The following is a 57,671-nucleotide window of genomic DNA, read 5'->3' on the forward strand; positions in this document are numbered from 1 at the left end:
TAGGAAGAGAAAAGAGGAGCTGAAAAAGGTGGTCGAATAAAAACGAAATCAGTGGTCACGTCAGCCGAAATACGCACCCTGAGCTCAGTAACGGTAAAATGATCCAAATCCTTTTCGATCAACAGGTTGTAGATATGTTCATTCAACGCCACAATTTTAGACACTTTAGACACTTTAGACACCTGACATCATAAAACTTAGGATTGCTAAGTATACAGAAATCAGTAAAACTTAGACAATCTAAGATATTCAGGTCCTACCAAATGAAAACTCAGTGGCAAGAGAAAACCCAATCCCAACGCGCCTCAAAGAAGCGCGCAAAAAAGCTGGTATCACTCAAAAGGATCTGGGTGTTCGCATCGGCATGGAGCCAAGCTCAGCAAGTGGTCGTATGAACCACTATGAGAAGGGAAGACATACACCAGACATCAGCACACTTCAGAGAATGGCTGATGAGCTTGGCGTACCTTTGAATTACTTTTTTTGTGAAGATGAAGTAAGTGCTGAGCTGGCGTGCTTGATTAGCCAGTTAACTGAAAAAGAACGCGTTGAGCTTATTGAAAAATTAACAGCACAGAAAAAGCCCACTCAAGATTCATAGTGAATGGAATTAACTCAAATATGCCATCATTATATTTAATTTTTATTTAACCATTGCGCCATCAAAAAACTGGAAATCGAATCCTGACGAGGCAATTTGAAGCCATCAACGTCATCACCATATTCAGCAAATCGCACTAGTTCATCACGAGAGAACCACTCCGCTGACTCTATTTCATCTTTATCAACATTAATTTGGTCAGTCTCAGCAATGGCCGTAAAACCAAGCATCAAGCTGGATGGGAATAACCAAGGCTGTGAAGCTATATACTTAACATCACCAACAATAATTCCTGACTCTTCAAACACTTCACGCCTAACTGCCTGCTCAAGCGTTTCACCTTGGTCAACGTACCCGGCGAGACAAGAATAAACACCTTTAACCCAGCTTCGCTGCCTACCCAACAAAATCCTTTCGACACCATCGTCAAACTGCTTCGTCACGATCATGATGACCGCAGAATCGGTTCTAGGGAAAGTCTGGTAGCCACAGACAGCGTTAGAACAAATAATGGAGTGTCCGGCCTCAATGGGCCGTGTAGGGTGTCCACAGCGGCCACAAAAGCGATTATTTCTATGCCAATGACATAACCCTCGGCTCAACATCAAAACGGAAGCTGTACCGTTATCTAACTGTGGGGCTATTTGCCGTAACTCACTCCATTGTCCTGAATCTGAAAATTGTCTGGCATCGACCATACCAGCACCACTGATATCAACTGCGAACACAGATTGACCGGACTGCCCCCCCAAAAAGACCATTTCTGAACCTGCCAGAGAAAACGAAAGGATTTGTTCATAGCTAAAGAAGATCGGCTGGTATGAGTCTCGGCATACAAGGTTTTTATCCTCACAGAGGATGAGAAAACCAGCATTCAGCATTTGACCTTTAACCCAAGAACTGTCTTTTCGTTGAGTCGAGTATCTATCTAGTGTCATCGCAGAAAATCTAAGCATGGGCTGCTTGTTCCTTCTCATTTTCTTGGTCTACCTTGATGGCGCGGTCAATATCCATTTCAAATGCGTTTAAGAGTGAACTCATCTTTTCAAGGGTTTCGGTTGCTGTCATCCTAGAGTCCTTCAGATCAGCCTTCATGACATTAATCTCATTTTTAACTACATCGACTGCTGATTTTAAAGATATTGCATTGTATGTCTTCCTAACCCCAGCCAAATCTGCGAATGCAAGGTTTATGTATGTATCAAGAGAGGCTAACTGGGTATGACCAGACCACTGTTGTAGCTTCATTTTAAATTGCTCGGTGTTGAGCAAGGCCCTTTTAAATTCATCCTTATTGTTAAACTTGTGCTCTAGGATGACCTGTTTCATTCGCTCGGTAAGATAAGCATGGCGGATAAGGTGTGCAAAGGCACCTTCTTTGATGCCGGCTGCATGTTTATACCTATTAAAGTAGGTACTAAGGGTATTTGAGCCTAGGGGGTTCCCCTCTTGAACATGTTTCTCTCCAACACTAATAAACACAAACCCATGATCGTTTTGCACACCAATTGACCGCTTAATGACCTTACGCCGAACTTTAGTTATATAGTCTCTCAGGTTATGCAGGTACGTCACTGAAACGGGAACTTTGCGTGTGTGATCAGTCTTCCGTTTAAGCGTAGTAAACTGCAAACTAACAGTGTCACTCTTACTTTCCTTGGCCTCTTGTAGCGCAGCCTTGACATCATCAACGTGTAAAAGCATGACCTCGGTACGTCTTGCACCAGTCTGCTCTAACGTCTGGTAGATCATAGTGTCACGTTGTTTAATATCAGGGTTATTGTGTTTGTTGATTTGCGCCTTGATGGCGACAGCAGCGGTGTGAGAAATAGGGAGTCGTTTATTTTCAGAGTCAGGCTTTGGAAATGAACTGTGGTGATAATAAAACTCTATCTTAGGCTTTTTCATCCCTTCGACAAATCTTTTGACTTCCTTTTTTTCAATTTTAATAGCATTAAAGTCCTCTTCACCAACCAAGGTTTCGTGGGCATGAAAATCAGCGACAGTCGTTATAAATTCAATACAGGCTCGGCCAATCTTGATAACCTGATTAACTCCTCTCACCCTATTGCCAAACTTGTCTATTTCCGCTTGCAAACCACGGATAAAGAGTTCGAATCGATCATCACTTAATGCAGTAAACGCCCAGTCATTTTTGTAACAGAAACGGATCAAGTGAGATATGTTTGAGGCATAGGTTTTCAGCGTCCCCCCGTCAACCTTTCGCGATAATGAGCGATTATAACACCCCAACATATAAATATTGGCTTCTGTGCAAGGAATGCCATCTGGGTATCGAATAAAAGGGATACCTGACGCATCTTTTGTGATGAGGTTATTTTTCCGTTCTGTTGAGTATGCAGACCACAATTCAAACTCAGAATCGATAATATTATAGAGCTGTCCCTTATTAGCCATCCGACAACTCCTTTAATAGTGCCTTATTGTTGATAAAGCTGACTATCGCGCTGATTTTTTTACGTTGTTCAACCCAGTCCGCCTGTAATTGGCTATTTCCAGACCTTATGGCATAGTTACTTGCGGTGTCTTTGATACTAGATAACAGAGCTGTCAGCATGAGGTTGTGCTTTTCTAGAATTTCAATCTTTCGATCTAATTCTTTCACAGTCAGTTCTAAGCCCTTTTTTGTTGTTCTATTAGGCTTTTCTCCTTTGCCACTCTCATCTTTTAATGCCTCTAATGCAAGTTTCCTTCTCGCATTGAGAGCATCGTAGCCACCTTCCAACACCTCATCAGCATTTGATTCTTGTGTGTTTTTTGAGCAAGGTGTTATTCCATATTTTGCATTGTCATACTTAGCAAGAGCACCTTGGCTCTTTAAGACACTCCGCAGCGTTTCATCTGTAGTAAAGTCGGCAGGTGCTTGAATGATGTCATTTAGAAATGACATCACATTCAGTACAGACTGCTGATTTTGTTCTTTTTTTTTCATTTCGGTCATCAGAATTCTTCCGTAACGCGCAAGATCAACTTGTAGTCTGTAATGACAGTGCCGTTTTCGTCTTTGACAGTAAAGAATTCGGGTTCCAGTTCGATAATTCCATCTAACAGCAACTGAGTAATGTCTTTTTCAAAATCAATCTTATCTTGTTCAAACTGTTCCTGAATCTGCTCTAGTGGGGGCGAAAACTGAGCTTCATCTTCGTCATAGTGCTCATAGTCAGACAAAACTTCACGGTAGCCCCTAAGCTTCAGGTAATCCACACCATAGCGTTCTTTCAATATGGGCGTTAACTTATCGATGTTTTCGATATCGTTATTCGTTAACCCCTCACGGATACATCGAGCTTTCACACCAGCCAACACTTCTCCCTTTAGGCCTTCGGTCACGTAGTGATATAGGTGTTCTGTGTCTGTATGGCCGAGAAAGTGACGAAGGATTTCCAGGCTAGAAGAGCCGAGTTTCCAGAAGAAGACCATCGCAAAAAAGCGTCTCAGCTGATGTTGTCGAATATAGTAGCGACGCACATCTCCTTCAGCATACTGCATCGTAGGCAATTCAAAGTAATCACAAAAAGCATCAAGGCAGGTGTTATAACTCGACACTTTAATGCCTATAAGCGTTACTACCTGTTGATCAACAAAAGAAAACAATGTTGCTTCTTTCTTGCTGACTTGCTTATCTTTAATCAATTTTTCGTTAAATTTTTCAAGCTTGTATAGCAGACCCGCCACACTACGAAGGATTGGCCTTGAAAGGGTTTCACGCAGGGCTTCGTCACCACCAACCCCTGATTTTCTATTGTCAAAAATCAGGTCAAATTCCACCTTTTTAGAGGATTTTAAATTCGGGTCTACATCAGACGGCAAAAGACAATTGGTAGGATGTAAATCCATCAACTCTCCAATCCGTCTCGCCATGGTTGCACCAGTAATTAACTGAATACTTCCCATAAGCACATAGTACAAATCCACAAAGCCATGGTTCTGTCTGCGCAATTCAAATCGGTCAGGGGCTTTTCCGCCTACTGCCCATTGGCAAACGCCTAATTCAATCAATTGAGGTGAGACATGCTCTAAGAACCCCTTGTCCTTGTAGTGCGCAACAACTCTTTGTTCTGTCCTTGATGCTCTTTTTTGCTTTTCCTTCGGTAGATGCTTCAAGACTTGATGCATGGAAGCGAGTAAGGCATCAGCGTACTTAAAACAGAAATCGAAAGCTTCGGCCATAGCTGAAAACACAATATCTGCAGGTAGCGTAGTAAAACGCCCAGAGTTGCGCACAATAACCAGTTCACTAATAGTTTTTACGTTGATGTCATCGAAAGTCTTATCAGAACAAAGGCTCACATTATCAACGCCGATATGCCCTAATCCTTTAAATGCTGTAAGAACAAAACCTAAACCTTTTTCTCCTACCCCACTAGTTTCATTATCGGACACAGGGACAGGACAGTATTCCGTCGAGCTTTCTTCTGGAAATATCGCTAAGGAATTAATCTGCGGTGGCTTTGTTGATTCTCCATAGAGGGTTTGCTGTTTGTAAAAAATATTTATGAAGTATTTAGCGTTAGGTGTCGGGAATCGACTTTTGCCTTTTACATAAGCCCCCTCACTATGCAAAAAACAACACGCCTTGACGATTTGAGCTTCTGTCAGAAAGAGTTCATTTTCATATTCATGAATAATCCGCGTGACGTATGGGAACTGCTCGGCAAATATTGTAGCAGCCGCATCAGACACCGTTTCGATTTTTTCCAAGAGATAATCACGAGTCTTTTTTTTATAACGGTAGAGTTGAGACACCCCTCCTTCCACATACTGTACGAGCAGGTCTTGAACAAAATCGCTATTGACTGCAAGCATATGCCGCTCTGCAAGATTGATATCCGCAGCGCGGAGCAATATCGCATCAATTAGCCATAATCGTTCTCTAATCTGTCTATAGGTGGTATTAGGTTTTAACAATTTACCACCATTTAATAACGGGTTCCCCGCCTGTATAAGCCAACACTTAAATGTATTGAGTAATGGTCTTTGCTTGACTGATATCAGTGTTCTGCCATCATTAAGTGGGACATTAAAATCAATAGTGAGTGACTTTCCACCCACTTTAATTTTCCAAATATCATGTTCAAATTCAGTACCATCGGCAAACCAATCGGGGGGATACTCATCATAGCCGAACACGGACTGAATTGGGGTGGCAGCCTTGGATGTCACAGCCAGTTGCTCATGTATGGGCATGTTAGCAACAATCTGCACAAAAGCCGCAGACTCTTCTTTCGTGAAATTAGCCATGTGCTTTTCACCCGAAAGGATCTGTGCTTTCAGTTTCGTGTTATCAACAATTAAGCTGACTGACATAGGATGACTCCCTCGATAAGCTCAGAATTCAGTGGGTTATTTGTTGCAGTATGGTACATATCCCTGATCTCATCACTGATTAACTCAGCATTGCCAAAACTGTTACCTTTGCGGTTTTCAAGCGCTAAAGAAATGTGTGACAATACAAACTTAGCGGCCTCGTACCAATCTTTAGCAAACTTAGTCAGCTTCGTTTCGTCCGATATAGTATCCACGGTTGCGACCAGTGCCATGAAAAGCTGCAATAGGGAAGTGGATATTAGGAAAATACCGTCATCAAAATCACACACCTCGTCGTTTGCAATGTCCTCCGCTTTCTTTTTACCAGTCCAAATATGATGAGGTAGTTCTCCAAGACCATGGTTACCCAAAAAGTGTTCCAACTCGTCTGGTTGAAGATCTATTGCATCAAACAGGTAGGGGGAGTCCTTCATGGCTTCATACACAATCGCGTTTTGGAACTGACGAATCCAACGGTTGGTAAAGTAATCCCACAGCGTTTTTGGTAAATACCTACTAATCTGGTCAGCACGATACTTTTCATGCCCCAATGCATCTGCCATTGCATGGACACTCTGAGTTTCAAAATAAACACGGACACCCACCGCTGAGCGCATTCTGGCGTGAGTTAGGTTTTTAGATATACTGATCGCAAGCGTTTCTGTTTTATGCTCTGAAGCTTCAGACAACTTCTTAATTAGCTCTTTAGTTTTTTTATTATTTGCGCTGTAGGTTTGCGCTCCACTGGAAATAGTCTCAGCCGAGATCAGCATTTTTCTAAAGCTGTCATTAGATTCTTGTTTAAGCTGAGTTCTAAGCTGTTGTGTCAGCTCAAGGTATTCATCTATCAGCTTCTTTGACTCAACATTAAGTTCCACTTGCTGCTGCGCCAGTTTTTTTCCTTTACGCTCCTTTTTACTAAGTGCAATCCACACACCATTTACTTCCCTGTAGCCACAGAGGTTGCCTTTGTCATCGTACAAGTCCCAACTTTCAAGCCAAGACGGAGTGATGCATGGATGCATCTCGATAAGTAAGAAACAAAACACCTGCATGATGGTGACTGTTGGAAGCGCAAATAACTGTGTGAAATCGCTGGATCTAGCCGCTTTATTACCTGTTAGCCATTTAGCATAATCACCTACACCTTGTTCTCTGCGTCTGAAGCCGTAGTGTTTAAAACTGGCGCAAACATTTTCCATTTGGGTCATATCAACAGGATTTCTATCCCCACAGCCCACTAATACTGGCCTCACCTGTCCTCTTTCTGCAAGTGTCTTGAAATTATCGAAGTTTTTCATCGTCTCATTCCAAATCGTGCGACAATGAAATGTGACGTGTTTGATATCATCCTTTATTGACTCAAAAATAAGTTCTTTTGCTGCTGAATCACTATAAGACAGAGGGATGGGGGTAATCAGTTTTTTATTGAATGCATTACCATTCTTATCTTTCTGATTTTTTGTTTTTGATGTTACCTGTTGCCCAGAGGTCTTGAATTCTGGCGCAAACAGTTCATAGCGGGGCTTTCCGACAAGCCCACTCTTAACAAATATCTCAGTGAATCCAGTAAGCGCTGTTCTCCACAGCGTATGAAATGTTTTCAGGCAATTTTCAGACTGCACAGCATCATTTAAGCATAGTGAATAAATACAACTTATGGTCTTATTGATATTTTTGGATGACATTACATCATGAAAAGTGTGACTATCACTGGCAACAATAGGAAGCTTGTTAATGATGTAGACAAGAGATTTTATATTAGTTCCAAGGGTCGCATGAGCTTCTTTTATAGCATACCGTTTTACTGCCTCATAGATTTGCGTTGTGAGCATTTCGTCATAACTAAAATATATCGATGACAAGTCAAGGAAAGCCGTTTTGCCATCTTTGGCTTCTACAAACCAACCTTGATAAAAAAGTCGCACTTGTTCGTCAACATTGAAGTTTTTCTTGTAGTAATCAACCGCAAGCTGCGCATCAACCGATACACCAACTTTTGAGAATTTAAACGGCAGGTTTACAAAAGGAATCCGCATAGCAAACCTTGCTAAGGCATATTTATGATTTACCGAAGAGCTAAGTTCCGTATAGATAAAGCCAACAAACCCCTTCAGAACATGTTCAGTAAATTTTGCGTCATTGGTACTGATAAACTTAAATTTCGTGGAAGTTATATGAAGAAAAGCATTTAACGGAGTAGCAAGTAATGAGGCTCTGCCTTGTTGGGAAGGAGGATTTATTGAGCGTAACAACTCATCTATCGCTGGCTCCAAAAACGTTAAGGGATAATTGTTTAAATACTTTAGATGAATCACTCCGCCTCCCATGCAACAACGCACACATTGAATATGCACGCAGTATTGGTGGCTATCTGATAATTGTCAATTTTTTAAATGCGTTTTGAGAGGCTTTTTTTACTTAAAGCACAGGCAGGGCGGGACATCTAAGAAAATTGATAAAAAGGTCTTGTTGAGGAAACGCAAATTTCGCCATGCAATACTTCTTCCCCGGTACTGATCATTGCTACTTGCAACTTGCTTCCCCTTTCATTGACATAATTAATTGCTTTCTATACACCTTATACCAATTTCTTGCAGCAGTAACAGATTAATACCGCCGCGGCTATGCCTACAAAAGCTTAGCGTTCAAACAAACCCAATCCATCCATACCAGTAAGATGTAAACCCAGGTTTACACCAAAACGCAATAGTTGACAGTCAAGAAAACTACCTTTAAGGTAGCTGACAGTCGCAATCATCACTGAATGATGTATTCGTAGGCACTAGAACTAAAGAAAAGGTAAACTCACGTGAAAACTCACTTCAGCTACACCTGCTATCGATAGCCACAATGGCTCGATCAGGTGTAAAGATAAGTTACCACTCAGTAACAAGTATTCATCTCGATTTCGCCATTGTGGCCATTTCCTTCTCAGGGAGATAGACCACAGGTCGGCGTCCTTTCATATTGCCAACCTCTCCCACAACGCATAACGACAGCAAACACAAATATTTGGGAGCAACAAATAGAATGAGTATGAACAAAACTTTCGGCAGCACACTGATCATTGCCGGAACAACCATTGGTGCCGGTATGTTGGCACTTCCACTGGCTTCTGCCGGTTTAGGCTTTGCCACAGCAACACTGACTATGTTCGGGATCTGGGCGCTGATGAACTACACCGCGCTGCTAATGCTGGAAATCCACCAGCACGCTGACAAAGATGCAACCTTACATACCCTTGCCCACCAGCTATTAGGTAAAAAAGGACAACTGATTGCCAGCTTCGCCATGATGTTCCTTTTCTACTCGTTATGTGCCGCATACATTGCCGGTGGTGGCTCGCAACTTAACGACAAACTGAATAACTGGATGGGGCTTAACGTCGGCCCGCAAACCGGCACCATTTTCTTTACCCTGATGATTGCATCGGTGGTTTCTGTCGGCACCCACTCTGTTGATATGGTTAACCGCGTTCTCTTTGGCCTGAAGATTATTGCGCTGACTGTCATGCTGTGCCTGCTGGCTCCGCATGTACAAGGAGCTCACCTTATTGAAATGCCAGTAGAAAAAGGACTGCTTCTTTCTGCTTTGCCGGTAATCTTTACCTCATTCGGTTTCCACGGCAGCATTCCATCTATTGTTCGCTACGTCGGGCTGGACATGAAAGCACTACGCAAAATTATACTCATCGGCTCTGCCACACCTCTGATGATCTATGTCGTTTGGCAGATTGCCAGCCAAGGGGTGCTTAGCCAACCAGATCTTATGGCTAGTACTACCCTAGGCGCTTTCATTGCAACACTGAGCAATATGCTACACAATCCAATGGTCAGTCAGTCTGTTTCTATCTTTGCTGATTTGGCGTTGGCAACCTCGTTCCTCGGGGTAAGTCTGGGCCTGTTTGACTTCCTGTCTGATACCCTGAAACGTGACAACCAGGCCAAAGGCCGTGTCCAAACTGCTTTGGTGACTTTTGTTCCACCACTTTGTTTTGCTCTGTTTTACCCTCAAGGCTTCATTATGGCTCTTGGCTTCGCAGCAATCGCACTGGTTATCCTTGCTATTTTCCTACCAGTCGCAATGGTTAAGGCTCAACGTCGCCAACGTCCGGCAGACTGTAATGGCTACAAAGTCAGTGGCGGAACACCGGCACTGGTTACAGCTGGTGCCTTAGGTATCATGATTATTACCGCCCAGTTCCTGCAAATGGCCGGGATTATTCCTGCCGTCGGCTAACACATACCTCTCATCTAAATTACAAAAAGGCTTGCATATGCAAGCCTTTATTCTATGTTGAGCTAAAAAACTCAAAACAGAAACGAAAATTCGTCAATCCACCACTAAAATACAAGTTTTAACATGAACTTTTCAATTTCAGGCTAGGAATTCATGTTTATTTCAGAGATACTCCCAGTATTCCGTATCCTGTTCTGTTATTGTTATATTTCGGAGCGTAACTTGCGCACTACTGTTTTATCATCCATTGTCCTTGGCTGCTCGCTCAGCCCCCCGGCTATTGCCTGGAATGATGTTATAACCACCAACAATACCTATAGCCAAACCACATTCCTAAACAACCATGCCAGCCAGGTACATCATCCCAACTCAACAAGCATATCGACACCTGAACCAAACAAAACACAGTCAATTAATACTCTCCCAATGCACCTTTCTGTTGCACAGGAGAAAGACTGGGATTACCTTATCGGACAGTCCTACACCATTTTTGGTCTCAGCCTGGCCACTATCGGCATGATGACTTTATTACCTGAAAGCGTCACTAACTGGGATGAAGAAGATCGTAACTTAAGTAACCTTGGTCAAAATTGGTGGGATAATATCACTGAAGGACCTGTATGGGATCAAGATGCGCATTACCTGAACTATATAATGCACCCTTATTTTGGCGGAGTTTACTATACAGCGGCACGCCATGCCGGTTTTAATGAGTGGGATTCATTTTTATACTCAGCAACGATGTCGACATTTTTCTGGGAATACGGAGTCGAAGCATTTGCCGAAGTTCCTTCCATTCAGGATGTTATCGTCACCCCGTTATTTGGTGCCGCGGTGGGTGAATGGATGTTTCTGGCCGAAGCCGATATCACTTCAAACGGTGGTAAAGTCATGGGTTCAAAAACCCTTGGCGATGTCAGCCTGTTCTTCCTCAACCCCGTTGGCCACATCCATTACTGGATGACGAACTGGTGGGAAGGTGATACTGATGTCAGCCTGACCTACACCCCGTGGTTCGGCAATACCGATGCTGCCAGCTTTGCATTGAATGCCGGTGCCAACTATGATCACCTGTTTGTTGGCTTACAAGTCCAATTGAAACTTAACTAACCAATTACAACATCATCAAGCTAAATACTCCTAAAACCCTCTCAAACATCTAGAAATTATTCAGCTTAGTATTATGCTAATGAACAAATCCCAATCATTCTAGATAGTTAACACCTTTCCGTTTGTATGACCATTCCCTTAATTAGTGAACCAGCCTCACGAATTCCCACTTGGCTCATATTTATATATTGCTTTTTAAGCTAGCCTGCTAATCATAATTCTCAAAATAAAATTGCACACATCGGCAATGGACCATACCTTCTCACTTTTTAACCGCCTTCAGTCGCCTGTCTGGGTTTACGATATCCATCGTAAAAAAATCATTTGGGCCAACTCTGCCTCATTACCTCTCTGGGAAGCCTCGACAATTGAAGAACTTACCTCACGAGATCTCGGCGCAGACATGTCAGAAGCAGTTAGTGCCATGCTCGATGATTACCAGAAGCGATTTCAAAGCGGGAATGCCATCAAAACCTGGTGGTACTTCTCGCCTAATAACACGCTGAAAAAAGCGCTTTGCCATTTTTCCGGTATCCCACTTCCTGACGGTAGTACAGCCATGCTCGTCGAAGTCGTCTCTGAAGAATCGAGCTTACGCCGCGATCTGGCCTTTTCCGGTTGTTCCAACCTTGCATTGCTGTTCTCTGCTGAAGGTGACTTGATCAGCGCCAATAAAGCATTCAGCCATTCATTCGGCTCACACTTAAACGATCTTGCGAATTTTCTCGGTGACATCACGCAAGCACAAAACTGGATTAATGAAGCCAGGCGCTACGGCACACTCCATCAGAAAAAGCTGTGCTGGACAGGAAAAAGTCATTATTGGTTCGATATTGATGGCAAGTGGCTATATGACAAACAGCAACTTTTACTGAATCTGGTCAATATCAGTCAGGAGAAAGAACAGCTCCATACCGCCAAATATAATGCTGAACATGACTTTCTGACCGGGCTGCTTAACCGACGTGGCATTAGCAATGCCATCACAGAAAATCAGCACAACCAGCAACACTACAACCTGTTCTTCCTTGATGTTGATGGCTTCAAGCTGGTCAATGATACCTATGGCCACGCCATTGGTGACAAGCTGCTGCGGGCGATTGCTATCCGCTTGCAAGAGTGCGTGAAATTCAAAGGATTACTGGCACGATTTGGTGGTGACGAGTTCATCATTCAAATTGAGCAGCGCAACATGACGAATCCGGCCCATTTTGCCAAGGACATCATTGCTGCGCTCAACAAGCCATTTCACCTTAAAGAAGTTGGTGAACTGTCGATCGGCTGCAGTATCGGTATTGCCAGTTTTCCGGATGATGCCAAGGACATTGAAACCTTGATCACCCAGGCTGACATGGCAATGCACCGCGCAAAACTACGCGGCCGTAACCGCAGCCACCGTTTTTCACCAGATATGGCCGATGCACTCTATCGTAAAATGATCCTGCGCCACCATATGACGATGGCACTGGAGGAAGATGCTTTTGAACTCTACTACCAGCCAATTGTCGATCTGAAAAACCGTAAACTGAAGGGCTTTGAAGCACTAATTCGCTGGCACAATGAAGAACTCGGTCATGTTTCTCCTGCTGAATTTATTCCGTTAGCTGAGGAAACAGGACAAATTGTCCCGTTAGGACACTGGATCATCAAGACTGCCTGTCAGCAATTGGCCTCCTGGCAGAAAAAATATGACCAGAACTTTGTCATGAGTATTAACCTGTCGCGGGCGCAATTACAATCGAGTCTAGCCAACAGCATTGAACAGGTGATTCAGATATTTGATATTGACCCTAAGCAACTGGCACTTGAGTTAACCGAGTCGACTATGTTGCAAGAGTACGACGAGGCCAAGCAATGCCTAAAAGATCTCGACGCCCTGGGTATTGAGCTCTACCTAGATGATTTCGGCACAGGTTACTCCTCGCTTTCTCAGTTACAGGATCTCCCGATCAGTACAGTGAAACTGGATAGAAGTTTTGTTCAGGGGGAACATAAAGGCAGCCAGGCGATTATCGAAGCTACTCAGGCTATTTGTGAAAAGCTGGACTTAAAAGTTGTTGCTGAAGGGGTGGAAACCCTCAGCCAGTTGAAATACCTCCAGGCATGCAATTTCGATTTCTGCCAGGGCTTCTACCTCGGCAGGCCGCTACCCAGTTATGAACTTGAAGAAAGAAACTTCAGCTTACTTAACGATATCCCGGACAACCCGGCATGATCATGAAAAATGGCCTCAGCAGAGGCCACTTTTCTTTCAGAATAACTCAGGCTTTCAGAGAAATTTAGGCAGAGTGGTTGCTAACCCCCCGCAAAATAGCAATCACACCGGAAACGGAACAAAGCACCAACAATGCGTAGCGTAACCACTCCGCCTTGATCTTGTCTTGGATCCGGTAAGCCAACCAAGTCGCCAAAATTGGTGCAGGCAGGATCATCACACCGTATTTAAAATGCCACCAACTAAAATGCCCTGTTGCTGTCAATGCCATCAGTGATAACACGCAACTAAAAGCAAAATACCCTGCAAGGTTAGCACGCAGCTTACCAGCTTCGGCATGTTGCAACACCAACGCCATCGGCGGGCCACCGATGCTGGTGCTGGTTCCCATCAATCCGGATACAAACCCAGCCCAGAATAACGCTTTTGGTGTAGGCCGGATCCTGACCTTCATTAGACTAATGACCACCGCCAGCAGCACACCTGCGCCCAACACTAATGCAAGTGAGTCAGCTGTAATATAGAGCAACAACATTCCCGCCGCGATCGTACCCGGCACCCGCCCGATAAACGCCGCTGTCAGCCCTTTCACTGACAGCATCCTACGGTATTGCCACATATTGATGAGAGACAATACCAAGCCAACCAAGGTAATCATACCAGGCACAAATCGAGGCTCAAAAAAGTAGACAATGGGAGCGGCAACAATCGCCATCCCAAAACCGACCGTACTTTGCACAAAGCACCCGGCAGCTAATGCCAAGCTGCAAAACACTAGCGCCTCCATATCCATCAATCCCTCGACTATATCAACAAGACAATCATGTTATCCGGTGAATCAGTCCAGCTCCTTACGCTGAGCATGGATCAAAATGTTTCTCGGCGTCATCGGCTTAGCACAGAATGTACCGACAGAAACCTGATAACCAAACTCTTCCATGTAACATGCCCGATCATAAACCAGCCACATCTCCAAAGGCCGCCTGAACAGCTGACGCACAAGCTCCATTCGTTCAACAAAGCGAAAACGCTGCTCACCCTGCCGTTGCCAATTGTCATAATCAACACCATCGGGCAACGTAAGCCCCTTTTTCTCTGCAGCCCACTTGCAAAATACAGCAAAACCCTCATTTAATAACACTTTCTGGACATTAGGTACGGGCATATACTCATCACAGCCACGAAGATATCGTTGCAGGCTGTCAAAACCAAGCCGGAAACTCACTTCGACAAAGCGCTGACGACGCACCCGCTCACCGGCTGTCACGGTTTCCTGCAACGGCAAACGAAGGTCATGCTTACTCAGCACCAAATCACTTTGCTTTCCAATGCGGGATAGCGGCTGATAGTGTTTATCGCGTATCAAATGGTAACAACATGGAGATATTGTCACCGCCTTACCTTGCTTTGCCGCTACACGCTGCAGCAAAGATACATGCAGATCGCCGCAAGCATGAAGGGCCACCGCATGCTGCTCTGAACAAATGTGATGTTCACTTTCAGGAGCAAAAGCATCGCCATGGACAAAACGAATAGGTAACTGAAGCTGACGAGCAGCAGACTCCCCCTCTTCACACAACGTTTTTTGCCACTCCAGGCTAGTTACCGGCTTCCTGTGACTCGCAGCCAACACCCGCCCGAGGTGCCCTTTTCCCGCACACCACTCTAACCAAGGCAACTGTAGAACCGGAATCGCACCATTAAATGCTGTAATTTGCTGCCACTTACGGCCAGGGATTCCAACATCCAGACCTTTAGGTAACGGTTTGTCTTCTATTGGATAAGCCTCAACCAAAGACAGTTGATAAAGCTCTGGCGCATCAGGAATCCACTCAGCAAGCGCATCCGCAAGAGCTTTACCATCCTCGATATAGTTCGCAACGGCTTCATCACTTAATGACAACAGCCACTGACAAAGCCCAGCCTTATTCTGCGCCCAGACCAACTGGTCTGATGCAAAGGGCATGAACTGCCAGAACTCGATATTTTTTATCAATAACTCATCAAGGCGATAAAACTGCGGGAAATTCCCAGGCATGGCATTACTCTTAAAATTGTTAGGTAACTACAACAAACAGCCGGCTATTTTATACTAGGGGCTGCCAGTATTCCTATCCCTCCGGCAACAGATATATCAACCAGGATAAGAAAGTATTCAGCCATGAAGTGAATATGGCTGCACAGGAAAAACGATCAAATGCTTATGCTGATAGGTAAGATGTAGAGCAAACAGAAAGGGCTGCAATTAGCAGCCCTTTCGTGAAGATATGTAATCGATTATCTGACCGGCAAATCCATGGTGGCAAACATCGTCTCGATTTCTGTATTGCTTTTCAGGGCAACCGCCTGATCAACCACATTCCGCGTCAGGTGTGGCGCAAAGCGCTCCATAAAGTCATACATGTAAGAGCGTAGAAAAGTCCCTTTCTTAAAGCCGATCTTAGTCGTACTGGCATCAAAAATATGGCTCGCATCAATGGCAACCAAATCACTGTCAGTAGCCGGATCCATTGCCATACTTGCAATAACGCCGACTCCGATGCCCAAACGCACATAAGTCTTAATCACATCAGCATCAGTAGCAGTAAAGACAATTCGCGGCGTCAGGCCCGAACGGTTAAAGGCACTATCCAGCTCAGAACGACCAGTAAAACCAAAGACATAAGTCACCAGAGAATACGCCGCCAAGTCATGAATAGTAATCTCTGCTTTCTTCGCAAGCGGGTGATCAGCCTTAACCACAATAGAACGGTTCCAGTGGTAACATGGCAGCATGATCATATCCTGATACAAGTGCAATGCCTCGGTCGCAATGGCAAAGTCCGTCGTTCCCTTAGCGACTGCGTCGGCTATCTGGGATGGTGTTCCCTGGTGCATATGCAACGAAACTTTAGGATAACGAGCAGTAAAGCCCTGAATAACAGGTGGAAGTGCATAACGGGCTTGAGTATGGGTTGTCGCAATGTTCAGCGTGCCCATCTCCGGATGGGTATGTTCACCCGCGACGGATTTAATACTCTCGACGCGTGACAAAATGTCGCGGGAAATCCGCACAATATCCTGCCCGGCCGGAGTCACTTTCGTCAGGTGCTTACCGCTACGCTCGAAAATCTGAATACCCAGCTCATCTTCCAGTAAACGTACCTGTTTGCTGATGCCGGGTTGAGATGTGTATAAGCTCTCTGCTGTAGAAGAAACATTAAGGTTATGATTCACAACCTCAACAATATACCTTAACTGTTGTAATTTCATGGTACCGCCCAACTTATAGTCCGTTACATCATATCAGTGCAACCATGTATTTCATCATGTTATATATCGAAACCTGTTATTTTCATAGCATTTCTTTGTTAATTTACTAGTCGTTAACGCTTTTTTATTTTGAAAGCGTGAGCTGAGGAGAAGATGCGGACAACCATGTTTCTAGATGTTTCAGATGTTCAACAAAACACGATACCCTTTATTCTTTTTATCGATAGAGATATCAAAATTAATACTCCCGCTATACCCCATTAACCAGATAGTGTATCTTATATGGCTCGACTAAACCCACGGAAGACGGAAGACAGACGCATCTTATGAGTATACCTTTAATCATTGGTCTCATTGCATTGCTGCTAATTCTGATCGTTGGCTACAACATCATTATTCAGTACCGCCAGCGTATCGAAAACACTAAGCACCAAGAACTAACCAAATACATTGCCATCATTGATGCAACTGAGGAGCTGATCGGTAACGCCCATCACCTACCTTACAGCAAGGACCTTTTGGTGTGCCTGAACCAACGTGTACTGCATGCTCTGGAAGGCATGAGAGATACCGATCCATCGGATAAATCATTTCCGGTCAGGATTAAAAATGTTTCAGAACAGATGCGCCAGCTTAAAGAAACGTATTCTGACGCCGATGTCAGCCCATTTAAAGTACCAAGTACCGATAAACAAGCTATTGGTATGCTACAACTGGTCAAACGGCTGAAAACTGTCATTAAAAACGAACACAGCAAGGGACGGATGCCAACTCAGGCTTTCGTAACCGAAAATGCCCGCCTGGAAGGCATTCAGCTACGCATCAACATCGAAAACGTTATCAAACGTGCCAATGATGCCCGTATCAAGCGACAGCTGGGTACAGCAAAACAGTTGCTGAAAAAAGGTATCGACGTACTGGCGAGTAAAAACGATAACTACGCTAATCAAGCCCGAGATAAGCTACAGGCAATGCTCAGTGAAATTGACAACAGCCAGAGCCGTAATCAGGAGCAAGAACGCCAGCAAATTATCGAAAAAGAACAAGATGAACTGGATGTTCTATTCCAGCCAAAACGTAAATGGTAACCTCTATTTAGTCGAATATTCAAAAAGGCCGCTCATGCGGCTTTTTTTATTTCTGCGCTCAAATTCACTCTGCAACCTACACCGCAACGCAATTAACTCAGTTTGTTATACTCAGAAACTACACAAGGCTACATTTCCAGCCAACAACAATAAATTCAAGACTCAACAGAACTCAGCCCATGAACGACAATCAATACCTGATTGACGAGTTGTTAGCGCCAATCAAACAGTTCCTCCAATGCGACACTCCTGATTCCTGGATAGCAGAAGCACGCAAGCCTGAAAAACTGCCGGCACTACTTGTCGATCACTGTAACTGCGAACTTAAAGCCAGCCAAACAGCCATGTACCTGATCCGCAAATACGCAGTCGATGCCAATAGCGGCAAAACATTGCTTGAGTGGGCAAAGCCTTATGAAGATTTTGTCTATGGCAAGGTGCGAGATACGACTCTATTCCACGATAAGAAAAACGGACTGTCAGCAGAGCTGACACCACGTGATGATTTCCCTTTCGGCAAAGAGCTTATCAACAAGATGGTTCGCCTGATCAAAGAAGAATTCCACCACTTTGAACAAGTACTGGAAATCATGGAATCACGGGCTATCCCGTACAGCAACCTGAAAGCGGGTCGCTATGCCAGGGAATTAATGAAAATTGTACGCACCCATGAGCCGGGAGCGCTGGTCGACAAGCTTATCATCGGTGCCTATATCGAAGCCCGCTCCTGTGAACGGTTTGCTAAACTGGCTCCCTATCTTGATAACGAACTGAAGAAGTTCTATATATCATTATTACGTTCAGAAGCACGCCACTATCAAGATTACCTGACCCTGGCCGAACAAATTGCCGGTAAAGACATAGCAGAAAGGATTGAAGCCATTGGGGCCAGAGAAGCTGAACTTATCACCAGCTCAGACGATAACTTCCGTTTCCACTGCGGCGTTCCGGCCAAAGCCTAATAGACTCACATAAAAAAACCGCCTTTCGGCGGTTTTTTATTATTTCTCAGCTTTCTCTTTCTTAGGCTTCTTACGCTTGTCAGTAATTTCCCACTTACCGTCAATGAAGAGCCCAGTCCAACCCGATGGCTTGCCTTCAATTTCTGAGCGGATGTAGTTTTCTTTAGTCTTACGACTAAAACGAACTACTGTAGGGCGACCATCCGGATCTTCTGTTGGTGCCTCTGCCAAATATTTGAACTTCGGAGACAGGCGCTCTTTAAAACGTACCAGCTCTTCAACCAATGGCGCACGAGTTTCACGCGATTTAGGGAACGTGCTCGCTGCCATAAACAGGCCTGATGCACCATCACGAAGAACAAAGTAAGCATCCGGATCCTGAGAACAAGGCAGCTCAGGCAGATGTACCGGATCTTCTTTCGGTGGTGCAATTTCACCATTCTTCAGGATCTTACGGGTGTTCTTACATTCATCGTTAGTACAACCCATATACTTACCGAAACGGCCGTTCTTCAGCTCCATGTCCGAACCACATTTATCACATTCGATAACTGGGCCGTCATAGCCTTTCAGTTTGAACTCACCTTTTTCAACGATGTAACCGTCACAGCTTGGGTTATTACCACAAACGTGCAGTTTGCGCTCCTGATCAATCAGGTAAGCATCCATCGCCGTATCACACTTCGGACAACGCTTCTTGGCACGCAATGCAGCTGTTTCAACATCTTCTTCCAGAACGTTAACAATACCTTCCTCGTCGCCAAGGTTGATTGTCGTCTTACAACGCTCTTTCGGTGACAGTGCATAACCTGAACAGCCCAGGAACACGCCGGTCGAAGCAGTACGAATACCCATAGGGCGACTACAAGTCGGACACTCAATATCAGTCAGCACGATATTGTTTGGCTTCATGCCGCCTTCATTTTCATCCAGCTCGGCTTTTTCAAGCTCACCGGTAAAATCATTGAAAAACTGATCGAGAACATTTTTCCAATTCACTTCACCGTCGGCGATCTTATCCAGATTACCTTCCATGCGAGCAGTAAAGTCGTAGTCCATCAGATCCGAGAAACTCTCATCCAGACGGTCTGATACGATTTCACCCATTTTCTCAGCATAGAATCGACGTTGATCAACACGCACATAACCACGATCCTGAATCGTCGAGATGATTGACGCATATGTTGACGGACGGCCAATTCCCTTCTTCTCCAGCTCTTTAACCAATGCAGCTTCTGTAAAGCGTGCTGGAGGCTTGGTGAAGTGCTGCTTAGGCTCAAGTGCTTCTAGCGTTAAGCTATCGCCAACGTGAACCATAGGCAGCGTCGTATCTTCATTCTTACCGGATGGACGCTGTACATGAGTCCAACCAGCAAAGCGCATCGTACGTCCTTTGGCTTTCAGCGTAAAATCACCAGCCTGAACCGTAATGGTGCTTGAATCGTATTTAGCCGGAACCATCTGACAAGCCACAAACTGGCGCCAGATCAAGTCGTACAGCTTAACCGCATCCTGATCCATTCCTTCAAGGTTTTCAGCTTTCACTTCAACACTGGATGGACGGATCGCTTCGTGCGCTTCCTGAGCATTGCCCTTACTGCCATAGACATTCGGCTTGGCCGGCAAATAGTTCTCGCCGTATTCACTACCAATAAATTCACGCGCAGACTCAACCGCTTCTTTCGACAGGTTTGTCGAGTCGGTACGCATATAAGTAATATAACCAGCTTCATACAGGCGCTGAGCCAGCCCCATGGTACGCTTAACACCATAGCCTAGGCGTGTACTCGCCGCCTGCTGCAATGTCGAGGTGATATAAGGTGCTGACGGCTTACTGCTGGTCGGACGGTCTTCCCGATCAATAACCTTGTATGCAGCTTTCTCCAGCAGCGCTTTCGCTGCCATAGTCTCGGTTTCATTAACCGGACGGAATGCCTTACCAGCCTGCTGAGCAACCATCAGACGCAGGGCATCTTTACCCACTGTCTGCGTATCAGCATGGATATCCCAGAACTCTTCCGGGGTAAATGCCTTGATCTCACGCTCACGCTCAACGATAAGTTTTACGGCAACGGACTGAACACGACCGGCTGACAGGCCTCGGGCTACCTTCTTCCAAAGAAGCGGCGACACCATGAAACCAACCACACGGTCAAGGAAACGTCGAGCCTGCTGGGCGTTGACCCCATTGATATTCAACTCACCCGGCATCTCAAATGCCTGCTGAATTGCATTTTTGGTGATCTCGTTAAAAACCACTCGCTTGTAACGTTCATCATCGCCGCCGATGATCTCACGAAGGTGCCACGCAATAGCTTCTCCTTCGCGGTCCAAATCAGTTGCGAGATAAACAAAGTCTGCGTCTGCCGCAAGTTTCTGTAGTTCGTTAACTACTTTTTCCTTGCCCGGAAGCACCTCATAATGCGCTTCCCAATCGTTATACGGGTTAACACCCATCTTTCCGATCAGCGCCTTACGCTCTTTCTCTTTTTTAATACGGGCTTTCTCTTCCGCACTCAACCCTTTCGTCGAGGTTGCCGCAGCCTTCTTACCCGTACTACGCGCACCCGTAGGCAAATCACGTACGTGACCCACGCTTGACTTTACGATGAAGTCCTTACCCAAGTACTTATTAATGGTTTTCGCCTTGGCTGGGGACTCCACAATAACGAGAGATTTACCCATAATGACTCTATTACGTCCTCGTGCTCGTAAAACTTTAAAATAAAAACAGATAGTTGCTCGCTAAAAACATAAAATGGCACGGCAACGCTAGCTAATATACCAATCTGATTAAGTAACTAATCAGCAGGCATTTCCCGACGAAACCGGGTCAAATGCAAGTTAAGCAGTTACTTAATCTAATTGGTATTTACATATTGGGCTACTATCCAAGAAGGTCAACTGCTTTTTAACGAAAGCAAACTGTTTGCTCGTCCCTTCCCCACCTGTTAACAACTAATTAATAACAAGCTAATTGTAGGTTAAGACAAAACATCTCTTATCGACTGTAGCTCATCAGCCTTTACCTTGTTAATCGTCGTAAAGTGGCTGAGGGCGCTAATCATTACCACCTCCTTCCCATTTTGACTATTAAAACCCATCATTTTTTGCCGTCGCTCACATAATTTGGTCACATTAGCAGCAAAAGCACACGTTCTTTAATCAATTTGGCCGTCAAGCCCTTAGCCCGAACAAGGATTTGTTTTATCGTACCAACTTCAATAAACTGACTGCCTTCATCGCTTCCGGATTTCAACCGCCAGCCATGAATTAATCGTTTTTAAGTTCAAGAGATAACAGCATGAGCGACAAAAAACCAATTTCTGCAAGCGAATTACTGATGATCGCTAACCAACTAATTCAAGACCATGACGCCTATATTGAAGGAATGCGTGCCACATCCGTTGAAGAAAAAGACGGTGTACTGGTGTTCAAAGGCGAATACTTCCTGGATGAGAAAGGTCTGCCGACCGAAAAGACCACTGCTGTTTTCAACATATTCAAATTCTTGGCACACAAACTGTCACCGGAATTCACCGTACAGAGCGAATTCTCGGCTTGATCGAAAGCAAAACAGCCCTGCACATGCAGGGCTGTTAGCTAGCTATCCGTATAGGCCAATCGGCACTGTTAGATATCAATCGTCATCGTATCGTTATTGTCACTTTGATCTGAAGGCGGCATTCCCCGTCCCTTAGGATCTTGACCAAACTGATTTGCCCCCTTGGTACCATCCAAAATACCAAGCTCGATAATTACAAATACCGGCCCGATCAGCGGCAAAAACGTAACGATCACCCACCAACCGCTCTTATTCCTGTCGTGAAGACGTTTAATGTTCAGTGCTAGTGAAGCCCAGAACACAAAGCCCAAAATCACTAACGACAGAATATTCAGCAACGGATTCGCAGCCGTCGCTTCCGGCGTGGAATACAGAAATACCGGAAGGGAAACCAGCAACACAGGTATACTGTAAAGCCAGTAATCCCGGCGACGCATCCGGCCTTGAAGAGAAAACAGTGCCCACTTCTGATTCATTGTAAAACCTATACGATTGGGCGCTGGCCGCGGCTAATCCACTTAAGCAACAAACTATCTGCCGCTTCACCAGTAGCACCGGCCAATTTTTCCGCCAGCTTCTTACGCTGAACATAACGGATATTCAGCACCTCACGGTCCTTACACGCCGTAGTGATATAATCATCGCTGGTTCCGATATCATCAACCAAACCCAGTTCAAGCGCTTGCTTTCCGAACCAGTGCTCACCGGTTGCGACTTTGTCCAACTCTAGCGACGGACGATGTACCTCGATAAACTGCTTGAACAGTTCATGAGTTTCCTCTATCTCTGTCTGGAACTTTTCACGCGCCTTATCGGTATTTTCACCGAACATCGTCAGCGTACGCTTAAACTCGCCAGCGGTGATCTGCTCAAAATCAATATCGTTTTTCTTCAGCAGCTTATTGAAGTTCGGCAGCTGGGCAATCACGCCGATAGAGCCGACTACAGCAAATGGTGCAGAGATGATTTTATCAGCCACGCAGGCCATCATGTAGCCACCGCTAGCTGCTACCTTATCCACAGAAATGGTCAGCTTGATACCTGCCGCTTTCAGACGATCCAGTTGCGAAGATGCCAGCCCATAGCCATGAACCATACCGCCACCGGTCTCAAGACGCAGCAACACTTCATCCCCTTCAATAGCCACAGCCAGAATCGCGCTGATCTCTTCACGCAGAGCCGATACCTCGCGGGCATCGATACTGCCGTGGAAATCCAGTACAAACAACCGAGGTTCGCGGGTATGGGCAAGATCCCCTTCCTTCGCCGCCTTTTTCACCTCATTCTGACGTGCTTTGTCCTTTTCTTTATCGGCTTTTTTCTCCGCCTTGGCACGTGCTTTTAGCAAAGGCTTGTCAAACAAATGCGACTCTAACTGGTGTACCGTCTCTTTGTACTGCTCAGTCAAATCCGTCACTTCCAGTTCACCTTTTTGTGAACCATGACGACCGCTCAACCCTTTCGCTAAAACAAGAATGCTGATAATCGCAATCACTACTGTCGCGATTTTGGCCAAGAACAGCCCGTAATCAAACAAAAAATCCAATGTTGAGTCCTCACTTTTGGCAATTACCCCATTGTAACCAAGTTGTCACTTATACTGCTATGGCAATACAATAGGAAGACTAAAAAAACCAATAAGGAAGTTACTCGTGGAATATCAAATCGCTGCAGATTCACTCAAAAATCGAGTTATTCTGGTGACAGGAGCCGGTGATGGCATTGGCCGCCAGGCTGCCATCAGCTATGCAGCTCACGGTGCCACTGTTATTTTGCTGGGCCGAACTGTGGCTAAGCTTGAAACCGTATACGACGAGATTGAAACGCTAGGTTATCCCCAGCCTGCGATTATTCCTCTGGATCTTAGCGGTGCCACTAAACAAAACTATCAGGATATGGTCGAAACCATCGAAAGCCAATTTAGCCGCCTTGACGGCGTGCTACACAACGCGGGGCTGCTGGGCGTCTTGAGTCCTTTAGATCAACTTAGTGAAGATACTTTTGATGATGTCATGCAGGTGAACGTCAAAGCACAGTTCCTGATGACCCAGGCTATTTTACCGCTGGTCAAAAAATCAGAAGATGGCCGTATCATCTTTACCTCATCAACGGTCGGCCACGAAGGACGTGCTTTCTGGGGTGCGTACTCTATCTCGAAATTTGCCACCGAAGGCATGATGCAGGTACTGGCTGATGAGCTAAGTAACAGTAATGTTCGCGTCAATGCTATCAATCCGGGTGGTACCCGCACGGCTATGCGTGCCAAGGCCTTCCCTGCGGAAGATTCATCGTTGCTGAAAACACCGGCAGATATCATGCCGCTATACCTGTATCTGATGGCACCTGAAGGTAAAGGTATTCATGGTCAATGCATTGATGCACAGCCCAAACGAAAACCGGGTGCAGCAAGTTAAGTAACGGTTCACCCCCAAGATACAAAAAAAGCAGCCAATGGCTGCTTTTTTTCATCATTAAACCTGTATCCTTACTTACGAGTGCGAGGCTTAGCAGGTTTATTTTTCAGTGGGTTACGACGATTAGCCGCATTACCTGAAGGTTTACGGCGACCTTGTGACGCACCTTCTGTGTTCTTGCTGCGCGAAGAAGAACGACGGTTATCCTGGCGGCCACGGCGACCACGTGATGATTCCTCATTCACTCGTTCTTCATGACGACGAACTGCACGACGGATCTGGCGAACACCACGCTTACGTTTCTGGCCTTCAACTGTCAGCATTGTCTTGCTTTCATGTTCAAGTTCAACCATTTCACGCAGGTAGTTCACTTCCTTAAGTTCCAGCTCCATCCAGCCGCCACGCGGTAGCTCTTTGGTCAGGAATATATCACCGTAGCGAACACGCTTCAGTCGGCTTACCGTTACGCCCTGAGAATCCCATAAACGACGAACTTCACGGTTACGGCCTTCGGTAATCATCACGTAGAAAGTGTGGTTCATACCTTCACCGCCTGCGTAAACCACGTCTTCAAAACGGGCCATACCATCTTCAAGCTCAACACCGCGAACTAGGTTACGCACCATATCTTCAGTCACTTCGCCGAACACACGTACCATGTACTCACGCTCAACGCGACGACTTGGGTGCATCAAACGGTTTGCCAGTTCACCATCAGTAGTAAACAGCAACAGACCGGAGGTATTGGCATCAAGACGACCAACAGAAACCCAGCGACCTTCATTCAGGCGCGGAAGGCGATCAAACACCGTACGACGCCCTTCAGGATCATGACGAGTACACAACTCACCTTCTGGCTTGTTATAAGCCAGAACACGACACACTTCATCAGAAGGTGCAACCAATTCGACCTTGTGACCATCAATACGAACAAGAACGTTAAGATCTTCAAGACGATCGCCTAATTTGGCAACGTTGCCGTCGATACTTACACGCCCATGTTGGATCATTAATTCGATCTCACGACGCGAACCCTGGCCAGATCGAGCCAGCACCTTCTGTAATTTTTCACTCATCAGACAAACCTTTGTCGCCTTCACAGGCGTCGAAATATCATCAATAACGCTTTAAGCCCTCTTAAAGCGACCGCGAATTATGCCAAAATCCCGTCACAGATACCACATAAATGACAGAATAGATGATAAACCGTCGTAACTTTACAAGCTGACAGTCATAACGATAAGCAATCCCTTACTCATCACTTAAAGGGGTCAGGGTCTCCTCCCCCCAGGCGCACAATCTCAATTTCATCATTACTGAAATCAATCACTGTCGTTGGCTGCTCACCTAAATAACCACCATTAATAATAAGGTCAACAGCATGCTCCAGCTTGTCACGGATATCATCCGGATCCGATTCAGCGACATCATTGTTAGGCAAAATGAGCGATGTCGACATCATTGGCTCACCCAACGCTTCCAGCAAAGCCAGGGCAATAGCGTTATCCGGCACTCGGATACCAATGGTTTTTCTCTTCGGGTTCATCAGGCGGCGTGGGACTTCTTTCGTTCCTTTGAAGATAAAGGTATAAGCACCCGGAGTATTATTACGCAACAAACGAAATGCCGTATTGTCGACACGGGCATACAGCGACAACTCAGACAGATCACGGCACAGCAAGGTAAAATTATGCTTATCATTCAGGCGGCGGATCTGGCAGATACGCTCCAGCGCCTGCTTGTTCTCCAACTGACACCCCAGTGCATAACCGGAATCAGTCGGATACACGATCACCCCACCATTACGAATAATCGCTACAGCCTGGTTAATCAGGCGTGTCTGTGGTGTTTCCGGGTGAACATAAAAAAACTGGCTCATTCTTCCTCCTATAATGATTCCGAATTCAGCGGAACCTCCTCGTCAACTCGCTTCTTTTCAACGTCCCAGTCTTGCCAGACCTCAGTCACTCCCTTTGGCAACCACAGGTTACGTCCGAGCTCGGTCCACGGAGAGGCATAGTGAAAATCGGAACCTTGGGAAGCAAGCAATTTGTATTCTATTGAGTAGTCACCAAGCGTCCTACGCTCCTGCGGAGCTTGCTGCGGCTGAGAAACTTCCATTGCATCGCCCTGCGCCTCGACAAATGCAGTCAACAGGCGCTTAATCCATTTTGCCGTCATATTGTATCGACCAGGATGGGCAAGCACGGCCTGACCGCCAGCAGTATGAATGGCCTCAACCGCCTCGGCAATCGAACACCAGTTCGGCGGCACATAACCTGGGTTATTTCGGGTCAGGAATTTCTTGAATACCGCCTGCATATTCTTGGCATAACCCTGCTCAACCAGCCATTGGGCAAAATGAGCCCGGGTCAGCGTCGCGCCGTTAGCCAACGCCTTCGCACCTTCCAGCGCCCCCGGCATCCGGTTCTTTTCCAGTCGCTCAGCAATCAACTCAGCCCGAGCTTCACGGCGGGCAACCTGCTCAGCAACCAGGGTAGTGATCACAGGGTGTTCAGGGTCAATATTCAAACCGACAACGTGAATATCAAAATTTCGCCAAAGTGTCGATATTTCAATACCCTTGATGAGAGTTAAAGGCAGATTTTCTTCATCGATTGCCCGCTGCGCCGGAACTAGCCCAGCCACGGTATCATGATCTGTGATCGCAAGCACATCAACGCGTCGGTCAACCGCTCTCTTTACCAGCGCCTCCGGCGCCAAACGGCCATCCGAGGCTGTGGTGTGGCTATGTAAATCAAACAACATACATTTATTTTCTTGACTTTGTTTTTATGAACTAGTTTACTAGTACGTAGCTACCCAGTAATCACTTTAATTACAGGATATTTACATGTTACAGCAAATTCATCATCAACTCTGCGCTTTCTTTTCTTGGTGGTGTCACTTCCCTCTGCGGGTGGTGTGATTTGCTGTGCCTGACAGGCCAGAACAAACGCAAGCCCGCCCAGTGCGGGCTTTTTTATACCCGAAATTCGTAAATACCCTGACAACAAACCAAATTAAGCCTGATGCGTTAAGCGCCAAAACATGATAACGCATTGAAAATAAGGAATAACAAATGATTATCGTACTTAAGCCCAATGCAACAGAAAAACAGGCAAAAGAAATCCTAAGCCGAATAGAACAAGCAGGCCTTAAGCCGTTATATATGCCGGGTGTAGAACGCATCGTGCTGGGAGCGTTAGGTGATGAACGCATACTGCAACAGCTTCATCTTGACGCCTTCCCATACGTTGAAACTGTCAAACCCATCCTGACCAAATACAAAATGGTTAGCCGCGAAGTACAGGCGCACGACACTGTCGTTCGCTTCGGTAATGCCACTGTCGGCGGTGATAAGTTTGCCGTAATCGCCGGCCCCTGTTCAGTCGAATCCGAAGAACAATTACTGGCTGTGGCAGAAGTTGTAAAAAAACACGGCGCAGTCGCATTACGAGGCGGAGCCTACAAACCACGTACCAGCCCCTATGATTTTCAGGGCATGGGCACTGAAGGCTTGAAACTACTACACAAAGCGAACCAACAACTGGGACTTCCAACGGTTTCGGAAGTCATGGAAGTCAGCCAGATTGATTCAATGTGTGAATATATTGACTGCCTGCAAATTGGCGCTCGCAATATGCAGAACTACGCTTTGTTAAAAGCTGTGGGCGAAAGCAAAAAACCAGTCTTGCTCAAACGCGGACTTTCCGCCACTATCGAAGAGCTGTTGCTGGCCGCGGAATACATCTATGACGCTGGAAATCCTAACATTATCCTGTGTGAACGCGGTATCCGCACTTATGAAACAGCGACAAGGAATACATTGGACCTCAATGCAGTCGCCTTCCTGAAACAGCGAACCCACCTACCGGTGGTTGTTGACCCGAGCCACGGTACCGGTGTCCGCGAACTGGTGATCCCGCTATCACGGGCCGCAGCAGCAGTCGGTGCCGACGGCATTATCGTTGAATCACACCTCAACCCGTGTGAAGCACTATCTGATGGTCATCAGGCACTGACAGGTCCAATGTTTGAACAGTTGATGCAAGAACTAAAACCGTTTGTAGAAGCGGCAGGGAGAACGCTGTGAATACGACCTCTTTAGGTATAGGTGAGCTGGAATTACTCAGCCTGGACGTACCTTATGTAGCGGATCCGACGGAGCTGTATTATACCGTCTGCGACGACCGCCCCCATAGCTTATTGCTGGAGTCGGCAGAAATCGACTCCAAGCAAGATCTTAAAAGCCTGATGCTGATTGATGCTGCAGTACGTATTGTCTGCCGTGGCAAACAAGTCCGGCTTGAAGCGTTAACAGACAACGGCCTGAATGTCCTGCAAACAATCGAACAGGCCATACCTAGCAAAATCCGGCCCCAGCGAGAAAGCCATTGCCTGATCCTGAACTTCCCGAGCGCCGAACGAGCTCTTGATGAAGACAGCCGCTTAAGGCAGCTATCATCTTTCGATGCTCTGCGGATGATCCAGCATGCCTTCGACACCAGTGGACACCCTCGCGAGGCCCTCTTCCTCGGTGGATTATTCGCTTACGATGTCGTAGCCGACTTTGAACCGCTTCCGGAAGTCGAGCAGGACAACCGCTGTCCCGATTATCTCTTTTATATTGCCGAAACATTGCTGGTAATCGACCATCAGCAACGTCGGGGCAAGCTACAGGCGACACTGTTTGGCGGGGATGAATACACAACTAGCTATTTCGAGCTCAGCCGACGCCTGCAACACATCAAAGAAGCGTGCCTTGAGCCCAAACCGCTGCCGACAGCCGAATACCTTGACCAATGTGAACCAGCCACTAGCGTCAGCGATGAAGTCTTCTGCCAGACAGTTGTCGACCTGAAGCAGCATGTCATCAACGGGGATGTTTTCCAGGTGGTACCGTCTCGTCAGTTCACCCTGCCGTGTCCGTCACCACTGGTTGCCTACAAGGAGCTAAAAGTCGGCAACCCAAGTCCGTACATGTTCTATCTGCACGATACCGATTTCACCCTGTTCGGCGCCTCGCCGGAAAGTGCGCTGAAATACTGCACCGAAAGCAATCAGGTTGAGATATATCCGATAGCTGGCACCCGCCCGCGCGGCAAGAACCCTAATGGCTCTATCAACCTCGACCTTGATGGCCGAATCGAGCTTGAGCTACGTAGCGACATGAAAGAAAACGCCGAGCACATGATGTTGGTTGATCTCGCTCGAAATGACGTCGCCCGGATCAGCGAACCTGGCAGCCGCTTTGTCGCCGACCTGTTGAAAGTCGATCGATACAGCCATGTGATGCATCTCGTATCCCGTGTCGTCGGCCAGCTCCGCGGCGATCTCGATGCCCTCCATGCCTATCAGGCTTGTATGAACATGGGCACCCTGACCGGAGCACCGAAGATCCGCGCCATGCAGCTGATCCGTGAAGTCGAACAGCGCCGCCGCGGTAGCTATGGAGGTGCTGTCGGTTACCTGACAGGCCATGGAGATATGGATACCTGCATCGTGATCCGCTCAGCCTATGTTGAAGACGGTATCGCCAGTGTTCAGGCTGGCGCCGGCGTTGTTTATGACTCTGTACCTCAGGCCGAAGCCGACGAAACCCGCGGCAAGGCACAAGCTGTGATCAACGCAATCCGCCATGTACACAGTGCCCCAGGCCAGGCGGTATAAGGAGCGAACAATGACCCAAAGCACAACCAAGAGCATGACAAAAGCACACATCGTTTTGCTGGATAACTTTGACTCCTTTACCTACAACCTGGTGGATCAGTTTCGCTCGCTGGGCTATCCGGTCACTATCTACCGCAACAGCCTGACCGCGGAACAAATGGAGCAGGCGCTGGCAGAGAAAAGCAACCCGGTACTGGTGCTTTCTCCTGGCCCGGGCGCTCCAGCCGATGCCGGCTGTATGCCCGAACTGATCAAACGAGTTCGCGGCAAGATACCTATGATCGGTATCTGTCTCGGTCACCAAGCAATTGTCGAGGCTTACGGCGGGAAAGTCGAAGGAGCCGGAGATATTGTCCATGGCAAATCCGCCATGATGAGCCATAACGACCATACTGTATTTGGAACACTTCCCAGCCCCTTATCCATCGCCCGTTATCACTCACTGGTAGCAACTGAAGTACCAGATGAACTTAGCATCGTTGCCAATGTTAACGGCCTAGTGATGGCCGTAGTCAACGACGAGGATCGCGTCTGCGGTTTCCAATTCCACCCCGAGTCAATCCTGACCACGCAAGGAGCACAACTACTGACTAATACACTGAACTGGGTAACGAGCAAACCAGGACGCAACGTGTAACAAATTTAGGGAGAAAAAAATTATGGATGCTGTAATTTATACCATTGCAAACAAACTATACGACCAGCAATCACTGACCCAGGAAGAAAGTCAGACACTGTTCGATGCCATCATCAAAGGCGACGTTGATCCCATCCTGCTATCAGCCGTCCTGACTGCACTGAAAATCAAAGGAGAAACCCCGGCAGAAATCGCCGGAGCTGCCAGTGCCCTTCTGGCCAACGCTAATCCGTTCCCGAGCCCGGACTATGACTTTGCCGACATCGTCGGTACCGGCGGAGACGGTGCCAATACCATCAATATTTCAACCACCGCCGCCTTTGTCGCAGCGGCCTGTGGCATCAAAGTCGCCAAGCACGGCAATCGCGGCGTGTCGAGTAAATCAGGCTCTTCTGACCTGCTCGACAAATTCGGCATCAATCTAGCCATGACACCGGAAAATGCCCAAGGGGCGCTCGACGAGCTGGGTGTCTGTTTCTTATTCGCCCCGGAATACCACGGTGGCGTTCGCCACGCAATGCCTGTTCGCCAGACGCTAAAAACCCGCACCATCTTCAATGTCCTCGGTCCGTTAATTAATCCAGCCCGACCTAATATCGAGCTGATGGGTGTCTATGACCTGGCCCTGGTGCGTCCAATTGCCGAGACGATAGCCCAAATGGGTATGAAGCGCGCAGCCGTTGTCCACGGTAGCGGTCTTGACGAAGTCGCTATTCACGGCGAAACCGCCGTTGCTGAAATCATTGATGGTCAAATTAAGGAATACACTCTGACACCAGCAGACTTCGGACTGAAAACCTATCCACTTGAGGCTATCAAGGGTGGTGAGCCGGAAGAAAATAAAGCCATTATTACCAATATCCTGCTCGGCAAAGGAACCGACGCCCAACAAGCAGCCATCGCAGCCAATGTGGCCCTTCTCCTACGCTTGTTCGGCAACGAAGATCTAAAAGCCAACACGCAAAAAGCCATTGAAGTCATGCAGTCTGGCAAGGCATATGAACTGGTTGAAAAACTGGCAGCACGAGGTTAACCATGGAAACAGTACTAGCAAAAATCGTTGCCGATAAACGGATCTGGGTTGCTGAGCGAAAACAGCGACAACCATTGGATGAATTCAAAGGCGGCCTCATTCCTAGCGACCGTAACTTTTATGATGCCCTTTCCGGTGAACAGGCCGCTTTCATTCTTGAGTGCAAAAAAGCCTCACCATCGAAGGGGCTGATCCGCCATGACTTCGATCTTAAGCAGATAGCCAAGGTCTACAATGGCCATGCCAATGCCATCTCGGTCCTGACAGATGAGAAATACTTCCAGGGCAGTTTTGATTTTATCCCCGTGGTACGCAATCAGGTAACTCAGCCAGTTTTGTGCAAAGATTTCATGATTGATACCTACCAGGTGTTTCTGGCCCGCCACTACGGTGCCGATGCCATCTTGCTGATGCTCTCTGTGCTTAGCGATGAGGAATACCGGGAATTGGCCGCTGTTGCAAAGCAGCTGAAGTTGGGAATTTTGACCGAAGTCAGCAACGAACAGGAACTGGAACGCGCTATTGCACTAAAAGCCAAAGTTGTCGGTATCAATAACCGCAACCTGCGAGATTTGAGCATCGACCTCAACCGGACCAAAGAGCTGGCTCCCCGCCTACCGGAAGATACCATCGTAATTTCAGAGTCTGGTATCTACAACAACCAACAGGTTCGCGAACTTTCTGCTTATGCCAACGGCTTCCTGATTGGCAGCTCACTGATGGCAGAAGACAACCTTGAACTAGCAGTACGCCGGGTGTTACTGGGAGAAAACAAAGTCTGCGGCCTGACCCATGCCGATGACGCCAGCGCCGCCTATCAAAGCGGTGCGGTATACGGCGGCCTGATTTTTGTTTCATCCTCACCACGCCACGTTGACATCGAACAAGCCCGCATGGTGATGAGCGGCGCACCACTCAAATACGTCGGTGTTTTCCGCAACGCCGATCCGGATGCAGTGACCAAGGCTGCGAAAAACCTATCACTCTCGGCAGTGCAACTGCACGGTGACGAAACACCGGAATATATCCAAGGCCTGAAAACCCAGCTTCCGGCAGACTGCGAAATCTGGAAAGCACATGGTATCAAAGACAATGTTCCGGATTTTTCGCACTGGCCTGCCGACAAACACCTGCTCGACAGCAAAAACGGACAGCAATTCGGCGGAACAGGCAAAGCATTTGACTGGAGTCTACTCAGCGATACCGACAAAGAAAAACTGCTGCTGGCCGGTGGCCTGACACCAGAAAACGTCAGCGAAGCAGCCAAAATCGGCTGTAAAGGGCTGGATTTGAATTCAGGTGTAGAAAGCAAACCGGGCAAAAAAGATAAGAAGAAATTGAATGCGGCATTTGCTGCAATCCGAAAGTATTAAGGAAGAATATAATTATGAGCAAACTAGAAGCCTATTTCGGAGAATTTGGTGGCCAGTACGTACCACAAATTCTGGTTCCGGCCCTCGACCAATTAGAGGCAGCCTTCATCGAAGCGCAGCAAGACCCAAGCTTTCAGCAAGAGTTTATCACCCTGCTAAAAGAATATGCAGGTCGCCCGACAGCGCTAACCCTATGCCAAAACCTGACTAAAGGCACCAAGGCCAAACTGTACCTCAAGCGTGAAGATCTACTGCATGGCGGTGCGCACAAAACCAACCAGGTGCTGGGTCAGGCACTGCTGGCAAAGCGTATGGGCAAAACAGAAATCATTGCCGAAACCGGTGCGGGCCAGCACGGTGTTGCAACCGCCCTCGCCTGTGCCCTACTGGGACTGAAATGCCGAGTTTACATGGGGGCCAAAGATGTCGAACGTCAGAGCCCGAACGTATTCCGAATGAAACTGATGGGCGCTGAAGTAATCCCCGTCCACTCCGGCTCAGCCACCCTGAAAGATGCATGCAACGAAGCAATGCGTGACTGGTCTGCAAGCTATGACACTGCCCATTACCTGCTTGGTACGGCCGCCGGTCCACACCCGTTCCCAACCATAGTACGCGAATTCCAGCATATCATCGGGGAAGAAACCAAGGCACAAATTCTGGAAAAAGAAGGCCGTTTGCCAGATGCCGTTATTGCCTGCGTAGGCGGTGGCTCTAATGCTATCGGTATCTTTGCTGACTTTATCGAAAATCCGGAAGTGGGCCTGATCGGCGTTGAGCCCGCGGGCAAAGGTCTGGATACCAATATGCACGGCGCACCACTCAAGCACGGCAAACTAGGGATTTTCTTCGGTATGAAAGCACCGCTGATGCAGGACGAACATGGCCAAGTCGAAGAATCATACTCAGTTTCGGCTGGCTTGGATTTCCCTTCAGTCGGCCCACAGCATGCCCACCTCAACGCAACCGGCCGGGCTGTTTACGAATCCGTAACCGATGATGAGGCTCTCGATGCATTCCAGGAACTGGCCCGGAGCGAAGGTATTATCCCGGCCCTTGAGTCAGCCCATGCCCTGGCCTATGCCCTGAAAATGATCAAAGCCAAACCAGAAAAAGAACAATTACTGGTCGTTAACCTCTCCGGCCGCGGCGACAAAGATATTTTTACCGTACACGATATTTTAGATGCAAAGGGAGCGCTGTAATGGATCGTTATCAAGCACAATTTGACCGGTTGGCAAGAAAAAATGAAGGCGCATTTGTCCCTTTCGTCACTATAGGAGATCCAAATCCGGAGCTGTCACTGAAGATTATCGAGACTTTAGTTGAATCTGGAGCCGATGCCCTGGAGCTTGGGATCCCTTTCTCCGATCCACTGGCTGATGGCCCGACCATTCAAGGGGCAACGATCCGTGCCCTCGAATCAGGTACAACCCCAGGTGTCTGCTTCAATCTCCTCGCCACTATTAGAGCAAAGTACCCAGACATCCCAATTGGCTTGCTCATGTACGCCAACCTGGTTTTTTCTTCCGGGATCGAGAGCTTTTATCAGAAATGTGCCTCCGCCGGCGTAGACTCCGTACTGGTCGCCGATGTGCCAATAAAAGAATCGGCAGAATTCCGGGCTGCGGCTAAAAAATACGGTATCCACCCGATTTTCATCGCCCCACCAAATGCCGATGAAACCACACTGAAAGCGGTCTCTGAATACAGCGGCGGCTATACCTATCTGCTATCACGCGCCGGAGTAACCGGAGCCGAAACCAAAGCAGGCATGCCGGTTAACCACCTTCTGGAAAGCCTTAAAGCGCATAATGCACCACCAGCACTGCTTGGCTTCGGGATCTCTGAACCTAAGCAAGTCAAAGATGCACTGAACGCAGGAGCCGCAGGAGCGATCTCTGGTTCAGCGGTGGTAAAAGTTATCGAGAAAAACCTGGGGAACGAACAGGCCATGATCAGCGAAATGCATCAATTTATCAGTTCAATGAAAGCAGCAACAAAACAAGGTTAAAGACGAGGCTATGTGCTTAAGCAACCGACTGAAACAGTCACCTTAAGAATGACTCATTAATAGAAGTTCTACATAAACCAAGCCGCACCCTGTGCGGCTTTTTGCAACAGAACCAAACAAACAGCTCAAACTTTCAGTACCAAACCCGTGTTAGATCAAAGAACCCCTCAAAAACCCGTCATAAAGTAGCGAAGCTGTTAACACCAAATGTTAAAATAGTAACTACGATCACTCGCAATTGCGCATAAAAACACACCTATGAAATATCACACCAATATTTACAACAATAACAACACTTAACTCCAGACAGGACTAACAAACACAACAGAGGTATCTAAGGTGTTAAAACAGAAAGGATTATTGAACAATATCGGCGTTCAGGTCGTCATTGCAATGTGTATAGGTACACTCGCCGGGGCAATGATGGGGCACTCTGCCAGCATGTTTGCGCCGCTAGGTAGTATTTTCATCCACTTGATCAAAATGCTCGTCATCCCGTTGGTTGCAGTTGCCATCATTTCGGGTGCTGCTGGTCTGGGTAGCAGCCACTCGGCTGGTAAAGTTGGTTTTGCTACTCTAGGCTTCTTTGCCATGACTTCAGCCGTAGCCGTAGGACTTGCACTCTTTATGGGGGAAGTGTTTGAACCGGGAATCGGTGTTGATCTTACTGGTGTCGAAGGGATGTTCTCCAACGTCTATGCCGACAAAGGTGATCTTCCTACCTTCTGGGCAACTGTTCTGGGTATGATCCCAACCAACGTATTCCAGTCACTGAATGAAGCAAATATTCTACAAATTCTAGTGTTTTGCCTTTTCTTTGGTATTGCTGTGTCAAAACTGGAAAAAGAGCGACGTGATCCTCTGATCAACGGTGTTAATGCCATCGTTGATGCTATGGTCTGGATGATCAACGTGGTAATGAAAGTTGCCCCGCTTGGTGTTTTCGGCCTGATGTCTGATGCGGTAGGTACTTTTGGTTTCAGTGCCCTGATGGTGGTATTCAAACTATTTGTCGTTTATGTTGCAGCCATCCTGATTTACGGTTTTGTTTTCTACCCGCTGCTTATCAAGCTACTAAGCAAAACTTCGCCAATGAAGTTCTTGTCGGTAATGAAAAAACCGCAGGCTGTAGCCCTTTCAACAGCGTCATCTATGGCCACCCTGCCAGTTACCATGGAAGCCTGTGAAGAAGAGCTAGGCGTGAAGAACTCAACTGCATCGTTTGTCTTACCGCTCGGTGCAACCATCAACATGAGTGGTAACGCCATCTACTACGGTCTGGTAGCCATCTTCTTCGCACAAATGTTCAATATTGACCTTGGCATGGGTGCCTACGTTGCGATTATCATAACGTCGACCCTTGGTGCTGTTGGCCAGGCAGGTGTTCCTGGTCCATCATTCCTGGTTGTTGCCGTGTTACTTTCTGCCGGTATCCCGATTGAAGGCCTCCCGCTACTGTTCGCCCTTGACCGAATCTTCGATATGATCCGTACCGCCCTGAACATTACCGGTGATGCCGCCTGTGCCGTTATCATCAATGATATGGTGAGCGAAGAACCAACCCAAACAACAGAAAAAAAGCCTCAAAGCGCTTAACTCAGCTTATAGAACCAAACACAATGCAGGCTGTCGGTATTTTGCCGACAGCTTTTTTATACCAAATTTTTATACCAAAAGCTTTGGTATTGCTAAGGTATAAAAATTCATCGCCCCGCACAACAGCACTGGTAGACTCTGCATATCGGAACAGTTTGGGTATACTAGCGGCTTAGAAAACTTTCATTCCGCGTAGTTCTGCAGAGCCATGCGATAATAAGGCCGTAACTTAATGAAACAATTGATCGATTTTATTCCTCTGATCATCTTTTTTACGCTATACAAGCTCCAGGACATTTATGCTGCAACCGGCGCCTTAATCGTAGCAACGGCAATACAGCTAGTACTGACCTGGTTCCTGTACAAGAAAGTAGAAAAAATGCAGCTGGTCACTTTTGTTATGGTTGCTGTCTTCGGTGGACTAACCCTCGTGCTCCATGATGACAACTTCATAAAATGGAAAGTCACCATTATTTACACCGTGTTTGCCGGTGGCCTGGCGATCAGCCAGTACCTTGGCAAACCACTAATCAAAGGAATGCTCAGTAACGAAATTCAACTACCGGAACTGATTTGGAAACGAATCAATTTTGCCTGGATTCTGTTTTTCGTTATTTGTGCCTTGGCCAATATTTATATTGCCTTTCGTCTGCCTCTGGATGTCTGGGTCAACTTTAAAGTCTTCGGCCTATTAGCCTTAACTTTAATCTTTACCCTTGCCACCGGCGGATATATTTACCACCATACGCCCAAAGAAACCGATTCAGAGTAGTAGAAGAGTCGAAGCATGACCAAAGAGAATAATATCCCTCGCGGACAGCTGTTGCTCCGCACATTAGCAATGCCAGCAGATACCAACGCCAACGGCGACATCTTCGGTGGCTGGATTATGTCCCAGCTGGATTTAGCCGGTGCCATTTTGGCAAAAGAAATTTCTGGTGGACGAGTAGTTACCGTCTCCGTTGACAGTATTGCTTTCAAAGCCCCTGTCAGCGTTGGCGATGTCGTTTGCTGTTATGGTGAATGTAGCCGAATTGGCAACACTTCAATGAGCATTGCTCTGGAAGTCTGGGTAAAACCGGTTTCCCATGAAGAAGTCGGTGATCGCTACCGCGTTTGCGAAGCAACCTTCAACTATGTCGCTATCAATAGTGAGGGTCGTCCACGACCAATCAAAAAATCTTAAGCGACACGGTCAAAAAAGCCCTAACCTCTGGTTAGGGCTTTTTTTATTGGTTAAGATACGAAAACTCAATCGCTTCTATAAGGGAGATAACTGCGAATGTGGTATGTGATTTTTTCTCAAGACGTTGAAAATAGCTTAGAGCGCCGCATGAGTGTTCGCGATAAACACCTGGCTCGCCTGAATGACCTGCAAGATCAAGGTCGTCTGCTTGTCGCGGGCCCTATGCCGGCTATTGACAGCGAAAACCCTGGTGAAGCGGGTTTCACCGGTTCAACCGTTATCGCCGAATTCAATTCTCTTTCAGATGCCCAAGCTTGGGCCGATACCGACCCTTATATTGAAGCTGGTGTCTATGAAAAGGTTATTGTAAAACCTTTCAAAAAAGTCCTGCCTTAACAGGCCTATATTAGATATCAGCGACAAAACGAGAACAATAAGTCCAATGCTTAAAAAAACATGTGCATGCATCGCATTGCTTGTTCTGGCCGGTTGTGCATCAAACCAAGACGATGCCGCCATTGCCCTGGCCAAAAGCCGGGCATCAGCCATTAATAACAAAGCACCCTATGACAAAATCGGCGAATACCGCATTATGAAGGCGCAGGCGCGAGAAAAAACCGTCGAAATTACCATCTTGTATGGCGGCGGCGGAAAAGTAGCCCCTTCGATTGCCGTTAAAAATGCAGCCGTAAACTATTGCAAGAACAATGAGCTCACCCCGCTGTTTGATGAAGGCGTTAGCTACAATATCGTAGTAATGGATATGCGAGGCCGGAAAATGGCTGAACAGTCTGTTTATACCGATTACTGTAAAGCACTTAATCCGGTAGCTGAACAATAATACTCATACCGCCTGCTGGCCAGGCGGTATCCATCGATCGCGTTTTATGCTGATTTTTCTCGATTAAACACCAGCACTTTCAACCCACCTTCTGGATCGATATCTTTAAACTCCGGTGGATTATCCAAACGCTCAGTAAACGTTAGCTCTGGCGCTTCCGCTGCCATACCATCAATCAAGAACTGGGCAGAAACTGCAGGGTCATTAACACAGGCCACAACCTGACCATTTTCCATCAATAACTCCGGCAAACGGCGCAGGATCTTCTGGTAATCTTTAGTCAAGGCAAAGCTGCCTTTCTGGAAAGATGGCGGATCAATAATGATTAAATCGTAAGGCCCCAGTTTTCTCACCTTGCCCCAAGACTTAAACAGTTCGTGGCCCAAAAAGCTCACTTTCTTCAAATCATGCTTGTTCAGGTGATGGTTGTCGCGACCACGACTCAGAGCGGCCTTTGCCATATCTAAATTCACGACATGCTCTGCTCCACCTTCAATCGCAGCGACAGAGAAACCACAGGTATAGGCAAATAAGTTAAGAACTCGCTTACCATCAGCATGACGCATCACCCAATCACGACCATAGCGCATATCAAGGAACAAGCCGTTATTCTGCTTGCGCCCCAAATCCAACTTGAAAGTCAGACCGTTTTCCACCACATCCTGATATTCACGCTCCTCACCCCACAGCACATCCACCGGCGATCCCTGTCGGTCCCGATGCTGAAGCAGCAATGATGAAGCCCCGCTTTGCTGCCAGGTTTGAGTTTCTGCCAACGCCGTTAGCATTTGCTGTAACGCCGTCAGAAAGGACTCTGAAGGCTCTTTAAACAGAGAAACCAGTACCTGCCCGCCTAACCAGTCGACAGTAAGCTGCTCCAACCCCTGCCAACAGCGGCCTCGGCCATGAAATAGTCGACGAACTTCTGTCGGTGGCGACGTCAATTCGTTTAACAGGTGTTGTTCTAAAGTAGGTAGCGCACTCGTTTCCATAAATCTACAGCGTTTAATGAAATAAAGGCGCTATTTTAATACCAATCTCTTACACCATGCCACACAATTATTCCGGCTGAGAAGTAATACTAAACTGAATAGTAAATAGTGTTCAGGCGACTAATTTAGAGGTTTCATCAGGGAGGCGATGACTTGCAAGGACGACATATTCAGCGGTGATACGAACTTGTCGTTGACGTTTGAGGTGGGATTTTATTTTTTGACGATTTCGACGTAATGACGCCAGGCTCCAAAAACGCGATTTATTCTTTTTCTTCTTCAGTCGCATTTGAAGCGACATGGAACGTGTAAGGCGGCGCATTGTAACCCTCTGTCTAGGTAAATCCTAGACAGGCATTATATGTGATCTTTATCAACAATATAATGCCACTTGCTCAATTAACCGTCACTTAGCATAATTTATTTGGTAATTTCAGCGCATTTGTATCAATAGTGACCGCTAATGCCTTTTTTGCGATTTTTTGATACAAGAGTGTGCACTTAGGACTTACTTTTTAGTAACAACTTCGGCCAAGTGAGACTCCATGGGCTTTGCCATTCTTGCAAAGCATCTTGAACCTCTGCGACATGCCATAATTCACCTTGTTCAGGAATAGAGACAAACTGCTGCAATTCCCCTTTGTAAGGAAAACGCAATGCAAACGCGTGTAAATAGCCGCGGTCTGCATTCTCACAACCGTAAATCTCATCACCGGTAATACCTGAGCCAACACTGCGCAGTGCTACGCGAATTTGATGGGTTTTTCCCGTATGAGGCTTACATAAAAACAGGCGACGCCCATTACCTGCTGCAGCAGAGAAAAATTGAGTTACGGCCGGGTTGTCTTTACTGCTTTCCAACTTCCAGCTGCTTCGGCGCGAGCGAGTCATATCACCAATCACCGCTCCCTGCTTTTTCTTTGGCTTCTTCGTCCCAATAGCCAAATAATATTTTTCCACCTCTCGTTGGGCAAAATTAGTCGAAAGTGCTGAAGCTGCATCACGATTACGTCCCAACAACAACAAACCCGATGTCATCTTATCGAGACGGTGGATCAGATAGAGCTTCTCATCACCAGTCTGCCTGGCCACTTCAGCCAGTAAAGGCTGATCGTTATCGTCTTTGTGAACACTCACTCCCGGATGTTTATTAATAACCAAAAAATCAGGATGTTGATAAACCAGAGAGAACATAGACTGACACCATTGAGCTGAAGAAAAAACGAAATGCGAAGTATATACCCTTAGCACTGAGATACCAGTCACTCGTCCCCCCCTTAACACAAAAAAGCCGCTCAACAGAGCGGCTTTCGATACGGGTAATGTCGTATTTGCCTTAGGCAAAAAATACAAACAACATCAATAAAGGACAAACCACTCGTACGTACCAAGGCCAGATCTTCCAAAACAAGCTTTGCTCAAGTTCCGGATAACCTTCCTTAATTTCCTGTAGGACTTTATCGCGCTTCCATACCCAACCAACGAGCAAAGCAAACAGCATTCCAAGAATTGGCTGGGCAAACTCAGTGGTCAAGGAGATCACCAAGCCAAACATATCCCCGAAATTGAAAACGATGATGGCTGAGAACAGGGTGATCAAACCGCCAATCCACCATACCGCCACTTTTCGATCCTGTTGTAGCTCTTCCGTTGCGCAGGCAACCGGTACTTCCAGCATCGAAATAGATGAAGTCAATGCTGCAATCACCATCAGAACGAAGAACAGTACACCAATGAACAAACCACCTGCCCCCATGGTATCGAACATGGCTGGCAATACGCTAAATACCAGCGTATCCGATGACAACAATGCGCCCGTTTCACTATAAATCTGCACACCATTATGCTGAGCCACAAACATCGCCGGCAAGATAAGCAGGCCGGCAATAAAGGCAACAGAGGTATCTAGCATAGCCACTTGCGCCGCAGTTTTCGGCAAGTTGACATCTTTTTTGATGTAAGAACCATAAACCATCATCGAACAGACCCCCAGTGACAACGAGAAGAATGCCTGCCCCATTGCACTCACCACCAGCCCAGGACTCACTTGTGAAAAATCTGGAACCAGGTACATCTTCAAGCCTTTAATAGCACCATCCTGTGTCAGGATATAAGCCACCATGACGACAAACAACCCCAGCAGCACCGGCATCAAACGGGTAGACCAACGTTCAATACCATCCGCAACCCCATTACGTACAACAAGAATGGTCAGCACCATAAACGCAATCATCAGAACAAGATTGCGGCTGGCACTGAATGACTCAAGCCAGTTCGCCGCTGAAACCATCCCGATGGCTTCAAGCACCGGCCCAACAAGAAAACCAAACAACCAGCCAGCAACAATCGCATAGAAACTCAGGATCATAGATACCGCAATCATCCCGGCAATGCCAAGAATTGCCGCAATACCACGCTGCTGTGGCCACACCGCCCTCAATGACTTAATAGGGTTGGCACTGCCATAACGACCGATGGTCAGTTCGGCAACCAACAAAGGGTATGCCAATGCAAATACCATCAACAAGTATACGAGAAGAAAGACAGCACCACCGTTACTTGCCGCCTGAGTCGGAAATCCCCAAATGTTCCCGAGGCCAACGGCAGAACCTGCCGCAGCCAAAATAAAACCTATCCGTGAGCTGAATTGCGCTCTTGATCCACTTGCCATACTAGAATCTCTAATTAATTAATCATTAGGTGTTGCTGTTTTCATGCTGCGCCCACCTTGGTGTAAACTATTATATACAACCTTAAAAGTATCAATCACACCCTCTTCATTGGCAAGTAAAACAGTTTGGGAATATAATGTGAAGCCCGCAATTATAATTTTTGATTAACCACCACTATTTTACCTTAAAACCAAAAAAACCGTTTGCAATTTAATCAATTTCAATTTCATTGTTTTACTTTTGTTAAGTGAACTGGTGAAAAGTAACTCTTCGGCAAGATAACGTTGGTATTCCTGGAATTTCAATGCAGAATAGTAGGAATACAACTCTGTTAAATTAGATAACCCACTCACATGGAACAGTTTTATCAAGTGCTCGTTTGGGCCGGAGTCTTTTTTTACTGGCTAGTAATTGCTGGTGTTACGATGCGTGTCGTATTCAAACGCCGTGTTGTCGGTGTCTCCCTTGCCTGGCTGATGATCATCTACATCATTCCAATTGGCGGTGTTTTTGCCTATTTATTGGTAGGAGAACTTAATCTGGGAAGAAAACGTGCCGAACGGGCAAAAGATATGTTCCAGCCATTTGCCGACTGGTTTCAACGCCTCAATGACTGCCCCGGTCACCAGCCACAACAAATGAGCCACCAGGCCCGCCCTATCAGTGATTTATGCGAAAACAGACTTGGCCTTCCGGCACTTTGTGGCAACAGCATGTCCCTTCAGGATTCCCCGCATCAAATCCTGCGTTCTATCATTAAAGATATTCACCACGCTCAAAAAAGCATCCATCTGGAATTTTATATCTGGCATCCGGGCGGACTAGCCGACGAGGTAGCCTCTTCTCTAATCATTGCAGCCAAACGCGGTGTTTCCGTCAAACTGTTACTTGATGCCGCAGGCAGCATCCGCTTTTTCCGCTCCTATTGGCCGAGCTTAATGCGTCAGGCGGGAATTGAAATAACAGAAGCACTTGCGGTATCACCATTGAGGATGTTCCTGCGCCGGCTAGATCTGCGCCAGCACCGCAAAATTGTGGTAATTGATAATAAGATAGCCTATACAGGCTCGATGAATCTGGTTGATCCTGAACACTTTAAAACAGATGCCGGTGTCGGCCAGTGGATTGATGTGATGGTCAGACTGACCGGCCCTTGTGTTCCGGTGCTTAACTGTATTCAGGCCTGGGACTGGGAAGTGGAAACCGGTAAACGCTTCCTGCCGGAACTGCCTACAGAAGAAGTCAGCACAGCGACAGAAAAGCATGAAATCATTCAGGTGATCCCATCCGGTCCCGGTATGCCCGATGAAATCATCCATCAGGTACTGTTGCTCAGTATTTACCAGGCCAAAGAAAGTATCGTGATCACCACACCTTATTTTGTCCCGAGTGAAAACCTGCTCCATGCCCTTGAAAGTGCAGCAGAACGAGGCATCAGTGTGCACATCGTCATACCGGATAAAAATGATTCCGTGATGGTGGAATGGGCCAGCCGCTCTTTCTTTACCGAGCTACTAACGGCAGGAGTGAAAATCCACCGCTTTCATGGCGGCCTGTTACATACCAAGTCGGTCATTATTGATAATACCCACTGCCTGATTGGTACGGTAAATCTTGATATGCGCAGCTTATGGCTCAACTTCGAAGTTACCCTCGCGGTTGATAATCCAGAATTTACCCGTCAACTCAGCTGGCTACAGCAGGAATATATCCGCAATTCAACCCATATCCAGCTTGAAGAATGGGAAAAGCGCCCGGTAGTCAAAAAACTCAGCGAGCAATTTTTCTATATGTTCAGCCCGCTGCTTTAGCTTCCTGCGCAATAATATGAACTCTTGCTTATTCCGGTTGATATTATTCAGTTTGGTATCAGAACTGTAAAACGACTTTCATCTCCATAAAAAAAACAGGCTGGCAATAAAATTGCCTGCCTGTCATTTCACTTAAATGCTATACCACCTGAACATGCAAATCAGATAGTTATATCAATTAGCATTAAATTCGTTTTTTCAACAGATCCATTACGAGTCTGTTATCAGCATCTCGGATAGTCGGCAGCTGGAAACGAGCTGAACGGGTATCAGACAGTTTCACCACACCAGAAATCAACGTTTCTTCCATGCCAGCCTCGGCAATACAGTTACCAAAAGCATCCATAATACGCGAGCCGCCCCAGAACTGGCTATTGCCTTCGCGGGCACAACTATTCGCCATCAGCAAAGGAACACCATAGGTCATGGAAATGAAATCAGTGTTGGTTTTCCATCCCTGCGGATTAGAAAACTCATCCGATACAATATCAGCGGCCGAATTAACCGGAGCCAACATCAAAGCGGGCTTGTCGAGCATAGCCAAATGCGGTAGAGCCGGATTCCAGAGATCAGCACAGATCAGAGTGTGAGTCAGCCAGCCAGAAAATGGTTCACACGGCTCAAGATCCTGTCCCTTGCTGTACCACTTCGCTTCTTCCAGACCACCATAGTTCGGCAGGTTCAGTTTACGGTGCAAGTGGATCAGTTGGCCATTTTTTACCATACCCTGCGCATTGTAAAACTCCCCCGGAGCGGATTCTTCAACAAAGCCAAAGCACACAGCCATCTCACCAGCGGCTGCCGCCAGTTCATCCAAAACACCAGACGAAACATTCATCGCTATATCCAGTGTTTTTTCCTGAAGGCTATAACCGGTTAGCGACAATTCAGGGAAAAGTAACAGTTCAATTCCCTCTTCCCTTGCCGCTTCTATATAACTAAGGTGCTTTTCAAGGTTGGTCGCAACATCACCCAATACCGGTGCAATCTGGGCAACACCGACTTTTAATTCATTTTTCATCATCATGCTTCATCAAGTGTTAGGCATAATAAAAAGGCCAGCACTCTGGGTCTACACTCAGGGAGCCGGCCTTTCCTTGCCAATTTATTATTACAACAAGCTATTCTGTTTCAGAAAATCTTGGGCAACACGCTCAATCGACAGACCGTCGACATCAACCTGCGCATTCAAGCCAGCCATAACATCATCATTCATCAACTTGCCCAACGCATTAAGCTGATCAGCTAGTTGCGGGTTGGCAGCAAGCGTGTCCTGACGAACTACAGGTGTTAGCGCATAGTTCGGGAAGTGTTGGCGGTCATCTTGCAGGACATAGAAGTTGAATGCCTTCACCCGGCCATCAGTTGCAAATACCATTGATATATCAACTACTTCCTGAGCCAATGCTTGATACACCAGTCCCGAGTTCATTTTCTTCAGGTTACGGCGAGGCATCTCAAACTGGTAGGCAGTAAGCAACGATTTCAGTCCATCCGCACGAGCCGAAAATTCAATATTACTCGCCAGCAAGGCATTTTCGCCATCTTCACTCTGAAGCCAGGCCATCATATCGCTGATGGTTTTCAGTCCCTTTTCTTCAGCAAAGTCTTTGCGCATCGCCAGCGCATAAGTATTATTCGCCTTGGACGGATTAAGCCAGATCAGGCCTTTTTTAGCATCAAGTGACTTAACACGATTATAGGTTTCTTCAGGACTCAGCTTATCAGTCACTTTGTTGTAAGTGATAAGACCGGTACCGGTATATTCCCAGTACAGGTCAATCTGACCATTTTCCTGAGCAGTACGCAGTACAGTCGAACCCATACCGTCTCGCTGATCAACTTCGTAACCCAGACCTTGTAAGTACTGTGCTGTCATTGACGACATGATCAGCTGCTCAGTAAACCCCTTACCGCCAACAACCAATGTGGCAGCCATTGCTGTCTGGGACAAAGTCAAAACCACTACCGCAGCCATAATACGAGAAATAAACGTCATATTTCAGACTCCTTAGTTACGGTTAGGGTTAACGCCCTTGCTGACAATCACGAATGTCAGCATACCCAGCAAGATATCGGCGATCAGAGCCAGTACAGCCGTCGGAATCGCACCGGCCAGCATCATCGGTGTATCGTACAAATCGATACCTGCGAAAATCAATTCGCCTAAGCCTGTGCCACCAATCTGGAATGCCAGCGGAACAGTACCGATATTGATGGCAATCGCAGTACGGATACCAGCCATAATCACGTAAAGTGCATTAGGCAGTTCAACTTTGATCAGCTGCTGCCATGGCGTCAGGCCAATACCCGTTGCCGCTTCTTTCAGGTGTACAGGCACCGAAATCAAACCAGTGTAGGTATTACGCAAAATCGGTAGAACCGAAGCGATAGCCAAAGCAAAAATCGCTGGCGAGTCACCGATACCAAGGAAGCTCATTGCCAGTGCCAGTACCGCTAGCGTCGGTACCGTTGTGCCGATATTAAAGATTTGCATAAAGAAATCAGCATAACGACGACAGTACGGACGACTCAGTAACACACCTAGCGGCACACCAATCATCACGGCAATTGAGCCGGAAATCAGGGTCAGCTTCATGTGGTGACCCGACAAGTACAGGATCTCATCCCAGTAAAAAACAAACTGGTCAACAAAACCTGATGACTGCGCCCAGATCCCCATGATAAAGACGACGAAGAACATCAATGCATTGAAGTAAGGACTCAGATTAATCGACTTCATCGCTTACCCCTTGGTACGGAAACTGGCTCCCAGGTGGTGAGTAATACCACGCTGTGAAATTTCACCACTCAGGCGGCCCTGTTCATCAACCACAGCCAGCCAGCTGATATCATGGGCAAACATCTTAGAAACTACCGCTCGCAGATCCTGCTCCTGCTTCATCAGGATTGGCAGACCATCAAAGTGCTCGCCACACAAGCCGCGCTGGCTTGACGCAACACTCTTGTTAATCACACCCACAGGCTGATGCTGCTTGTTAACCATTACGATCATGCCATGGCCATACTCATCCATGCGCTGCTTCGCCAGGTCCAGGTTATCCTCAGGTGTAACAGTCGGAACCTGACGCTCCATCACTTCACCCGCAGTAGAAAGCTGCAAGCGCTTCAAAGTACGGTCAGTACCAACAAAGTCAGCCACAAAATCCGTTGCAGGATGTGCCAGCAGCTGATCCGGGCTAGCATATTGCTCTAGCTGGCCGTCACGGAAAATCGCCACCTTGTTTGCCATTTTCACCGCTTCATCAATATCGTGAGAAACAAACATGATGGTCTTTTGCAGCTCTTTGTTCATTTTCAGGAACTCTTCCTGAATCACTTCACGGTTGATCGGATCGATCGCACCGAACGGTTCATCCATTAACAGAACCGGCGCATCTGCCGCCAAAGCTCGAACCACACCAACACGTTGTTGCTGGCCGCCCGATAACTCGTTCGGATAACGCTTCATGAACGCATTTGGATCCAATGCCACCATATCCAGCAGATCTTTCGCACGATTAGTACAGCGTTTTGGATCCCAGCCCATCAGCTTAGGGATCAGGGCAATGTTCTCTTCGATAGTCATATTAGGGAACAGACCAATCTGCTGGATAACATAGCCAATGTTACGGCGCAGCGTTACAGTATCAATACCCGTCGTATCTTCACCATTGATGAAGACTTTGCCTGAAGTCGGCGTAACCAGACGGTTAATCATTTTCAGCGTTGTTGTTTTACCGCAACCTGATGGACCCAGCAGAACACAAATCTCGCCAGTTGGTACTTCCATGTTGATATGGTCGGCAGCCGTCACCACGCCCTGTGGTGTCTCGAAAATTTTTGTCAGGTTCTCAAGTTTGATCATGAAAACACCCTCTTAATTCGTAAATCTTTAGCCGTGGACGACGACACCTTTCGGCGTAAACTTCTTCTGCACCATTGCCAACATGGTGTCAGCAAAAATGGCCAGCAAACTCACAGCCAGAGCACCAACGATCAGCTGACGCGGATCAGACTGGCTAATTCCGCGGGAAATAAATGTCCCCAGACCACCTGCACCGATATAAGTAGCAATCGCCATTACACCGATGTTCATCACAACAGCGGTTCGAACACCGGCCATGATCACCGGAATCGCCAATGGGATTTCAACCATACGCAATCGCTGCATATTGGTCAGGCCTATACCGCGGGCGGCTTCTCTCAATGCCGGATCTACGTTATTAATGGCGGTATAAGTGTTTCGGATGATAGGCAACTGAGAGTACAGCAATACCGCTATTACCGCCGGTAAATAGCCGATACCCTGGCCGATCATCGACAATACAGGGATCATAATCCCGAACAAAGCAATGGACGGAATCGTAATAATGATGGACGCAACATACAGCACGATATTAGCTGCACGCTGATTCTGGGTAATAGCTACCCCTACCGGTACACCAGTCAAAATCGCCAGGCCAACCGCAAGGCTAACCAGTGACAGGTGTTCAACAGTACGAGACGCTATGATTTCCCAGTTGTCCAGAATGAAATTGAAAATTTCCAATTTGCACCTCTGGATAAAAAGGTTAAACACAGATTGTTTTCAGAATGCGCATCCAAGCGCTTAGATACAACCAAGGGGTTATATAGGCAGGGGCAAGCCCTGACAGGCATGGCATATAGCCATTAGCGTCATTCAACCAAAACGCTTACTGGCGAATGACAAAATGAGGGCTGATTCTATTGAGTTGGCGGTACGAGCTCAAGTTATTCCCCTTTTATTTTGATCTTTCTCATCAAGAACGGTCAAAAAACCGGCAAAAGAGCATAGAAAAAGGATTTCATCTACGGCTTTTTGGCTAAAATGTCAAAAAACCGTCGAGCTCGATCACACTCTAACATTGAGTGTGTTTATTATTCTCCGGCTAGAAGATACAAAAAACATGTACTAAAAGTTCAACTTTTGCTTTAATTTAAATGCAACAATGAACATATAAGTGATGGAGCAATACCGCTTTAACGATAACCATAATGAGGTGTCAGGATGTCCATCAGGTTGTCATTTTTTACTGCCCAGTTACTTGCCTTCACGTTGGTAATCGCGTTTTCACCACCAACTCAAGCTTATGAAACTACCCTGAGCTTAGAAGGTCGCAACACCTCAGGTGAGTATGTCACTATCACCCTTACCCGAAAACAAATCGAACAACTCCCGCAAAGTACACTGACTACCCATCTTCCATGGTTTAAAGGACAGGCAAAATTCAAAGGGGTAAAACTAACCACATTACTCAGCGCCTACCAACTTGAACCTGCACTTATCAAAATGAGTGCACTTAATGATTATTCTGCAGAAGTCAGCAAGCAACATATTGAAAAATATCAACCTATCATTGCAATAGCGAAAGATGGCGAGTACCTACGAATCCGGGATTACGGCCCTTATTGGTTGGTCTTTTCCATTGACCAATATCCTGAGTTGGGCCAAAGCCAAAACCTTGCCAAAATGGTTTGGCAATTAGAACACATCATAGCGAACTAATGTATGGCCAGAAGTAAGTTATTGACCACACAACAAAAGTGGATAAAAAGAGGGCTTTATATCATCACATCGCTGTTGATGTGCAGCACTCTCATAGCAGTCACTCACCTGAAAGATAACTCTGAAATCGTTTCAAAAAGCCAGAACGAGGCCATCTGGTTCGTTCTGCAACTAACAAAAGAATATTCAGAATTCGTTTATCAGCTTCAAAGCTACCAGTTTGGTCAAAGCGACCATAACGACATGATGATTCAATATGAAATATTATGGAGCCGCTTCAATACCATCATTAATAACGGCCAGGTTATACATTTTGATCAGTTCAAGGGGGCTTACAATGAAGTCTATACACATTTTCAGCTCATAAAGCAGCTTGAACCCGCTTTACTCGATCTGCCCGACAACCATAATGTACAGCCATTACTCGAGATCTTTCGGGAAGATTATGAAAATCTGATTATTTTTCTAAACTATAAGTTTCGGCTCTCGAGTGGAGACCTTGGTGATCGGATCCATGCAATCTCAGAGGTCGAAACAATCATTTACTGCTTATTACTTGCCATGCTGCTCATGGGATGCCTCACAGCGTATCTCCTACTGCGCGAATCTCAAACCCATCATAAGCTGGCAATAAATGATTCCCTGACCGGCATTCACAACCGCTTATGGCTCAACCAGAAACTAAAGGATCTTGAGCACCTAAATTACCCCTTTACCTTCTATCTGATCGATCTTGATGGCTTCAAAAGTATTAATGATACCTTAGGGCACCATGCCGGCGATGAATTACTAATTGAAGTCGGGCGACGTCTATCGCACTTAACCTGCAATAGCTACTATGCAGCCCGAATGGGGGGAGACGAGTTTGCCATTATCGAGCTTTGCACCCCGTCAGGCGCACCGCTGCCAGGCTGCAACCTTTGTGAGCAACTGGTTGAAACACTACGCCAACCAGTCAGATTTGGCGGCCAGTTCCATTCCATTTCGGCCAGTATTGGTGTCAGCCACTTTCCCAGCAGCGCCAAGTCTGTATCAGAGGTACTTAAACAGGCTGATTTCGCAATGTATGAAGTGAAGCAAAAAGGAAAAGACGGCTTAAACCATTACGATAAATCTATCGACTCAAGGCTTGAGCGTGTTGTTTGCTAATCATGCTAATTCTCCAAACATAAAAAAAGCGGTCATACGACCGCTTTATTTGTTTGCTCACTAACCGGGCTAAATTACATTGCCGCAGTATAGATTTCAGAAATCTCTTCGTGAGTCGCTTGCTTAGGGTTGGTAAAACCACACGCATCTTTCAGTGCGTTGTCTGCCAATACAGCGATGTCTTCCGCCTTCGCACCCAGCTGTGTAAGGCCAGCTGGAATACCTACATCTTTAGACAGTGCCTGGATAGCTTCTAGTGCTGCTTCCGCACCTTGCTCAGCAGTCATACCTTCAACGCTTACGCCCATTGCCTTAGCAACATCAAGCAGACGCTCAGGACAAACCTGTGCATTGTAGCGCTGAACGTGTGGTAGAAGTACTGCATTACATACACCGTGTGGCAGATCGTAGAAGCCACCTAACTGGTGCGCCATTGCGTGAACATAACCCAAAGAAGCGTTGTTGAATGCCATACCCGCCATGAACTGTGCGTATGCCATTTGCTCACGTGCTTCCAGATTCTTACCATCGTTTACAGCTGTGCGCAGGTGACCTTGAATTAGTTCAATCGCCTTAATTGCAACTGCATCAGTAATAGGTGTAGCCGCAGTAGAAACATAAGCTTCGATTGCGTGAGTCAGTGCATCCATACCTGTTGCAGCTGTCAGAGATGCTGGCTTAGCAAGCATTAGCTCAGGATCATTCACAGACATTAGCGGAGTTGTGTTCTTATCTACGATAGCCATCTTAATGTGACGCTCTTCATCAGTAATGATGCAAAAACGAGTCATTTCAGATGCAGTACCCGCTGTTGTGTTAATTGCGATTAGTGGTAGCTGAGGCTTAGCTGACTGGTCAACACCTTCGTAGTCACCAATCTTACCGCCGTTAGAAGCAACAAGTGCAATACCTTTTGCACAATCGTGTGGAGAACCACCACCAAGAGAGATAACGAAATCACAATCGTTTTCTTTCAGTAGTGCTAGACCTGCTTCAACGTTACCAATTGTAGGGTTTGGTTGTGTACCGTCAAAAACAACAGATTCTACGCCACGCTCAGCAAGAAGATCTGCAACCTGCTTAATCATGCCGATTTGAGACAGCACTTTATCCGATACGATCAGTGCTTTTTTGAAGCCTTGTTCTTTTACTGCATTCGCTGCATCAGTCAGACAACCAGCACCCATCAGGTTAACAGTTGGGATAAAAAATGCACTACTCATATTGATTCTCCATAATTATCAAATACTAATTACTTTAGCTGATGAATCTTTAACTTCATTCATGCTTCAGCAACTACCTGTAATGAGTATCTTGGATACCCCGTTCGGGCTAGGTGTACATATCTAACACCGTCGAAATGTGCAACAATTTGATCTCAAACAAATTATGAAACGCAGATGTTTAATCAGGTTAATTTTTTTGAAATTGATCACTTTTTCGATACATTTACTGAGTTTATTGTTTATTGCAGTAAACAGTTGGTTTCGCTTAGTCATCTATCTCAGCGGGTAAATGAGAGTATGCGCACATTAAAAAATGCCAAACCATGTCAGCTATCTTTCTGGCACTTTATTGGGTGGAATAAAAAGAAATGTTTAATTGCCGTCTCGGACCAAACGAAGCCCATGTCTAGGCAAACGTAATTGAAATACAGTTGCTAATTGATAATCAGATAATACGTCTCTACGAGCACGATGATACCTAACATAGCCACCATTGCTTTCCAAGCAAGCAATGGGTTTCGTTCGATCAGAGGGGAAACTTTTAGTTCTTTCAAGATCGTTGGGTTAGGCGTTAATAAGTCCTGAATAAATTCAGACATCACCTGGTAACGAAGCTGTGGCGAAGGATGGCACACTTTTTTCAAAACCAGATCCATCCACGCCGGTATATCATTGCGGAAAACCCTTGCAGACATATAACGATAATCTTGATGCTGCGATTGTCTGTCAAAAACAAGCGAGTGATTCCGCTTATATGGCTTACTGCCCGTCAGCATTTCATAAACGATAATACCGATTGAATACAGATCCGAGTAAGACGTTGCTTTTTCCCCGGCTAAATATTCCGGCGCGATATAATCGGCATCTCCCATGGGCACGACCTCTTTGATCGCACCTGCGATATCTTCAAACCCTTCAACCTGAACAGTTCCAAAATCGATAATTACGGCTGCTCCGGTATCCGTCAAAATAATATTTTCAGGCTTCAGGTCGCGATGAACAATGCCCATCCGCTGCAAGTACCGTAACGATTTTATTAATTCAACAGCAATAACACGGACCTCATCCAGCGTTGGCTCCGGATTATCAAACATCCATTGTCTGAGATTCTTTCCTTTCACAAAATCACAGACATGATACATAAATGGCGATACCTCAGAATACCTGTGTATACGCATCACCGATGGATGATCGATTTGGTTACCCACCCACCCTTCGCGAACAAAGCCCTGTAAATACAGTAAATCATCAGAAAAGTTTTGTGATGGCGCTTTTAATACATACTCTCTGCCATCAAATTGACTCTTGGCAAGGTAAACGTGGCTGCGAGGCCCGCAGTGGAGAGTGCGGGTTATTTCATATTGATCGATCCGGTTTCCTTCGCGCATTACCGGAGGTATCAACCTCTGGGTCAGCTTTCTTTCCACTTCCTGCATATCTTCTTCTGGAACTGCATCTATCCTTACTAACAGGCAGGTCAGGTTATCTGTACTGCCATTTTCCTTTGCCCGCTCAACAATTGTCGTCGCACGAGCTTCCAGCGTTAGCTCATCAAGCACCAGCAATTCTGTCAGTTCATCCTCGGTAAGCCAGTCATGGAGGCCATCGGTTGACATCACAAAGATATCACCGACTTCTACAGCCTCTTGCCGGTAATCCACTTCCAAGCGACTATCCATCCCCAAAGCCCGGGTCAGAAAATGACTCTGTTTACCCTGTTTCCGACAATGATCCTGCGTCAACTGGATCAGCCTGTTGCGACGATAGCAATAAATCCGACTATCGCCGATATGGAGCAAATGAGCCGTGTTAGATTTCACAATCACACTACTGAAAGTCGTTACCAGCCCGTTATGGCGCAAATCACTCTGGATGCCGTGAAAATACAACCAATTATTTAGAGCCCGGAGCACCTTGGCAGCAGCATGCCTGACTCCCCAGCTGTTCGGAGTACTGTAATATTCTTCAATAAACTGAGTTACGCTGGTGTGGCTAGCCTGCTGCCCGTTTTCGCTACAACTAACGCCGTCAGCAATACACGCCACCACACCTTTATATTTCATTACGCTTTGACGCTTAGGATTCTTTACAGCAAATGCATCCTGATTAGCTTTCCGGCAGCCGGCACTGGAATACCCTCCCAGCGATACCTGAAGCTCATCGGCAGGCAACTCTGATATTTCCATTGCTATCGCCATCATTCATCTCCTGGAAGGGCTGCCACCAACTAGAGACAGCCTCATCAAAGCCTAATTGGCAACATCTATCATAGTTACGCTACCGTCTTCATTTACTTCGGCAATCTGACCTGATGGTTCTTCCATCATTAAGAGTGTGACAAAACCAATCAAAGCCGTCACCGCTATCACATAGAAAAACGTACTGTAATCGACTACCGATAAAATGGTGAGATAAACCACAGCTCCAACATTGCCATAAGCCCCGGTCATTCCAGCAATCTGGCCTGTCATTCGGCGCTTAATTAAAGGAACGGTGGCAAATACAGCCCCTTCACCAGACTGAACAAAGAAAGAACAAGCCATCGCCGCCATAACGGCCAGCCATACCGGCCAGCTGCTATCTACCATCCCCATAAGGAAATAGCCCGCCGCCAATCCCGCAGTCAGGATCAACAGGGTAAACTTCCGACCAAACTTATCAGACAACCACCCGCCACCTGGGCGGGACATCAGGTTCATAAACGCATAGGCTGATGCCACCATACCCGCAACAACCGGAGTCAGCTCAAAAGTGTCAGAAAAGAACAACGGTAGCATAGAAATAACAGCAAGCTCAGAACCAAATGTCGCAAAATAAAGTACATTCAAAATAGCAACTTGCTTGAATTTATATTGGTGCAACTCTGGTACAGGCTCTTTGAAAATATGCTTGTTCACTTTCCATACCTGAGCCACTTCGTACAGGTATATCGCCACCAGTATCAGGTAGATCCCTGTAGCCATCGACTCACTAAGCAAAGATACCCCTGCCGGAGAAAGCTTCCAGGCCAGTAACGCCAGCGCACCGTACATCGGGATCTTCATCAACAGCAATAAATAAAAATCCCCTTTTGAAGTCACCTCCATCGCGCCTAAGTTCTTTGGCTTAAAGTATGTCGCTCCCTTTGGTGTGTCCGTCACATTCATGTAGAAAATGTAAGAAAAGCTCAGGCTCATTCCACCGGTTATCGCCATCGCATACCGCCAGCCATCTTCCCCACCAAACATGACCGCGATCGTTGGTAGGGTAAAAGCCACAGCGGCTGAGCCAAAGTTCCCCCAGCCACCATATATCCCTTCCGCCGTACCAAGCTCATGATGAGGAAACCATTCTGAAACCAACCGGATCCCGATAACAAAACCCGCCCCGATAAAACCCAGAGCAAAACGCGCTATCGCGGCTTGAACGAAGTTATCGGCAAATGCAAAAACAAAACAAGGAATGGAGCAAACTGCCAGCAAGGCTGAATAAACTGTGCGGGGGCCATATTTATCCGTCAGCATACCAATGATAACGCGTGCAGGTATGGTAAACGCAACGTTAAGGATCAACAGGGTTTTTATCTCTTCGGTTGTCAGGCCAAGGGATTCCTTCACCGACTGCAACAAAGGAGCAAAATTAAACCACACGACAAATGTGATAAAAAAAGCAAACCAGCTGAAATGAAGGATCTTCATCTTACCGGTCATAGAGAGTATGTTGAACTTACCTGTAGCAGTCATTTTACCTTTCCTTTACCAACTGACTGATAAGCTCACTGCAGTTAGCATGCCAAATGATAGATTCTCGTAAAAACAACCACTTAAACACTAGCAAAAAAAGAAAAAACGATTTTTATCAAAACAGCAGATTAAAGCAGTGCAAAGACGCACCAAAAACACACATTGAACTCAACATATTGCACATTTACTGTGTTTTTCTATGCAACCGATGCCTTTAAACAAAGGAGCAGAGGGTGAAACCATAAAAAATGGAGCTTATTGCTCCATTCTTTATTTGTTCGATTTAATCAAATCATTCCAATCTAAGCTGAACCTTTGCTTTATCCAACCTCACTGCGTAGGTTTTAAGCTGATATTCTGGCTGCTCCAGACACTGCCCCGTCGTCAGATTAAAATGCTGTTTAAAAAGTGGTGATGCCACAACAGCCACTCCTTCAACCGAGCCCATGATCCCTCTTGAGATTACATTCGCTTTGCCAATAGGATCATAGTTGGACATCGCATATAGTGACTGGGTTTGACCACAATAGAATACAGCCACCTGCTCTTTCCCGACTAAAGCACACACACCGGTATTACCAATCAAATCACTCTGCTCACAAATTGTTTGCCACTGTTCCATCATCTGCTCCTATTCAGTTACCTGAACAACATCAATTCCCTCATTCCCGGATATTGGCCTACGCTGTCCCCTCTCGGTTACATAACGAAGCTGGCTATCAGATTCAGGACTGTTCACAAAGTGTTTGAAGCGCTTAAGTTTCTCTGGTGATGACAGCGTCGTTTTCCATTCACACTGGTACAGGCTCAAGTTGTGATCCATTTCAGCTTCCAACTCACTGGCAATACCCAGCTTGTCTTCAATAACAACTTTTTTAAGGTAATCCAGCCCTCCATCTAAGTTCTCAAGCCAGACAGATGTCCGCTGCAGACGATCAGCAGTACGAATGTAAAACATCAAAATGCGATCGATATAACTAATCAGGGTCTTGTCATCAAGGTCAGAGTCAAACAAATCCGCGTGCCGCGGGCGCATTCCACCATTACCACAAACATAAAGATTCCAACCATTTTCAGTCGCAATCACCCCGATATCTTTTGACTGGGCTTCGGCACACTCCCGGGTACACCCCGACACTGCAAATTTCAGCTTATGTGGAGCCCGCAATCCCTTATAGCGATTTTCCAAATTAACCGCGAATCCAACACTGTCTTTTACCCCATAGCGACACCAGGTACTTCCGACACAGGATTTCACGGTCCTCACCGCCTTACCGTAGGCGTGGCCTGTTTCGAATCCCGCCTCAACCAGCATTTTCCAAATCAATGGCAACTCATGTAGCTGAGCACCAAAAAGATCCACTCGCTGACCACCTGTGATCTTGGTATATAAATTAAATTCCTTGGCCACTTTACCCAGTACAATCAGTTTATCCGGG

General features: G+C 46.5%; 50 protein-coding genes and 1 other annotated feature (1 of these 51 running past the window's edge). Of the genes, 23 read left to right on the forward strand and 27 right to left on the reverse strand.

Features of this window, described 5'->3' with window-relative positions; genetic code table 11:
* Positions 1-274: 274 nt before the first annotated feature.
* Complete coding sequence (locus Q0852_RS04225; RefSeq protein ID WP_299014333.1) at positions 275-601, forward strand: helix-turn-helix transcriptional regulator; 327 nt, start codon at positions 275-277, stop codon at positions 599-601.
* 35 nt (positions 602-636) lie between these two features.
* Here Q0852_RS04225 and nudC read toward each other — a convergent pair whose 3' ends face one another.
* Genes nudC through Q0852_RS04250 form a run of 5 tightly spaced genes read right to left on the reverse strand, consistent with a single transcriptional unit; the run spans position 637 to position 8,247 of the window.
* Entirely contained in the window at positions 637-1,557 is a 921-nt protein-coding gene (gene nudC, locus Q0852_RS04230; protein ID WP_299014336.1) for an NAD(+) diphosphatase, read from the reverse strand.
* Entirely contained in the window at positions 1,550-3,019 is a 1,470-nt protein-coding gene (locus tag Q0852_RS04235) for a tyrosine-type recombinase/integrase (protein WP_299014340.1), read from the reverse strand. Before Q0852_RS04235 ends, nudC begins: the two co-directional genes overlap by 8 nt.
* The gene (locus Q0852_RS04240; protein WP_299014343.1) at positions 3,012-3,563 is read right to left on the reverse strand and encodes a hypothetical protein; all 552 of its coding nucleotides are present in this window, start codon (positions 3,561-3,563) and stop codon (positions 3,012-3,014) included. Before Q0852_RS04240 ends, Q0852_RS04235 begins: the two co-directional genes overlap by 8 nt.
* Positions 3,563-5,929 carry a hypothetical protein gene (locus tag Q0852_RS04245; protein ID WP_299014346.1) on the reverse strand — a complete coding sequence of 789 codons (2,367 nt, stop codon included), beginning with the start codon at positions 5,927-5,929 and terminating at the stop codon, positions 3,563-3,565. The genes Q0852_RS04240 and Q0852_RS04245 overlap by 1 nt, the downstream gene beginning before the upstream one ends.
* Positions 5,914-8,247: a hypothetical protein gene (locus Q0852_RS04250; RefSeq protein ID WP_299014349.1), complete on the reverse strand. Its 2,334-nt coding sequence runs from the start codon at positions 8,245-8,247 to the stop codon at positions 5,914-5,916. Before Q0852_RS04250 ends, Q0852_RS04245 begins: the two co-directional genes overlap by 16 nt.
* Before the next feature lie 715 nt (positions 8,248-8,962).
* Here Q0852_RS04250 and tyrP point away from each other — a divergent pair.
* From tyrP to Q0852_RS04265, 3 genes are all read left to right on the forward strand, one after another.
* Complete coding sequence (gene tyrP, locus Q0852_RS04255; protein ID WP_299014352.1) at positions 8,963-10,171, forward strand: tyrosine transporter TyrP; 1,209 nt, start codon at positions 8,963-8,965, stop codon at positions 10,169-10,171.
* Positions 10,172-10,324: 153 nt separating this feature from the next.
* Positions 10,325-11,281, forward strand: a complete 957-nt coding sequence (locus tag Q0852_RS04260; protein WP_299014354.1) for a DUF3943 domain-containing protein — start codon at positions 10,325-10,327, stop codon at positions 11,279-11,281.
* A 247-nt stretch (positions 11,282-11,528) separates the two neighbouring features.
* Positions 11,529-13,496 (forward strand): EAL domain-containing protein, encoded by a 1,968-nt coding sequence (locus Q0852_RS04265; protein WP_299014356.1) that lies wholly within the window; start codon positions 11,529-11,531, stop codon positions 13,494-13,496.
* Positions 13,497-13,560: 64 nt separating this feature from the next.
* Here the strand turns inward: Q0852_RS04265 and Q0852_RS04270 are convergent, their stop codons facing one another.
* The 3 genes from Q0852_RS04270 to cysB all read right to left on the reverse strand — a co-directional run bounded on the left by Q0852_RS04270 (position 13,561) and on the right by cysB (position 16,748).
* Positions 13,561-14,271 (reverse strand): sulfite exporter TauE/SafE family protein, encoded by a 711-nt coding sequence (locus Q0852_RS04270; protein WP_367278106.1) that lies wholly within the window; start codon positions 14,269-14,271, stop codon positions 13,561-13,563.
* 63 nt (positions 14,272-14,334) lie between these two features.
* On the reverse strand, positions 14,335-15,534 hold the full coding sequence (locus tag Q0852_RS04275; protein WP_299014360.1) for a methyltransferase: 1,200 nt from the start codon (positions 15,532-15,534) through the stop codon (positions 14,335-14,337).
* Positions 15,535-15,773: 239 nt separating this feature from the next.
* Entirely contained in the window at positions 15,774-16,748 is a 975-nt protein-coding gene (gene cysB, locus Q0852_RS04280; protein ID WP_299014362.1) for an HTH-type transcriptional regulator CysB, read from the reverse strand.
* Positions 16,749-17,074: 326 nt separating this feature from the next.
* Here cysB and Q0852_RS04285 point away from each other — a divergent pair, with 326 nt between their 5' ends.
* The gene (locus tag Q0852_RS04285) at positions 17,075-17,836 is read left to right on the forward strand and encodes a DNA repair protein (RefSeq protein ID WP_299014364.1); all 762 of its coding nucleotides are present in this window, start codon (positions 17,075-17,077) and stop codon (positions 17,834-17,836) included.
* Positions 17,837-18,015: 179 nt separating this feature from the next.
* Entirely contained in the window at positions 18,016-18,798 is a 783-nt protein-coding gene (gene miaE / locus Q0852_RS04290) for a tRNA isopentenyl-2-thiomethyl-A-37 hydroxylase MiaE (RefSeq protein ID WP_299014367.1), read from the forward strand.
* A 39-nt stretch (positions 18,799-18,837) separates the two neighbouring features.
* On the opposite strand, the gene topA is transcribed toward miaE, so the two are convergent.
* Positions 18,838-21,483 carry a type I DNA topoisomerase gene (gene topA / locus Q0852_RS04295; protein WP_299014370.1) on the reverse strand — a complete coding sequence of 882 codons (2,646 nt, stop codon included), beginning with the start codon at positions 21,481-21,483 and terminating at the stop codon, positions 18,838-18,840.
* A 619-nt stretch (positions 21,484-22,102) separates the two neighbouring features.
* Here topA and Q0852_RS04300 point away from each other — a divergent pair.
* Positions 22,103-22,363: a YciN family protein gene (locus tag Q0852_RS04300; protein ID WP_299014373.1), complete on the forward strand. Its 261-nt coding sequence runs from the start codon at positions 22,103-22,105 to the stop codon at positions 22,361-22,363.
* Positions 22,364-22,431: 68 nt separating this feature from the next.
* On the opposite strand, the gene Q0852_RS04305 is transcribed toward Q0852_RS04300, so the two are convergent.
* Positions 22,432-22,839, reverse strand: coding sequence for a DUF805 domain-containing protein (locus Q0852_RS04305; protein ID WP_299014374.1), 408 nt, complete (start codon positions 22,837-22,839; stop codon positions 22,432-22,434).
* Between the two features lie 8 nt (positions 22,840-22,847).
* Positions 22,848-23,909, reverse strand: a complete 1,062-nt coding sequence (gene sohB, locus Q0852_RS04310; RefSeq protein WP_299014375.1) for a protease SohB — start codon at positions 23,907-23,909, stop codon at positions 22,848-22,850.
* Positions 23,910-24,015: 106 nt separating this feature from the next.
* On the opposite strand from sohB, the gene Q0852_RS04315 reads away from it, so the two are divergent.
* Positions 24,016-24,777, forward strand: a complete 762-nt coding sequence (locus Q0852_RS04315) for a YciK family oxidoreductase (protein WP_299014377.1) — start codon at positions 24,016-24,018, stop codon at positions 24,775-24,777.
* A gap of 71 nt (positions 24,778-24,848) precedes the next feature.
* On the opposite strand, the gene rluB is transcribed toward Q0852_RS04315, so the two are convergent.
* The 3 genes from rluB to Q0852_RS04330 all read right to left on the reverse strand — a co-directional run bounded on the left by rluB (position 24,849) and on the right by Q0852_RS04330 (position 27,546).
* A complete protein-coding gene (gene rluB, locus Q0852_RS04320) occupies positions 24,849-25,853 on the reverse strand; it encodes a 23S rRNA pseudouridine(2605) synthase RluB (protein ID WP_299014378.1) in 1,005 nt (334 codons plus the stop codon).
* A gap of 182 nt (positions 25,854-26,035) precedes the next feature.
* Positions 26,036-26,656: an L-threonylcarbamoyladenylate synthase gene (locus Q0852_RS04325; RefSeq protein WP_299014379.1), complete on the reverse strand. Its 621-nt coding sequence runs from the start codon at positions 26,654-26,656 to the stop codon at positions 26,036-26,038.
* An 8-nt stretch (positions 26,657-26,664) separates the two neighbouring features.
* Positions 26,665-27,546 carry a PHP domain-containing protein gene (locus tag Q0852_RS04330; RefSeq protein WP_299014380.1) on the reverse strand — a complete coding sequence of 294 codons (882 nt, stop codon included), beginning with the start codon at positions 27,544-27,546 and terminating at the stop codon, positions 26,665-26,667.
* Between the two features lie 121 nt (positions 27,547-27,667).
* Positions 27,668-27,764: a sequence feature (Trp leader region), on the forward strand.
* A gap of 95 nt (positions 27,765-27,859) precedes the next feature.
* On the opposite strand from Q0852_RS04330, the gene Q0852_RS04335 reads away from it, so the two are divergent.
* The 12 genes from Q0852_RS04335 (at position 27,860) to Q0852_RS04390 (ending at position 39,130) form a co-directional block, all read left to right on the forward strand.
* A complete protein-coding gene (locus tag Q0852_RS04335) occupies positions 27,860-28,873 on the forward strand; it encodes a bifunctional 3-deoxy-7-phosphoheptulonate synthase/chorismate mutase (protein WP_299014381.1) in 1,014 nt (337 codons plus the stop codon).
* Entirely contained in the window at positions 28,870-30,450 is a 1,581-nt protein-coding gene (locus Q0852_RS04340; protein ID WP_299014382.1) for an anthranilate synthase component 1, read from the forward strand. Before Q0852_RS04335 ends, Q0852_RS04340 begins: the two co-directional genes overlap by 4 nt.
* 34 nt (positions 30,451-30,484) lie before the next feature.
* On the forward strand, positions 30,485-31,087 hold the full coding sequence (locus Q0852_RS04345; protein WP_299014967.1) for an aminodeoxychorismate/anthranilate synthase component II: 603 nt from the start codon (positions 30,485-30,487) through the stop codon (positions 31,085-31,087).
* A gap of 22 nt (positions 31,088-31,109) precedes the next feature.
* Positions 31,110-32,120, forward strand: a complete 1,011-nt coding sequence (gene trpD / locus Q0852_RS04350; protein WP_299014384.1) for an anthranilate phosphoribosyltransferase — start codon at positions 31,110-31,112, stop codon at positions 32,118-32,120.
* 2 nt (positions 32,121-32,122) lie between these two features.
* Positions 32,123-33,493: a bifunctional indole-3-glycerol-phosphate synthase TrpC/phosphoribosylanthranilate isomerase TrpF gene (gene trpCF, locus Q0852_RS04355; RefSeq protein ID WP_299014387.1), complete on the forward strand. Its 1,371-nt coding sequence runs from the start codon at positions 32,123-32,125 to the stop codon at positions 33,491-33,493.
* Between the two features lie 14 nt (positions 33,494-33,507).
* A complete protein-coding gene (gene trpB, locus Q0852_RS04360; RefSeq protein WP_299014390.1) occupies positions 33,508-34,698 on the forward strand; it encodes a tryptophan synthase subunit beta in 1,191 nt (396 codons plus the stop codon).
* Positions 34,698-35,507, forward strand: coding sequence for a tryptophan synthase subunit alpha (gene trpA / locus Q0852_RS04365; protein ID WP_299014393.1), 810 nt, complete (start codon positions 34,698-34,700; stop codon positions 35,505-35,507). Before trpB ends, trpA begins: the two co-directional genes overlap by 1 nt.
* Positions 35,508-35,846: 339 nt before the next feature.
* The gene (locus tag Q0852_RS04370; RefSeq protein WP_299014395.1) at positions 35,847-37,103 is read left to right on the forward strand and encodes a dicarboxylate/amino acid:cation symporter; all 1,257 of its coding nucleotides are present in this window, start codon (positions 35,847-35,849) and stop codon (positions 37,101-37,103) included.
* Positions 37,104-37,335: 232 nt separating this feature from the next.
* Positions 37,336-37,875: a septation protein A gene (locus tag Q0852_RS04375; RefSeq protein WP_299014397.1), complete on the forward strand. Its 540-nt coding sequence runs from the start codon at positions 37,336-37,338 to the stop codon at positions 37,873-37,875.
* Between the two features lie 15 nt (positions 37,876-37,890).
* Entirely contained in the window at positions 37,891-38,289 is a 399-nt protein-coding gene (yciA, locus tag Q0852_RS04380; protein ID WP_299014400.1) for an acyl-CoA thioester hydrolase YciA, read from the forward strand.
* A gap of 96 nt (positions 38,290-38,385) precedes the next feature.
* On the forward strand, positions 38,386-38,685 hold the full coding sequence (locus tag Q0852_RS04385) for a YciI family protein (RefSeq protein WP_299014403.1): 300 nt from the start codon (positions 38,386-38,388) through the stop codon (positions 38,683-38,685).
* Between the two features lie 46 nt (positions 38,686-38,731).
* Entirely contained in the window at positions 38,732-39,130 is a 399-nt protein-coding gene (locus Q0852_RS04390) for a GspS/AspS pilotin family protein (RefSeq protein ID WP_299014406.1), read from the forward strand.
* A gap of 44 nt (positions 39,131-39,174) precedes the next feature.
* On the opposite strand, the gene Q0852_RS04395 is transcribed toward Q0852_RS04390, so the two are convergent.
* From Q0852_RS04395 to Q0852_RS04405, 3 genes are all read right to left on the reverse strand, one after another.
* Positions 39,175-40,122: a class I SAM-dependent methyltransferase gene (locus tag Q0852_RS04395; protein ID WP_299014408.1), complete on the reverse strand. Its 948-nt coding sequence runs from the start codon at positions 40,120-40,122 to the stop codon at positions 39,175-39,177.
* Positions 40,123-40,623: 501 nt separating this feature from the next.
* On the reverse strand, positions 40,624-41,316 hold the full coding sequence (locus Q0852_RS04400; RefSeq protein WP_299014970.1) for a TIGR01621 family pseudouridine synthase: 693 nt from the start codon (positions 41,314-41,316) through the stop codon (positions 40,624-40,626).
* 142 nt (positions 41,317-41,458) lie between these two features.
* Complete coding sequence (locus Q0852_RS04405) at positions 41,459-42,793, reverse strand: sodium-dependent transporter (RefSeq protein ID WP_299014410.1); 1,335 nt, start codon at positions 42,791-42,793, stop codon at positions 41,459-41,461.
* A 354-nt stretch (positions 42,794-43,147) separates the two neighbouring features.
* Here Q0852_RS04405 and cls point away from each other — a divergent pair, with 354 nt between their 5' ends.
* Positions 43,148-44,605, forward strand: coding sequence for a cardiolipin synthase (cls, locus tag Q0852_RS04410; protein WP_299014413.1), 1,458 nt, complete (start codon positions 43,148-43,150; stop codon positions 44,603-44,605).
* Positions 44,606-44,789: 184 nt separating this feature from the next.
* Here cls and Q0852_RS04415 read toward each other — a convergent pair whose 3' ends face one another.
* The 5 genes from Q0852_RS04415 to Q0852_RS04435 all read right to left on the reverse strand — a co-directional run bounded on the left by Q0852_RS04415 (position 44,790) and on the right by Q0852_RS04435 (position 49,157).
* Entirely contained in the window at positions 44,790-45,632 is an 843-nt protein-coding gene (locus tag Q0852_RS04415) for a nitrilase-related carbon-nitrogen hydrolase (RefSeq protein WP_299014417.1), read from the reverse strand.
* Positions 45,633-45,716: 84 nt separating this feature from the next.
* Positions 45,717-46,604: a glycine betaine ABC transporter substrate-binding protein gene (locus Q0852_RS04420; protein WP_299014421.1), complete on the reverse strand. Its 888-nt coding sequence runs from the start codon at positions 46,602-46,604 to the stop codon at positions 45,717-45,719.
* Between the two features lie 12 nt (positions 46,605-46,616).
* The gene (locus tag Q0852_RS04425) at positions 46,617-47,348 is read right to left on the reverse strand and encodes an ABC transporter permease (protein WP_299014424.1); all 732 of its coding nucleotides are present in this window, start codon (positions 47,346-47,348) and stop codon (positions 46,617-46,619) included.
* 3 nt (positions 47,349-47,351) lie between these two features.
* On the reverse strand, positions 47,352-48,473 hold the full coding sequence (locus Q0852_RS04430) for an ABC transporter ATP-binding protein (protein ID WP_299014427.1): 1,122 nt from the start codon (positions 48,471-48,473) through the stop codon (positions 47,352-47,354).
* Between the two features lie 27 nt (positions 48,474-48,500).
* Entirely contained in the window at positions 48,501-49,157 is a 657-nt protein-coding gene (locus Q0852_RS04435) for an ABC transporter permease (RefSeq protein WP_299014431.1), read from the reverse strand.
* Between the two features lie 480 nt (positions 49,158-49,637).
* Between Q0852_RS04435 and Q0852_RS04440 the strand changes: the two genes are divergently transcribed.
* Together Q0852_RS04440 and Q0852_RS04445 are read left to right on the forward strand one after the other, a co-directional pair.
* Positions 49,638-50,135: an oxidoreductase gene (locus tag Q0852_RS04440; protein ID WP_299014434.1), complete on the forward strand. Its 498-nt coding sequence runs from the start codon at positions 49,638-49,640 to the stop codon at positions 50,133-50,135.
* 21 nt (positions 50,136-50,156) lie between these two features.
* Positions 50,157-51,284 (forward strand): GGDEF domain-containing protein, encoded by a 1,128-nt coding sequence (locus Q0852_RS04445; protein WP_299014437.1) that lies wholly within the window; start codon positions 50,157-50,159, stop codon positions 51,282-51,284.
* Between the two features lie 74 nt (positions 51,285-51,358).
* Here the strand turns inward: Q0852_RS04445 and yiaY are convergent, their stop codons facing one another.
* The 5 genes from yiaY to nirB all read right to left on the reverse strand — a co-directional run.
* Positions 51,359-52,507: an L-threonine dehydrogenase gene (yiaY, locus tag Q0852_RS04450; RefSeq protein WP_299014440.1), complete on the reverse strand. Its 1,149-nt coding sequence runs from the start codon at positions 52,505-52,507 to the stop codon at positions 51,359-51,361.
* Positions 52,508-52,944: 437 nt separating this feature from the next.
* The gene (locus Q0852_RS04455) at positions 52,945-54,711 is read right to left on the reverse strand and encodes a bifunctional protein-serine/threonine kinase/phosphatase (RefSeq protein WP_299014443.1); all 1,767 of its coding nucleotides are present in this window, start codon (positions 54,709-54,711) and stop codon (positions 52,945-52,947) included.
* A gap of 48 nt (positions 54,712-54,759) precedes the next feature.
* Positions 54,760-56,232, reverse strand: a complete 1,473-nt coding sequence (locus Q0852_RS04460) for a NarK family nitrate/nitrite MFS transporter (protein ID WP_299014445.1) — start codon at positions 56,230-56,232, stop codon at positions 54,760-54,762.
* A gap of 292 nt (positions 56,233-56,524) precedes the next feature.
* Positions 56,525-56,854, reverse strand: coding sequence for a nitrite reductase small subunit NirD (nirD, locus tag Q0852_RS04465; protein WP_299014447.1), 330 nt, complete (start codon positions 56,852-56,854; stop codon positions 56,525-56,527).
* Positions 56,855-56,863: 9 nt separating this feature from the next.
* Positions 56,864-57,671, reverse strand: partial view of a nitrite reductase large subunit NirB gene (gene nirB / locus Q0852_RS04470; RefSeq protein ID WP_299014449.1) — the final stretch only. It continues 1,733 nt past the right edge of the window; the window shows 808 of its 2,541 coding nt (coding positions 1,734-2,541); its start codon lies off the right edge, out of view; it ends in the stop codon at positions 56,864-56,866.

This window comes from uncultured Photobacterium sp. (genome assembly GCF_947502415.1).
In the GTDB taxonomy this organism is placed as follows: domain Bacteria; phylum Pseudomonadota; class Gammaproteobacteria; order Enterobacterales; family Vibrionaceae; genus Photobacterium.

Bases quoted from the DNA above. Each gene is read 5' to 3' on its own strand.
- Q0852_RS04400 (WP_299014970.1), bottom strand. From the start codon at position 41,316: ATGTTCTCTCTGGTTTATCAACATCCTGATTTTTTGGTTATTAATAAA.
- Q0852_RS04285 (WP_299014364.1), top strand. From the start codon at position 17,075: ATGAGTATACCTTTAATCATTGGTCTCATTGCATTGCTGCTAATTCTG.
- trpB (WP_299014390.1), top strand. From the start codon at position 33,508: ATGAGCAAACTAGAAGCCTATTTCGGAGAATTTGGTGGCCAGTACGTA.
- topA (WP_299014370.1), bottom strand. From the start codon at position 21,483: ATGGGTAAATCTCTCGTTATTGTGGAGTCCCCAGCCAAGGCGAAAACC.
- Q0852_RS04375 (WP_299014397.1), top strand. From the start codon at position 37,336: ATGAAACAATTGATCGATTTTATTCCTCTGATCATCTTTTTTACGCTA.
- Q0852_RS04235 (WP_299014340.1), bottom strand. From the start codon at position 3,019: ATGGCTAATAAGGGACAGCTCTATAATATTATCGATTCTGAGTTTGAA.
- Q0852_RS04420 (WP_299014421.1), bottom strand. From the start codon at position 46,604: ATGACGTTTATTTCTCGTATTATGGCTGCGGTAGTGGTTTTGACTTTG.
- Q0852_RS04330 (WP_299014380.1), bottom strand. From the start codon at position 27,546: ATGTTGTTTGATTTACATAGCCACACCACAGCCTCGGATGGCCGTTTG.
- trpCF (WP_299014387.1), top strand. From the start codon at position 32,123: ATGGAAACAGTACTAGCAAAAATCGTTGCCGATAAACGGATCTGGGTT.
- trpD (WP_299014384.1), top strand. From the start codon at position 31,110: ATGGATGCTGTAATTTATACCATTGCAAACAAACTATACGACCAGCAA.
- Q0852_RS04415 (WP_299014417.1), bottom strand. From the start codon at position 45,632: ATGATGATGAAAAATGAATTAAAAGTCGGTGTTGCCCAGATTGCACCG.
- Q0852_RS04260 (WP_299014354.1), top strand. From the start codon at position 10,325: ATGTTTATTTCAGAGATACTCCCAGTATTCCGTATCCTGTTCTGTTAT.
- Q0852_RS04335 (WP_299014381.1), top strand. From the start codon at position 27,860: ATGATTATCGTACTTAAGCCCAATGCAACAGAAAAACAGGCAAAAGAA.
- Q0852_RS04325 (WP_299014379.1), bottom strand. From the start codon at position 26,656: ATGAGCCAGTTTTTTTATGTTCACCCGGAAACACCACAGACACGCCTG.
- Q0852_RS04405 (WP_299014410.1), bottom strand. From the start codon at position 42,793: ATGGCAAGTGGATCAAGAGCGCAATTCAGCTCACGGATAGGTTTTATT.
- Q0852_RS04440 (WP_299014434.1), top strand. From the start codon at position 49,638: ATGTCCATCAGGTTGTCATTTTTTACTGCCCAGTTACTTGCCTTCACG.
- rluB (WP_299014378.1), bottom strand. From the start codon at position 25,853: ATGAGTGAAAAATTACAGAAGGTGCTGGCTCGATCTGGCCAGGGTTCG.
- Q0852_RS04345 (WP_299014967.1), top strand. From the start codon at position 30,485: ATGACAAAAGCACACATCGTTTTGCTGGATAACTTTGACTCCTTTACC.
- Q0852_RS04265 (WP_299014356.1), top strand. From the start codon at position 11,529: ATGGACCATACCTTCTCACTTTTTAACCGCCTTCAGTCGCCTGTCTGG.
- Q0852_RS04245 (WP_299014346.1), bottom strand. From the start codon at position 5,929: ATGTCAGTCAGCTTAATTGTTGATAACACGAAACTGAAAGCACAGATC.
- yciA (WP_299014400.1), top strand. From the start codon at position 37,891: ATGACCAAAGAGAATAATATCCCTCGCGGACAGCTGTTGCTCCGCACA.
- Q0852_RS04425 (WP_299014424.1), bottom strand. From the start codon at position 47,348: ATGAAGTCGATTAATCTGAGTCCTTACTTCAATGCATTGATGTTCTTC.
- Q0852_RS04430 (WP_299014427.1), bottom strand. From the start codon at position 48,473: ATGATCAAACTTGAGAACCTGACAAAAATTTTCGAGACACCACAGGGC.
- miaE (WP_299014367.1), top strand. From the start codon at position 18,016: ATGAACGACAATCAATACCTGATTGACGAGTTGTTAGCGCCAATCAAA.
- nirD (WP_299014447.1), bottom strand. From the start codon at position 56,854: ATGGAACAGTGGCAAACAATTTGTGAGCAGAGTGATTTGATTGGTAAT.
- Q0852_RS04305 (WP_299014374.1), bottom strand. From the start codon at position 22,839: ATGAATCAGAAGTGGGCACTGTTTTCTCTTCAAGGCCGGATGCGTCGC.
- cysB (WP_299014362.1), bottom strand. From the start codon at position 16,748: ATGAAATTACAACAGTTAAGGTATATTGTTGAGGTTGTGAATCATAAC.
- Q0852_RS04300 (WP_299014373.1), top strand. From the start codon at position 22,103: ATGAGCGACAAAAAACCAATTTCTGCAAGCGAATTACTGATGATCGCT.
- Q0852_RS04460 (WP_299014445.1), bottom strand. From the start codon at position 56,232: ATGACTGCTACAGGTAAGTTCAACATACTCTCTATGACCGGTAAGATG.
- Q0852_RS04385 (WP_299014403.1), top strand. From the start codon at position 38,386: ATGTGGTATGTGATTTTTTCTCAAGACGTTGAAAATAGCTTAGAGCGC.
- nudC (WP_299014336.1), bottom strand. From the start codon at position 1,557: ATGCTTAGATTTTCTGCGATGACACTAGATAGATACTCGACTCAACGA.
- Q0852_RS04240 (WP_299014343.1), bottom strand. From the start codon at position 3,563: ATGACCGAAATGAAAAAAAAAGAACAAAATCAGCAGTCTGTACTGAAT.
- Q0852_RS04395 (WP_299014408.1), bottom strand. From the start codon at position 40,122: ATGGAAACGAGTGCGCTACCTACTTTAGAACAACACCTGTTAAACGAA.
- Q0852_RS04390 (WP_299014406.1), top strand. From the start codon at position 38,732: ATGCTTAAAAAAACATGTGCATGCATCGCATTGCTTGTTCTGGCCGGT.
- Q0852_RS04455 (WP_299014443.1), bottom strand. From the start codon at position 54,711: ATGATGGCGATAGCAATGGAAATATCAGAGTTGCCTGCCGATGAGCTT.
- tyrP (WP_299014352.1), top strand. From the start codon at position 8,963: ATGAGTATGAACAAAACTTTCGGCAGCACACTGATCATTGCCGGAACA.
- cls (WP_299014413.1), top strand. From the start codon at position 43,148: ATGGAACAGTTTTATCAAGTGCTCGTTTGGGCCGGAGTCTTTTTTTAC.
- trpA (WP_299014393.1), top strand. From the start codon at position 34,698: ATGGATCGTTATCAAGCACAATTTGACCGGTTGGCAAGAAAAAATGAA.
- Q0852_RS04275 (WP_299014360.1), bottom strand. From the start codon at position 15,534: ATGCCTGGGAATTTCCCGCAGTTTTATCGCCTTGATGAGTTATTGATA.
- yiaY (WP_299014440.1), bottom strand. From the start codon at position 52,507: ATGAGTAGTGCATTTTTTATCCCAACTGTTAACCTGATGGGTGCTGGT.